47 protein-coding genes and 2 pseudogenes (2 of these 49 only partly in view) are annotated in these 57,671 nt (G+C 66.9%); 23 read left to right on the top strand and 26 right to left on the bottom strand.

Going from position 1 to position 57,671, the window contains the following annotated elements:
- The 3 genes and pseudogenes from RDV84_RS13140 to RDV84_RS13135 all read right to left on the bottom strand — a co-directional run.
- A protein-coding gene (locus RDV84_RS13140) for a glycosyltransferase family 2 protein (RefSeq protein WP_309150617.1) crosses the window boundary here: on the bottom strand, positions 1-806 show its 5' portion. 127 nt of this gene lie to the left of the window's left edge; 806 of the gene's 933 nt are visible here — the first part of the coding sequence; it begins with the start codon at positions 804-806; its stop codon lies off the left edge, out of view.
- Positions 807-982: 176 nt separating this feature from the next.
- A pseudogene (locus tag RDV84_RS26415) lies at positions 983-1,081 on the bottom strand (DUF6053 domain-containing protein); the annotation flags it as partial.
- Between the two features lie 8 nt (positions 1,082-1,089).
- Positions 1,090-2,712 carry a hypothetical protein gene (locus RDV84_RS13135; protein WP_309150616.1) on the bottom strand — a complete coding sequence of 541 codons (1,623 nt, stop codon included), beginning with the start codon at positions 2,710-2,712 and terminating at the stop codon, positions 1,090-1,092.
- A 73-nt stretch (positions 2,713-2,785) separates the two neighbouring features.
- Here RDV84_RS13135 and RDV84_RS26410 point away from each other — a divergent pair, with 73 nt between their 5' ends.
- Positions 2,786-2,860 (top strand): DUF6053 domain-containing protein, encoded by a 75-nt coding sequence (locus RDV84_RS26410; protein WP_425606396.1) that lies wholly within the window; start codon positions 2,786-2,788, stop codon positions 2,858-2,860.
- Between the two features lie 20 nt (positions 2,861-2,880).
- On the opposite strand, the gene RDV84_RS13130 is transcribed toward RDV84_RS26410, so the two are convergent.
- The gene (locus RDV84_RS13130) at positions 2,881-5,055 is read right to left on the bottom strand and encodes a RelA/SpoT family protein (protein ID WP_250449350.1); all 2,175 of its coding nucleotides are present in this window, start codon (positions 5,053-5,055) and stop codon (positions 2,881-2,883) included.
- Between the two features lie 86 nt (positions 5,056-5,141).
- Here RDV84_RS13130 and RDV84_RS13125 point away from each other — a divergent pair, with 86 nt between their 5' ends.
- The 3 genes from RDV84_RS13125 to RDV84_RS26405 all read left to right on the top strand — a co-directional run bounded on the left by RDV84_RS13125 (position 5,142) and on the right by RDV84_RS26405 (position 6,334).
- Positions 5,142-5,651 carry a hypothetical protein gene (locus tag RDV84_RS13125; RefSeq protein ID WP_057948689.1) on the top strand — a complete coding sequence of 170 codons (510 nt, stop codon included), beginning with the start codon at positions 5,142-5,144 and terminating at the stop codon, positions 5,649-5,651.
- Between the two features lie 53 nt (positions 5,652-5,704).
- Positions 5,705-6,214 carry a hypothetical protein gene (locus tag RDV84_RS13120; protein WP_078999881.1) on the top strand — a complete coding sequence of 170 codons (510 nt, stop codon included), beginning with the start codon at positions 5,705-5,707 and terminating at the stop codon, positions 6,212-6,214.
- Between the two features lie 69 nt (positions 6,215-6,283).
- Entirely contained in the window at positions 6,284-6,334 is a 51-nt protein-coding gene (locus RDV84_RS26405) for a DUF6053 domain-containing protein (protein WP_425606397.1), read from the top strand.
- On the opposite strand, the gene RDV84_RS26400 is transcribed toward RDV84_RS26405, so the two are convergent.
- On the bottom strand, positions 6,316-6,366 hold the full coding sequence (locus RDV84_RS26400) for a DUF6053 domain-containing protein (protein WP_425606398.1): 51 nt from the start codon (positions 6,364-6,366) through the stop codon (positions 6,316-6,318). The genes RDV84_RS26405 and RDV84_RS26400 overlap by 19 nt on opposite strands.
- A gap of 39 nt (positions 6,367-6,405) precedes the next feature.
- The gene (hrpA, locus tag RDV84_RS13115) at positions 6,406-10,542 is read right to left on the bottom strand and encodes an ATP-dependent RNA helicase HrpA (RefSeq protein ID WP_309150615.1); all 4,137 of its coding nucleotides are present in this window, start codon (positions 10,540-10,542) and stop codon (positions 6,406-6,408) included.
- A gap of 142 nt (positions 10,543-10,684) precedes the next feature.
- Between hrpA and RDV84_RS13110 the strand changes: the two genes are divergently transcribed.
- Complete coding sequence (locus RDV84_RS13110; RefSeq protein ID WP_078999884.1) at positions 10,685-11,266, top strand: Dps family protein; 582 nt, start codon at positions 10,685-10,687, stop codon at positions 11,264-11,266.
- 83 nt (positions 11,267-11,349) lie between these two features.
- Here RDV84_RS13110 and RDV84_RS26395 read toward each other — a convergent pair.
- Positions 11,350-11,424 (bottom strand): annotated as a pseudogene (locus RDV84_RS26395) (DUF6053 domain-containing protein); the annotation flags it as partial.
- Positions 11,425-11,527: 103 nt separating this feature from the next.
- Here RDV84_RS26395 and recQ point away from each other — a divergent pair.
- A complete protein-coding gene (gene recQ / locus RDV84_RS13105; protein WP_057948693.1) occupies positions 11,528-13,360 on the top strand; it encodes a DNA helicase RecQ in 1,833 nt (610 codons plus the stop codon).
- A gap of 870 nt (positions 13,361-14,230) precedes the next feature.
- On the opposite strand, the gene RDV84_RS13100 is transcribed toward recQ, so the two are convergent.
- From RDV84_RS13100 to RDV84_RS13085, 4 genes are all read right to left on the bottom strand, one after another.
- The gene (locus RDV84_RS13100) at positions 14,231-15,058 is read right to left on the bottom strand and encodes a hypothetical protein (protein WP_309150614.1); all 828 of its coding nucleotides are present in this window, start codon (positions 15,056-15,058) and stop codon (positions 14,231-14,233) included.
- 309 nt (positions 15,059-15,367) lie between these two features.
- Positions 15,368-17,029 (bottom strand): ShlB/FhaC/HecB family hemolysin secretion/activation protein, encoded by a 1,662-nt coding sequence (locus tag RDV84_RS13095; protein ID WP_309150613.1) that lies wholly within the window; start codon positions 17,027-17,029, stop codon positions 15,368-15,370.
- Between the two features lie 305 nt (positions 17,030-17,334).
- Positions 17,335-18,768, bottom strand: a complete 1,434-nt coding sequence (locus tag RDV84_RS13090) for a collagen-like triple helix repeat-containing protein (protein ID WP_309150612.1) — start codon at positions 18,766-18,768, stop codon at positions 17,335-17,337.
- A gap of 629 nt (positions 18,769-19,397) precedes the next feature.
- Positions 19,398-20,288, bottom strand: a complete 891-nt coding sequence (locus tag RDV84_RS13085; protein ID WP_309150611.1) for a PhzF family phenazine biosynthesis protein — start codon at positions 20,286-20,288, stop codon at positions 19,398-19,400.
- Positions 20,289-20,323: 35 nt separating this feature from the next.
- On the opposite strand from RDV84_RS13085, the gene RDV84_RS13080 reads away from it, so the two are divergent.
- Positions 20,324-21,079: a hypothetical protein gene (locus RDV84_RS13080; RefSeq protein WP_309150610.1), complete on the top strand. Its 756-nt coding sequence runs from the start codon at positions 20,324-20,326 to the stop codon at positions 21,077-21,079.
- 140 nt (positions 21,080-21,219) lie between these two features.
- On the opposite strand, the gene RDV84_RS13075 is transcribed toward RDV84_RS13080, so the two are convergent.
- The gene (locus RDV84_RS13075; protein ID WP_309150609.1) at positions 21,220-21,708 is read right to left on the bottom strand and encodes a hypothetical protein; all 489 of its coding nucleotides are present in this window, start codon (positions 21,706-21,708) and stop codon (positions 21,220-21,222) included.
- Between the two features lie 464 nt (positions 21,709-22,172).
- On the opposite strand from RDV84_RS13075, the gene RDV84_RS13070 reads away from it, so the two are divergent.
- Positions 22,173-22,592: an H-NS histone family protein gene (locus RDV84_RS13070; protein WP_309150608.1), complete on the top strand. Its 420-nt coding sequence runs from the start codon at positions 22,173-22,175 to the stop codon at positions 22,590-22,592.
- Between the two features lie 24 nt (positions 22,593-22,616).
- On the opposite strand, the gene RDV84_RS13065 is transcribed toward RDV84_RS13070, so the two are convergent.
- Complete coding sequence (locus RDV84_RS13065) at positions 22,617-22,862, bottom strand: hypothetical protein (RefSeq protein ID WP_309150607.1); 246 nt, start codon at positions 22,860-22,862, stop codon at positions 22,617-22,619.
- A gap of 155 nt (positions 22,863-23,017) precedes the next feature.
- Between RDV84_RS13065 and RDV84_RS13060 the strand changes: the two genes are divergently transcribed.
- Both RDV84_RS13060 and RDV84_RS13055 read left to right on the top strand, forming a co-directional pair.
- Positions 23,018-28,978 (top strand): non-ribosomal peptide synthetase, encoded by a 5,961-nt coding sequence (locus RDV84_RS13060; protein ID WP_309153656.1) that lies wholly within the window; start codon positions 23,018-23,020, stop codon positions 28,976-28,978.
- Positions 28,979-29,186: 208 nt separating this feature from the next.
- On the top strand, positions 29,187-29,651 hold the full coding sequence (locus RDV84_RS13055) for a hypothetical protein (RefSeq protein WP_309153655.1): 465 nt from the start codon (positions 29,187-29,189) through the stop codon (positions 29,649-29,651).
- Between the two features lie 85 nt (positions 29,652-29,736).
- Here RDV84_RS13055 and RDV84_RS13050 read toward each other — a convergent pair whose 3' ends face one another.
- Together RDV84_RS13050 and RDV84_RS13045 are read right to left on the bottom strand one after the other, a co-directional pair.
- A complete protein-coding gene (locus tag RDV84_RS13050; protein WP_309153654.1) occupies positions 29,737-30,402 on the bottom strand; it encodes a DUF4166 domain-containing protein in 666 nt (221 codons plus the stop codon).
- 144 nt (positions 30,403-30,546) lie between these two features.
- Entirely contained in the window at positions 30,547-30,870 is a 324-nt protein-coding gene (locus RDV84_RS13045; RefSeq protein ID WP_309153653.1) for a DUF3658 domain-containing protein, read from the bottom strand.
- 418 nt (positions 30,871-31,288) lie between these two features.
- On the opposite strand from RDV84_RS13045, the gene RDV84_RS13040 reads away from it, so the two are divergent.
- The 3 genes from RDV84_RS13040 (at position 31,289) to RDV84_RS26390 (ending at position 33,241) form a co-directional block, all read left to right on the top strand.
- Positions 31,289-31,789, top strand: a complete 501-nt coding sequence (locus tag RDV84_RS13040) for a hypothetical protein (protein ID WP_309153652.1) — start codon at positions 31,289-31,291, stop codon at positions 31,787-31,789.
- 357 nt (positions 31,790-32,146) lie between these two features.
- Positions 32,147-32,548, top strand: coding sequence for a nuclear transport factor 2 family protein (locus RDV84_RS13035; RefSeq protein WP_309153651.1), 402 nt, complete (start codon positions 32,147-32,149; stop codon positions 32,546-32,548).
- Between the two features lie 36 nt (positions 32,549-32,584).
- The gene (locus RDV84_RS26390; RefSeq protein WP_425606267.1) at positions 32,585-33,241 is read left to right on the top strand and encodes a helix-turn-helix transcriptional regulator; all 657 of its coding nucleotides are present in this window, start codon (positions 32,585-32,587) and stop codon (positions 33,239-33,241) included.
- Between the two features lie 633 nt (positions 33,242-33,874).
- Here the strand turns inward: RDV84_RS26390 and RDV84_RS13030 are convergent.
- Positions 33,875-34,147: a hypothetical protein gene (locus tag RDV84_RS13030; protein WP_309153650.1), complete on the bottom strand. Its 273-nt coding sequence runs from the start codon at positions 34,145-34,147 to the stop codon at positions 33,875-33,877.
- A gap of 313 nt (positions 34,148-34,460) precedes the next feature.
- The gene (locus RDV84_RS13025) at positions 34,461-35,207 is read right to left on the bottom strand and encodes a hypothetical protein (protein WP_309153649.1); all 747 of its coding nucleotides are present in this window, start codon (positions 35,205-35,207) and stop codon (positions 34,461-34,463) included.
- A gap of 425 nt (positions 35,208-35,632) precedes the next feature.
- Here RDV84_RS13025 and RDV84_RS13020 point away from each other — a divergent pair, with 425 nt between their 5' ends.
- Positions 35,633-36,460 (top strand): competence protein CoiA, encoded by an 828-nt coding sequence (locus RDV84_RS13020; protein WP_309153648.1) that lies wholly within the window; start codon positions 35,633-35,635, stop codon positions 36,458-36,460.
- 1,571 nt (positions 36,461-38,031) lie between these two features.
- On the opposite strand, the gene RDV84_RS13015 is transcribed toward RDV84_RS13020, so the two are convergent.
- Positions 38,032-38,622, bottom strand: coding sequence for a hypothetical protein (locus tag RDV84_RS13015; protein WP_309153647.1), 591 nt, complete (start codon positions 38,620-38,622; stop codon positions 38,032-38,034).
- 254 nt (positions 38,623-38,876) lie between these two features.
- On the opposite strand from RDV84_RS13015, the gene RDV84_RS13010 reads away from it, so the two are divergent.
- A complete protein-coding gene (locus RDV84_RS13010; RefSeq protein WP_309153646.1) occupies positions 38,877-39,104 on the top strand; it encodes a hypothetical protein in 228 nt (75 codons plus the stop codon).
- 152 nt (positions 39,105-39,256) lie between these two features.
- Here RDV84_RS13010 and RDV84_RS13005 read toward each other — a convergent pair whose 3' ends face one another.
- Positions 39,257-40,006, bottom strand: a complete 750-nt coding sequence (locus tag RDV84_RS13005; protein ID WP_309153645.1) for an AlbA family DNA-binding domain-containing protein — start codon at positions 40,004-40,006, stop codon at positions 39,257-39,259.
- Between the two features lie 344 nt (positions 40,007-40,350).
- Here RDV84_RS13005 and RDV84_RS13000 point away from each other — a divergent pair, with 344 nt between their 5' ends.
- From RDV84_RS13000 to RDV84_RS12985, 4 genes are all read left to right on the top strand, one after another.
- Positions 40,351-40,890, top strand: coding sequence for a hypothetical protein (locus RDV84_RS13000; RefSeq protein ID WP_309153644.1), 540 nt, complete (start codon positions 40,351-40,353; stop codon positions 40,888-40,890).
- Positions 40,891-41,237: 347 nt separating this feature from the next.
- Positions 41,238-43,268, top strand: coding sequence for an AAA family ATPase (locus RDV84_RS12995; protein ID WP_309153643.1), 2,031 nt, complete (start codon positions 41,238-41,240; stop codon positions 43,266-43,268).
- Entirely contained in the window at positions 43,258-43,953 is a 696-nt protein-coding gene (locus RDV84_RS12990; RefSeq protein ID WP_309153642.1) for a hypothetical protein, read from the top strand. Before RDV84_RS12995 ends, RDV84_RS12990 begins: the two co-directional genes overlap by 11 nt.
- On the top strand, positions 43,953-45,113 hold the full coding sequence (locus tag RDV84_RS12985; RefSeq protein WP_309153641.1) for a hypothetical protein: 1,161 nt from the start codon (positions 43,953-43,955) through the stop codon (positions 45,111-45,113). Before RDV84_RS12990 ends, RDV84_RS12985 begins: the two co-directional genes overlap by 1 nt.
- 49 nt (positions 45,114-45,162) lie before the next feature.
- On the opposite strand, the gene RDV84_RS12980 is transcribed toward RDV84_RS12985, so the two are convergent.
- Complete coding sequence (locus tag RDV84_RS12980) at positions 45,163-46,470, bottom strand: hypothetical protein (RefSeq protein WP_309153640.1); 1,308 nt, start codon at positions 46,468-46,470, stop codon at positions 45,163-45,165.
- Positions 46,471-46,526: 56 nt separating this feature from the next.
- On the opposite strand from RDV84_RS12980, the gene RDV84_RS12975 reads away from it, so the two are divergent.
- Positions 46,527-46,838 carry a hypothetical protein gene (locus tag RDV84_RS12975; RefSeq protein ID WP_309153639.1) on the top strand — a complete coding sequence of 104 codons (312 nt, stop codon included), beginning with the start codon at positions 46,527-46,529 and terminating at the stop codon, positions 46,836-46,838.
- Between the two features lie 302 nt (positions 46,839-47,140).
- On the opposite strand, the gene RDV84_RS12970 is transcribed toward RDV84_RS12975, so the two are convergent.
- Positions 47,141-48,112: a mechanosensitive ion channel family protein gene (locus RDV84_RS12970; RefSeq protein ID WP_309153638.1), complete on the bottom strand. Its 972-nt coding sequence runs from the start codon at positions 48,110-48,112 to the stop codon at positions 47,141-47,143.
- Positions 48,113-48,122: 10 nt separating this feature from the next.
- A complete protein-coding gene (locus RDV84_RS12965) occupies positions 48,123-48,569 on the bottom strand; it encodes a hypothetical protein (protein WP_250449484.1) in 447 nt (148 codons plus the stop codon).
- Between the two features lie 341 nt (positions 48,570-48,910).
- On the opposite strand from RDV84_RS12965, the gene RDV84_RS12960 reads away from it, so the two are divergent.
- Genes RDV84_RS12960 through RDV84_RS12950 form a run of 3 tightly spaced genes read left to right on the top strand, consistent with a single transcriptional unit; the run spans position 48,911 to position 53,858 of the window.
- Entirely contained in the window at positions 48,911-50,281 is a 1,371-nt protein-coding gene (locus tag RDV84_RS12960) for a sigma-54-dependent transcriptional regulator (protein WP_309153637.1), read from the top strand.
- A gap of 32 nt (positions 50,282-50,313) precedes the next feature.
- Entirely contained in the window at positions 50,314-50,583 is a 270-nt protein-coding gene (locus RDV84_RS12955) for a hypothetical protein (protein ID WP_309153636.1), read from the top strand.
- Positions 50,584-50,585: 2 nt separating this feature from the next.
- Positions 50,586-53,858, top strand: coding sequence for a hybrid sensor histidine kinase/response regulator (locus RDV84_RS12950; protein ID WP_309153635.1), 3,273 nt, complete (start codon positions 50,586-50,588; stop codon positions 53,856-53,858).
- Between the two features lie 289 nt (positions 53,859-54,147).
- Here the strand turns inward: RDV84_RS12950 and RDV84_RS12945 are convergent, their stop codons facing one another.
- The 4 genes from RDV84_RS12945 to RDV84_RS12930 form a co-directional block, all read right to left on the bottom strand.
- Positions 54,148-55,461, bottom strand: a complete 1,314-nt coding sequence (locus tag RDV84_RS12945; RefSeq protein WP_309153634.1) for a BON domain-containing protein — start codon at positions 55,459-55,461, stop codon at positions 54,148-54,150.
- 160 nt (positions 55,462-55,621) lie between these two features.
- Positions 55,622-56,485, bottom strand: coding sequence for an SDR family oxidoreductase (locus RDV84_RS12940; RefSeq protein ID WP_309153633.1), 864 nt, complete (start codon positions 56,483-56,485; stop codon positions 55,622-55,624).
- Between the two features lie 267 nt (positions 56,486-56,752).
- Positions 56,753-57,382, bottom strand: coding sequence for a UdgX family uracil-DNA binding protein (locus RDV84_RS12935; RefSeq protein ID WP_309153632.1), 630 nt, complete (start codon positions 57,380-57,382; stop codon positions 56,753-56,755).
- Between the two features lie 32 nt (positions 57,383-57,414).
- Positions 57,415-57,671: the 3' portion of a VOC family protein gene (locus RDV84_RS12930; protein WP_250449478.1), read on the bottom strand. Its footprint extends 124 nt past the window's final position; 257 of the gene's 381 nt are visible here — the last part of the coding sequence; its start codon lies beyond the right edge, outside the window — the gene reads right to left on this strand; it ends in the stop codon at positions 57,415-57,417.

Genomic DNA, 57,671 nt, shown 5'->3' with positions numbered 1-57,671 from the left:
GGCAGGTCCTGCGCGGCCCAGCGCCGCGGCACTTCGGCGCGGCGGTACAGCAGCACGCGGTTGCGCATCATGTAGTACAGCCGGGTCGGGCTGTGCACCACCAGCTTGCACGAGGGCAGCAGGCCGCTGATCGACACCAGCTCGCCGATGCGGTGCTGCATCTGCGCGTCGCAGATGCCGTAGAGCTTGTAGCCGCGATGGCGGGCGCGCGAGCTCCATTCGATGTCGACGTTGTCGATGAACAGTCCTTCGTCCATGCCGCCGACGCGGTCGAGCGCGTCCAGCGGCAGCAAGGTGCCGGAAGTGATCAGGAAATCGCAGTCCACCGCCTGCCCCGGGCCGCCGAACAGCTTGCGGTTCATCGGGAAGGCGATGCGCACGAACGGCGCGATCTCGCCGGTGCGCTGGTCGCGGAACTGCGGGCCGACTGCGGCCACCGGCCCTTGCGCGCGCAGTTCGCGCAAGGCGCGCTGCAGGGTCGCGACCATGCCGGCGCCGACCTGGCTGTCCTGGTCCATCAGCAGGATCTCGGCGAAGCCGGCCTCGCGCGCCAGCCGCGCGGCGTGGTTGATCGCGCTGCCCAGGCCGACGTTGCGGTCGCTGCGCAGCACCTGCACGCCCTGCGCGCGCAGTTCCTCGAACAGCGCGGCGACGTCGGCGCCGGGGCTGGCGTTGTCGAAGATCTGCACCCGCCCGACCTGCGGGCGCACCGCGGCGACGACGTCGCGCAGCAACTCGATCTGCGGGTGATAGGTGACGATCGCCGCGCAGACATCGGCGCAGGCGGGAACGACGGGAGCGGTCATGTCAGCGCGGCTCCGCGGCGCGGCGGCGCTGGGTCGGGAAGGTGGGGATGGGGCGGGAGCGATGGGGCATGCGCGCATTATCGCCCAGGCGCGGGGGCAGGTCTTGGAGGCGTCCGGCAACCTGGGAGAAGAGCGTCGGGCCTGAAGGCCCTCCCACAAGCGCAAAAGCAGGCCGGTCAAGAGCCAAGGCGGCTCGGTCCGGCGAGGAAGCCCCCGCTGCTCGCTCTTGTGGGAGGGCCTTCAGGCCCGACTCTCGTGTACCCGATCGCCGCGAACTACCGGTTCAATTGCTCGCCGCCCCCGCCGCCTGCACCCGCGCGGCCAGTTCGGCCAGCCCGGGCGCATTGCCGTCGAGCGAACGCGCCGCCTGCAGCGCGGCGCGCGCGGCGTGCAGTTCGCCCGCGCCGAGGCGTTCGCTGCCGACGCCGATCCAGCGCTGGGCCAGGCGCGCGGACGCCTCGCGCACCGCACCGCCGCCGCCCTCCAGTGCGCGGCGCGCGTCCAGGCATTCGCCGGCGCGCGAGAGCCGGTTGCCGCCGAGCTCGCGTTCGAAGCAACGCTTGGCCGCCGGCAGCAGCCGCGCGGCGGCGGCGCGCACCGCCGGGTCGGCCGGGGCGATGGCCTGGGCCGCGCGCAGTTTGTCGTAGGCGCTGTCGCCGGGCGGTGTCAGCAGGTCGCCGCGCTGTTCGGCGGCGGCGGCTTCGGTCAGCAGGCGCTGCAGCGACTGGCGCCGGCGCAGCGGGGTTTCCTGGTCGAAGCGCTTGCGCGATTCGCGCGCGCGGTCCAGGTGCTGGCGCGCCAAGGTCACCGCCGGCGCGGTCGGGGCGACTTCGCGCGCCAGCGCCAGTTCCTGCTCGGCTTCGGCGAAACGGAAATCCGCGGCCAGCCGCTCGCTGCGCTCGGCGTGCACGCCGGCGACCGCGAGCAGGCCCTCGCGCGCGGCGCCGTCGTCGGGCCGCACCGCCAGCAGGTCGCGGTAGCCGGCCAAGGCCACGTCGGGCTTGTTCCGGCGCAGCGCCTGCGCGGCCTCGGCGCGGCGACGCTCCAGCCGCGATTCCAGCAAGGTCAGGCTGTCGGGCAGATCGGCGTGGCCGGGGTCGGCCTCCTGGACGCGGGCGATGCCTTGCGCGCCGCGCACCAGTTCGCCGCGTTCCAGCGCCTGGCGCGCCTGCTGCAGCAGGTCGGCGAGGGTGTCGTCGCGGCCTTCCAGCGCGTCGTTGCGCTGCGGCTGCAGCTCCAGCACGCGCAGGTACAGCGGCAGGGCCGCATCGGGCGCGCCATCGAGGCGGCCCTGCTCGCGCGCCGCCGCGGCGGCGACGATCATCCGGTCCAGGCCGGCGTGGACGGCTTGGCGCTGGCGCAGCAATTGCGCCAAGGGCTCGACCCGGGCGCGCGGCACCGCCAGATCGCGGGCGAGGTCGATGCGCTGGCGGGCGAATTCGAAATGGCTGCCGTCGATGGCCTGGCGCGCCTGCTGCAAGGCGACCTCGCCGGTGCGGGCGAGGCCGGCGCGGGCGTCGCTGCGGTCCGGGTCCAGGGCCAGCGCGGCCTCGTACAGCTCGCGCGCGCCGCGGCCGTCGGGCGAGCTCAGGCGGCCTTCGGACAGCGCCTGCCCGGCTTGTTCGCGCAGGCGCTGCAGGCGGGTTTCCGGCCACACCCATTCCGACAGCGGCTGGCGCCAGACCGCCAGCGCCGCGACCACGCCCGCGGCGGCCAGTCCGAGCGCGATGCGCAGCCAGTGCCGGGACAGCCACAAGCGCAACGCCGAGGGCGCGGCCGGCGTATCGCTCGCGCGGCGGGGGGCGTCGAAATCCAGTGCGGTCCAGTCGCCGGCCGCCGGCTCGATGCGCGCGCCGCCCGGGTGGACCGGGGCGAGTTCGGGCGTGGCGGGCGGGCGGGGATTCACGGCGCACAGGATAGCGCCGTGCGCATGACGATCGTGACAGGGGTCGCGCTTGTGGTGCGGGTTTTGAAGGGCGATGTCGGCGGGGCGCGAGGCGACCGGAGCGGAAAGCATCGGGCCTGAAGGCCCTCCCACGACAGCAGGGGCCTGAAGGCCCTCCCGCAGCAACCGCTATTTGCGTTGCGCGTACTCCACGCCGGGCAGGGACGACAGCTTGCCGAGCAGGTTCGACAGTTGGCCGTAGTCGCCGACCCGCAGGCGGAAACGCAGCCGCACCTGCGAGCCGTTGCGCTCGACGTCGCTGCGGATGCTGAGCACGTGCGCGTTGCCCTGGGCGATGACGTTGGTGACTTCCTTGAGCAGCCACTTGCGGTCCAGCGCCAGCACTTCGATGTCGACCTCGTAGCTGGAACCCTTGCGCCCCCACTCCACCGGCAGCACCCGCTGCGGCTGGGTCGCGGCGAGGCGTTCGAACGCGGCGCAGCCGGGCCGGTGCACGCTGACGCCGCGGCCGCGGGTCAGGTAGCCGACGATGGGCTCGCCCGGCAGCGGCTGGCAGCAACGCGCCAGTTGCACCAGCAGATTGCCGACGCCTTCGATGGTGAAGTCGGTGGCTTTGCCCGCCGGCTTGCGCGCCGACACCGCCATCAGGCTGGTCGAAGCCGGCGGCGCGGCCGGTGCCGCGGCGGCGCGCTCTTGTTCCAACAGCGCGCGGCCGACCTGATGCGGGCCGAGGTAGCCCAGCGCGACCTGCACGTACAGGTCGCCGTCGCTGGCCAAGCTGAAGCGCTCCAGCACCGGCGCCAGTTCCGCGCCGAGCAGGCCGAGCCGGCGCAGTTCCTTGTCCAGCAACTCGCGCCCAGCCGCTTCGTTGCGCGAGCGGTCGAGCTTGTGGAACCAGGTGCGCACCTTCTCGCGCGAGCGGTTGCTGGCGAGGAAGCCGTTCGCCGCCACCAGCCAGTCGCGGCGCGGCTCGCCGGTCTTCGCCGTCAGAATCTCGACCCGGTCGCCGCTGCGCAGCTTGTGGTCGAGCGGCACGATCCGCCCGTCGACCTTGGCCCCGCGGCAGCGATGGCCGACTTCGGTGTGCACGTGGTACGCGAAGTCGAGCGGCGTCGCCCCGGCCGGCAGGTCGATCACCTCGCCCTTCGGCGTGAGCACGTAGACGCGGTCTTCGATCAGTTCGGTATCGAGTTCGCCGGCCAGCGCCTCGTCGCCGCCGCCCTCGGCCTTGGTGTCGAGCAGCCGGCGCATCCAGGCGATCTTGCGGTCGAACGCGGCGTCGGCGCTGTGGCTGCCGACTTCCTTGTACTTCCAGTGCGCGGCCACGCCGAGTTCGGCCTGGCGGTGCATCTCGTGGGTGCGGATCTGCACCTCCAGGGTCTTGCCTTCCGGCCCGACCACGGCGGTGTGCAGCGAGCGGTAGTCGTTGCGCTTGGGCCGGGCGATGTAGTCGTCGAACTCGCTCGGTATCGGCGTCCACTGCGCGTGGACCACGCCGAGCGCGGCGTAGCACGAGGCCAGGTCGTCGACCATCACCCGCACCGCGCGCAGGTCGTAGAGCTCGCCGATCGGCACGTCCTTGCGCTGCATCTTTTTCCAGATGCTGTAGATGTGCTTGGGCCGGCCGGCGACTTCGGCCGTCACCCCTTGCGCGTCCATCGCCTCGCGCAGCACGCGCTTGACGTTCTCGATGTAGCGCTCGCGGTCGACGCGCTTTTCGTCGAGCAGGCGCGCGATCTTCTGGTAGGTCTGCGGCTCCAGGTGGCGGAAGGCTAGGTCTTCCAGTTCCCACTTGAGCTGCCAGATGCCGAGCCGGTTGGCCAGCGGCGCGTGGATGTCGCGGGTCAGCGCGGCCAGTTCGCGCCGGGTCTGCGGCGGCAGCCGGTCGGCGTGGCGCAGCCGCGCGAGCTGCCGCGCCAGCAGGATCGGCACCACCCGCAGGTCGCGCACGATCGCCAGCAACAAGCGGCGCAGGCCTTCGCTGCCCGAGCGCCGGCCGGGTTCGGCGTGCAGCGCCCAGACCTGCTCGGCGGCGCGCTGGCCGTCGAGCAGCGCGGCCAGCACCGGATGCTCGCGCTCCCAGCCCGGCCCCAGCGCCGCGGCCCAGCCCGGATAGGCGTGCAGCAACGCCGCGGCGACGGTGTCGCCGTCGGCGCCGAGCAGGGCCAGCGCGTCCAGGGTCGCGGCCACCACCACCGGCGCGTCCAGCGCGGCGTCGCGCGCCTGCGGCGCGTGCGCGGCGGCCAGCAAGCCGGCGCGCAGCGGCGCGGACAGGGCCGCCGCCGCGGGCAGCGCCAGGAGGTCGGACAGGGGCGGTTCGGGCGGCTCGGCGGAAGCGTTCACTGCGTGGGAGAGTGGAGAAGCGGGAGGAGCTAGCGTCTACACTAGCGAGCATCCGTCCCGAGGAACAGCACCGAGGAACCGCACGAATGTCCGCAATCGCCGTCCCCCTGCCGCGCCGGCTCGCCGTCGCCCTCGCCCTGACCGCCTGCCTGGCCGCGCCGGCCGCGCTGGCGCAGCAGAAGATCCAGCAACAGATGAGCGCCGAGCAGTTCAAGAGCGCCGGCCTGAACAAGCTCGACGATCAAGAACTGGCCAACCTGAACGCCTGGCTCAACCGCACCCTCGACACCGAGACCAGCAAGGCCGTGGTCAAGGCCCAGGAAGAGACCGCGCACGAACGCCGCGGCTTCTTCGACAAGAGCCCGTCGCGGGAACCGGTGGTGGCGCGCATGACCGGCCGCTTCGAGGGTTTCTCGCGCGGCCAGACCTACGTGCTCGACAACGGCCAGGAGTGGCGCCAGGACGACAGCGCCGACCTGCCGGGGGTGAAGCTGGATTCGCCGCAGGTGCGCATCGCGCCGAGCGTGATCGGCAACGCCTGGTACCTGTCGGTGCAGGGCTACAACACCCGCGCCAAGGTGGTCCGGGTCAAGTGATTCCGTCCGTCCCCGCCGCTTTCCGTCATCGCCCTTCGCTCCGGAGTTCCGTCATGCGCGTGCTGTCCCCGTCGGCCCTGGCCGGCTCGCTCGCCCTCGCCGTCTCGTTCGCGGTCCTCGCTCCCGCCGCCCACGCCGCCGAGCGCCACTACGTTCCGCTGCAGCAGCGCCTGAGCGCCGAGCAGCTCAAGGCCACCGGCCTGGATACCCTGTCGCCGCAGCAGATCCAGTTGCTCGACCAGTTGCTGGCGCAGGACCAGGATGCGCAGGTGCAGGAGGCGGTGAAGCAGATCCGCGCCGAGCGCCGCGGCCTGCCCGAGGAAGCCGCCGCGCGCGAGCCGGTGGTCGCCCAGCTCAAGGACGGCGCCTTCCGTGGCTGGTCGGTGGGCACCGTGCTGGAGCTCGAGAACGGCCAGCGTTGGCGCGTGATCGAAGGCTCGCTCTATCTCGGCAAGCCGCTCGCCGCGCCCAAGGTCACCATCGCGCCGGGCATGGTCGGTTCGACGTGGTACCTGCAGGTCGAGGGCCAGTCGCCCAAGGCCAAGGTCAGGCGGGTGGAGTGAGCTGCGCCGCCGCATGGCAGCGGCCGGCGGTATGCGACGAAGGCGGCCTCAGGGCCGCCTTCGTATTTTGTGGGAGGGCCTTCAGGCCCGATGCTTTCCGCTCAGGTCGCCGCGACCTGAAAAAACAGCATCGGGCCTGAAGGCCCTCCCACAGCCGCCCTCCCACACCAGCTGTTCGGCAACGGCGCGGTTCAACCGCGCAACGCCGCCAGCCGTTGCGCCAGCTTCTTCGGCGACACACCGCCGCGCACGCCCAGTTCCTGCGCGAACAACGACACCCGCAGTTCCTCGATGTCCCAGCGCAGCGCCTGCCAGCCCGCGTCGCCGCCCTCGCCCGCCGCCGTCGCCGCGTCCAGCGCGTCGACGAAGGGCTTGAGTTCGAGCATGCGCGCCTGGTCGCGCACCGGATCGCGCAGTGCGCGCTCGCCGCGGGTCGCCAGCGCCTTGAGATAGCGCGGGTACTCGGTCAACACCGCGGTCGGCGCGTCGCGCAGGAAGCCCGGCGGGGTCAGCCGCGCCAGCTGCGCGCGCATGTCGTCGAGGTTGCCGCTGGCCCAGCCCATCAGCGGCGATTCCAGACGCGCGCGCACCTCGGCAACCGCCGCCAGGATCGCCTCGGCCTGGCGCAAGCGCTCCATCGCCTCGGGGAACAGCTTGCGCGCGACCTCGTCGCGGCGTTGTTCGAACGCGGCCGCATCGCGCACCTGCACCAACTCGGCGTCCTCGCCGAGCAGCGACTGCACCGCGCCGTCGACCAGATCCTCGCGCAGCCGGTCGCCGTCGCGCGGACGGTCGAGCGCGGCGCGGCCGGCGGCGTTGCCGGACTGGGCCCGACGCAGCAGCGAATCGCGCTCCTGGCGCGGTGCGGCCGATTCGATCGCCGCATACAACAGGCCGATCTTGGGCTGGATCGGCAGCTGCTTGCGCGCCTGCTTGAGCTTTTCCACCAGCGCCAGCGCCAGCAGGCGCCGCACCCCGCGCGGGTGCGCGCGCAGCGCCGCGTCGCGCTCGGCGTGCACGCGCAGCGACACGCTGTCGCCGTCGTCGTGCAGCGCCGGGAACGCCGGCACGCCGGCGGCGCCGGGCACCGACAGCGCGATCGGCTGCTCGGGGAACGTCGTCAAACCGCGCTGGCCCAGGCCGTCGGCGGCGCGCGCGGCGAACGCGCGCGCGGCGCGTTCGCCGAAACGCGCGCGCAGCTCGTCGAGGTCGCGCGACTCGGCCAGCACGACCGGCTCGCCCTTAGGCTCGCCCTTGCCGCGGCGACCGTCGCCGCCGGCCGGGTATTCCAGCAACCGTAGATTCATGCGCAGATGCGCTTCGATCGACGCGGCGTCGAAATCCGTCGCCGCGATCTCCACCCCGCCGAGCTTGCGCAGGAACCGCGCCAGCGCACCGACGAAATCGTCGGCCTCGGGCTTGGGATGGGCTTCGTAGAACGCCTTGGCGAAATCCGGCGCCGGCACGAAGTTGCGCCGCAGCGCCTTCGGCAAGGACTTGATCAGCGCCGCGGCCTTGTCGGCGACGAAGCCCGGCGCCAGCCACGACAGCTGCGCCGGGTCGAGCGCGTTGAGCAAGTGCAGCGGCACCGCCAACGTCATGCCGTCGTCGGGCGCGCCGGGCTCGAAGCGATAGCCCACCGCCAGCCGGGCCTGGCCCAGTTGCAGGTACGGCGGGAACCGCGCGGCCTCGCTCTCGCCGCCGATCATCAGGTCGTCGCCGCTCCACTCCAGCGCCGCCTTCTCGTTCGCCGCCAGCTTCTGGTACCAGGCGTCGAGCGCCTGGACGTTGTGGACCTGCGGCGGCAAGCGGTCGAGGTACCACTGCGCCATCCATTCCTCGTCCACCACCAGCCCGGCGCGGCGCTGCTTGGCTTCCTCTTCGCGCGCCTTGGCCAACACGGCCAGGTTACGCGGCAGGAACCCGGCGCGGGTGTTGATCTCGCCGGTCACCAGCGCGTCGCGGGCGAAGATCGCGCGGCTTTCCTCGGGATACAGCGCGCCATAGTGGATCGGCCGCTTCGGCGCCAGCACCAGCCCGAACAGGCTGATCTGCTCGCTGCCGACCACCCGGCCCTGCGAACGCGACCAACGCGGGTCGTGGTGGCGGCGCGCGAGCAGGTGCGGCAGCTCCTGGATCGCCCACTCCGGCTCGATCGCGGCGTTGGTCATCGACCACACCCGCTCGGTGTCGAGCAGGGTCGCCGACAGCAGCCACGGCGGCGGCTTCTTCGCCAGCGGCGAACCGGGGAACAAGGTGTACTTGCGCCCGCGCGGGCCGTCGTAGACGCCCTTGTCGCCGCGGAAACCGATCTGGGTCGGCAGACCGGCGATCAGCGCGCGGTGCAGGCGAGCGTAGGCCTCGGGACCGGGAACCGGGGACCCGGGACCCGCGGAGTCCGCGATTTCCGGTCCCGGGTCCCGGGTCCCCAGTCCCGTCTCCACGCACAGCAGCTTCAGCTGGCGATGCAGCTCGCGCCATTCGCGCATGCGCAGGAAGCCGAGGAAGTGCTTCTCGCACCAGCCGCGCAGCTTGGACTGGGTCAGTTCCTCGTGCGCCTGCTGGTAGGCGTCCCACAGCTTGAGGATGCCGACGAATTCCGAACGCGGGTCGGCGAACAGCGCATGCGCGTTGTCGGCCGCGGCGCGCTGGTCGGACGGGCGCTCGCGCGGGTCCTGGATGCCCAGGAACGCGGCGATGGCGATCATCTCGCGCAGGCAACCGTGCTGGTTGGCGGCCACCAACATGCGCGCCAGCTTCACGTCCACCGGCAGGCGCGCCATCGTGCGCCCGGTCGCGGTGAGCTTGCGCTGCTCGTCGACCGCGCCGAGCTCGTTCAATTGCTGCCAGCCGTCGGCGATCGCGCGGCTGTCGGGCGGCTCCAGGAACGGGAAGGCTTCGATGTCGCCGAGCCCCAGCGACAGCATGCGCAGGATCACGCCCGCCAGCGCGGCCCGGCGGATTTCCGGGTCGGTGTACTGCGGCCGCGATTCGAAATCGGCCTCGCTGTAAAGGCGGTAGCAGGTGCCTTCGCTGATGCGTCCGCAGCGGCCCTTGCGCTGGTCGGCGCTGGCCTGGCTGATCGGTTCGATGTGCAGGCGGTCGAGCTTGCCGCGCGGGCTGTAGCGCTTGACCCGGGCCAGGCCCGGATCGACCACGTAGCGGATGCGCGGCACGGTCAGCGAGGTTTCGGCGACGTTGGTCGCCAGCACGATGCGGCGCTTGGGGCCCGGGTTGAACACCCGGTCCTGGTCGCGCACCGACAGCCGCGCGTACAGCGGCAGCACTTCGGTCTCGCGGTACTTGCGCCGCTCCAGCGCCTGGTGGGCGTCGCGGATCTCGCGCTCGCCGGACAGGAAGATCAGCACGTCGCCGCGCGGGTCTTCGCGGCTGATTTCGTCGCAGGCGGCGACGATGCCGTCGTTGACGCTCAGTGCGGGACCTGGGACCCGGGACCCGGGACCGGAAGCGCTGCGGCGATCTGCCGGTCCCGGGTCCCCGGTCCCCGGTCCCGCATCGTCCAACGGCCGATAGCGCACGCTCACCGGATACCCGCGCCCCTCCACGCTGACCACCGGCGCGCCGTCGAAATGCGCGGCGAAGCGCTCGGTGTCGATGGTCGCCGAGGTCACGATGACCTTGAGGTCCGGGCGCTTCTTCAGCAGCTGTTTCAGGTAGCCGAGCAGGAAGTCGATGTTGAGGCTGCGCTCGTGCGCCTCGTCGATGAGGATGGTGTCGTAGGCCGACAGGAAGCGGTCGGACTGGATCTCGGCCAGCAGGATGCCGTCGGTCATGAACTTGACCGCGGTGCGCTCGCCGACGTTCTCGTTGAAGCGCACCTGATAGCCGACCGCGCCGCCGAGCTCGGTGTTCAGTTCCTCGGCCACGCGCCGCGCCACTGCGCGCGCGGCGATGCGGCGCGGCTGGGTGCAGCCGATCAGGCCGGCGGCGCCGCGGCCGGCGGCCAGGCACAGCTTGGGCAGCTGGGTGGTCTTGCCCGAGCCGGTCTCGCCGGCGATCACCACCACCGGATGCTTGCGGATCAGCTCGACGATGCGCTCGGCTTCCGCCGCGATCGGCAAAGCCGGATCCACCGGCGCGTGCGGCAACGCCGCCGCGCGCGCCTGGCGCTGCGCGACCGAGGCCGCCAGCGCCTTGGCGAAGGCCTCCTGCGCGGCCGCGTCGGCGGGCTTGCCGCTCCAGCGCGACCACAGCCCGTGCAGGCGGCCGCGGTCGCGGCTCAGCGCGCCGTCGATGGCGCGGCGCGCCTGCCGTAACGCAGCGCTCGCATCGGCCTGCCTAGACTGTTGGGATTGGCTGGTATTCATCGATAGATCGCCTGCATTGCAGCGCTAAAAACAAACCATTTCACTTCCGCGGCGACTGCGCCTATTGTCGCCGCAAAGTCCGGACCCCATCCAGGAACGGTCCGGATCGCCGGAACCACCTCCCCCAATGAAGGAGTCGCACATGGCCAAGTCCAACAAGTCCGACAAGACCAAGCCCGGCAAGGGCAAGAGCGGCGCCGAGGCGCCGGTGAACCCGGCGGCCTCGCCGGGCCCGGGCGACCGCGGCCCCTCGATCGATATCGGGATCTCGCCGGCCGATCGCAAGAAGATCGCCGAGGGCCTGTCGCGCTTCCTGGCCGACAGCTACACCCTGTACCTGAAGACCCACAACTTCCACTGGAACGTGACCGGGCCGATGTTCAACAGCCTGCACGTCATGTTCGAGACCCAGTACAACGAACAGTGGACCGCGCTGGACGAGATCGCCGAGCGCATCCGCGCCCTGGGCTTCAACGCCCCGGGCTCCTACGCCGAGTTCGTGCGCCTGTCCTCGATCCCCGAGGAACCGGGCCTGACCGACGCCGCCGACTGGCGCGAAATGGTACGCCAGCTGGTGGTCGGCAACGAAGCGGTGTGCCGCACCGCGCGCAAGGTACTCGACCAGGCCGACGACGTCGACGACGCGCCGACCGAGGACCTGCTGACCCAGCGCCTGCAGACCCACGAGAAGTACGCCTGGATGCTGCGCTCGCTGCTGCAGTGACCGGCCCGGGAACCGGCGCGGCGCAGGCCGGCTCCCCCGAAGCCCCTCTCCCGCCCGGCGGGGAGGGGCTTTTTCGTGGGAGGGCCTTCAGGCCCGATGTCTTCCGCTCCGATCGCCGCGACCTGAAAAAAGAGCGTCGGGCCTGAGGGCCCTCCCACAAGAGCCGTCGGCAGCCCCCGACCCACCGCCGCGACGGCGTCCGACCCCGCGCCCCGCGCATTCTCCGACCGCCGCGCGCGGCCGCGCCGCTAAACTAGGCCCATGTCGTCCCCCGCACTCGAAATCCTCCACCGCGTCTTCGGCCATACCGCGTTCCGCGGCGAACAGGCGCAGATCGTCCAGCACGTGATCGACGGCGGCGACGCCCTAGTGCTGATGCCGACCGGCGGCGGCAAGTCGCTGTGCTACCAGATTCCCTCGCTGGTGCGCGAAGGCTGCGGCCTGGTGGTCTCGCCGCTGATCGCGTTGATGCAGGACCAGGTCGAGGCGCTGCGCCAGCTCGGCGTGCGCGCGGCCTACCTCAACTCGACCTTGTCGGCCGACGACGCCGCGCGGATCGAGCGCGAGCTGCTGGCCGGCGAGCTCGACCTGCTGTACGTCGCGCCCGAGCGCCTGCTCACCGCGCGCTGCCTGAACCTGATCGACCGCGCCAAGATCGCCCTGTTCGCCATCGACGAGGCCCACTGCGTCTCGCAATGGGGCCACGACTTCCGCCCCGAATACCGCGAACTGACGATCCTGCACGAGCGCTGGCCCGACATCCCGCGCATCGCCCTGACCGCCACCGCCGACGCGCCGACCCAGCGCGAGATCGCCGAACGGCTCAACCTGGAAGACGCGCAGCGCTTCGTCAGCTCGTTCGACCGCCCCAACCTGCGCTACCGCGTGGTCCACAAGGACAACGGCAACCGCCAGTTGCTCGACTTCCTCGCCTCCCATCGCGGCGACAGCGGCATCGTCTACGCGTTCTCGCGCCGGCGCGTGGAGACGGTGGCCGAGCAACTGGTCGCCGCCGGCATCCACGCCCTGGCCTACCACGCCGGCATGCCGGCCGAATCGCGCGCCGCCAACCAGCGCCGCTTCCTGCAGGAAGACGGCGTGGTCATGGTCGCGACCATCGCCTTCGGCATGGGCATCGACAAGCCCGATGTGCGCTTCGTCGCCCACGTCGACCTGCCCAAGTCGATCGAAGGCTACTACCAGGAAACCGGCCGCGCCGGCCGCGACGGCGAACCCGCCGACGCCTGGCTGTGCTACGGCCTCGGCGACGTGGTGAGCCTGCGCCAGCTGATCCAGCAAGGCGAAGCCGGCGAAGAACGCAAGCGGGTGGAGCTGCGCAAGCTCGATTCGCTGCTGGGCTATTGCGAATCCACCGAGTGCCGGCGCAAGGGCCTGCTCGGCTGGTTCGGCGAACCGCATCCCGGCGAATGCGGCAACTGCGACAACTGCCTGGAACCGCCGCAGAGCTGGGACGGCACCACCGCCGCGCGCAAGGCGCTGTCGTGCGTGTACCGCACCGGCCAGCGCTTCGGCGCCGGCCACGTCATCGACGTCCTGCGCGGCCAGACCACCGAGAAAGTCTCGCGCTTCGGCCACGAGGACATCAGCACGTTCGGCATCGGCGCCGACCTCGACGCACGCCAGTGGAGCAGCGTGTTCCGCCAACTCGTCGCCGGCGGCCTGCTGGAAGCCGACATCGAACGCCACGGCGCCCTGCGCCTGACCGCCGACGCCGGCCCGGTGCTGCGCGGCGAACGCAGCCTGCGCTTCCGCAGCGAGACCGCCAAGCCCGCGCGCGGCGCCGGCGCCAGGAAATCCCGCGGCAGCGGCGGCGGCGCGGCGGCGGCCGCGGCGATGGCCGACCTCGAGCCCGAGGCGCTGTCGCGCTTCAACGCCCTGCGCGAATGGCGCTCGACCACCGCGCGCGAACAGAACGTGCCGGCCTACGTGATCTTCCACGACAGCACCCTGCGCGCGATCGCCGAACAGGCGCCCGACGACCTGGACGACCTGTCGCGCATTCCCGGCATCGGCGCGAGCAAGCTCGACCGTTATGGCGAGGCGGTGCTGCAGCATTTGCTCGATCACGAGTGACGGCGCCGGGCCTGGCGGCCCATCGCCGCCAGGATTGCGCCTTGCGGTAAACGGCTTGAAGCGCGGCGACGCAGGTACGGCTGCGGCATAGGCGAACCTTCCGTGCAGAAGCGGCGACGATGGATCTTGCGTCGTCGTTGCATTACCGCGGTCGCGGCTTGCGCCGCTCCTACAGGGGCTGCGGCCGGTTTCGTTTCCGACTGCAGGGATCGCGTAAAAGCGGCAACCGCGAACATCGACCGCGCCGAACCGCAACCCCACGCACCGTCATTCCGGCGAAAGCCGGAATCCATTTTGATCGAGCCGTTGCCGTTGCAACTGCCGTCGCTCGTGCTCGCCCCCGAGCCCGCTGCAGTCGTTCCGCAGCCCCGAAGGGCGTGCGCATGGATGCGCACGCGCGCCATGGGGCAGGATGCCCCTTATGGCGCGGCCCCGCGCTGCTGCGAGCCATAGTGGCTCTTGATCCGAAAAAACAAGGCCTTTTCTTTGCTTACTTTCTTTGTGGCTTCAGACAAAGAAAGTGACCCGGCCGCTTGCGGACGGAAGCTCTTGATCGTGGCTTGTCGTCACTCGTAGCGACAGCAAAGGCAAGCGCAACAGCAAAGATGCCTTCGGTCCCGGTGAAGCGCTCGACGAAGACGGCGTTCCGCGACGCCGATGCGGACAGCTGCAGCTTGATGAGCCGCGCCTGCTCGGACAGCCGCGCGGCGTTCAGGCCTTCGAGGCTCCATGGCGTGGCGCCATTCGACGTGCCTCATGAACCTCCCTGGCGTCGGTGCCGGCAGGGCGGGCCACTACTTATGTCGAACCCAGCCAACTTCACAACTGGGCTTGTTGGCCTTGGGCAACAGGCTTCCCAGGTCGCGAATCTCATGATCCAACCGATGCCATTGAAAGCTTGCCATCCTCAATGGCTTGCTTGTAGTCGTGTGTATTTCTGAGTTGCTCGGATGACACATTCAGAATGGGGGCCTTCGGTGGCAACGTGAAGGTTCCTTCGCGCAACTCCTTCCGCTTCGCCGAAATCAGCTTCATACGCTTTCGCGACTCCACGAGCGAGACCTGATATTTGTTTAGATTGACCCTCTCTGGCGAGGAAAAACCGAGCAGGCGAAAAACCTCCGTGGAACGGGCAGAAAGTGTTCGCATGCCCTTGTTCGCCCACAGGGCGAGGCCACCGCAAAGCAACACAAGAGCCGCAACGATAAAGAGTTGGAACTCCCAAAAACTCCAACTTCCCGCCCCCTGAAACCAACTCAGAAGCGTCAAGGGTACATACGCGAAGCCGAAGCACCATAGGGCAATTTTCCAGTTTGCGAGCATCTCTGCCGCGCCTCCCCACGGATGCTCAACCCAGACCAGCCCCTGTTTTTCATCCAAGATGCCGCGCGCCACGATCGCATCGCCATTCCGCTCTGCCGCGATCCGCACGCAGTTACCCTCTTTCAACAACTGAGCTCCCGCGAACTGGCCACAAACCACTTGCCCGTCAATGATGCATGCAAAATTCTGCGCGGCCTCCCCGTCGCACATCGCCAGCATGGCCGCATTCGCGGCTCGTCCGAACAGATCCCCAGCCCCTGCGGACGCCCCAGCAAGAGCGCTTTTCCCTCGATAGTGGCCGTCGATTTTCTGCAATAGGTTCTCGCGACCTTCTCCAAGATGAAGTTCACGAAGAACCCCTTCGACAAGGATCATCCTCGACTCGATGTCATCGCTTTTCCGGTCTCTCTCGGTCACAGTTGGCCTCCAGCACCAATAGCCTGTACGGCCTTCTCAGGTTCGGTCAACTCCTGTAGTGCGCCCTCTTGGAAGCAATCACCCGCAACTGGGCGGCCTAGCCAGTTCTGTGGTGTTTTTTCATCAACATGGATTTCGACTTTCGTCGGAACGACGGCTTGAACGGTTCGTGGCTTCAGGAATCGTCGGCGGAGCGGAGTCGCTTCGGTTGGTCCAGAAGCTTCGATCCCACCGCCCCCTCACCAAAGACCGCCCCCAGCCCCAAACTCAAGGCAACTGATACGCAAAGTTCAAATTCCACCGCGGCTTCCGATCGTCCGTCTCCAACGGCAGATCCGCCGTTGGCTTCGCATAAGCGAAATCCACGTTGTAATGCTTGCCGTCCGACAACCGCACCCCCGCCGCCGCCGTCCCCAGCCGATTCGGCGACGGCCGGCGCCCGTCGCTCAGCGACACTTGCGCATGCTGCACGCTCAAATACGGCGACACCGTCTTGAGCCAGCGCAGCTGCGGCTGGAAGTTGCGGCTCAGCTCCAGGCCCACGCCCCAGCCGCGGTCGCCGGAAGTCTCGCCCGGGTCGTAGGCCAGCGCGAAACGGCTGCCGCCGAAGCTGATCTGCTCCGAGGACGGCAGGCGTTCGCGGCTGTACTGCGCGGTCGCGCGCAGCACCGCGAGGTAGCGCTGGTTCTTCCACGCGCGGCTCTGCGCATAGCCCAGGCTGTACTTGGTGAAGGCCACGTCGCTGGCCGACGGCAGGATCGCGCCGCCGATGTTGGTCAGGGTCTCGGCCTTGGCGCCCCAGGCGTCGAGCCCGCGCGCGATCTGCACGCCGACCTGGCGCGCGCGATCCTTGCCGGCGCGCGCGTAGTCGAGCCCGGCCTGCAGCACCCGGGTTTTGGACCGCTGCTCCAGGCGCGCGTCGTTGAGGGTGTTGAGGTAACGGTCGGACTGGTCGGCCGCGTACGCGCCCAGCGACAGGAACAGCGAGCGCTCGGCTTCCAGCTTCAGCGGATAGCGCGCGCTGAGCGCATAACGGTCCTGCTCGACGCGATGGTCGAGGAACGCCGGCAGCGGCGTCTGCGTCGCCGGCACGCCGCGGTAGCGCGAACCTTCGGCGCGGCCGATCCAGCCGTCGCTGCCGAACAGTTGCGAGTAGCCGGCGCTGTAGAAGCGCTCGTTGCCGCGCCCGTCGGGATACAGCGCCGCCAGGCTCCATTGCTCGGCCAGCGCGGTCAACGCGTTGAGATTGAGCGTGGCCAGGCCCTGGGTGCCGGGGTGGTTGAACTCCAGCGCCCAGGTCGCGTCGTAGCGCTTGGCCTGGACGTTGATCTCCAGCGAAGTCGCGCCGTCGGTGGTGGTCGGCGCCGGCACGTTGAGGCCGATCTTGGCCCCGGGCAGGAAACCCAGGATCTGCGAATAACGTTCGAACGTCGCCTGGCGCAGCGGCCGGTCGTCGACGATGCGCTGGGCGATCGCGCGGATCTTGCGCTCCAGTCCGCCGACCTTGCCGTTGACGCGGACCTGGGCGACATAGCCCTCCACCGCGACCACCTTGACCGCGCCGTCGGCGAAGTCCTGCGAGGGCACGTAGCAGAACGACAGCGCATAGCCGCGCTGGCGATAGAGTCTGGTGCAGGCCTCGGCGGCGGTCAGCAACTGGGCGACGGTGATCCGCTGGCCGGCCAAGGGCTTGAACAGCGCGATCACATCGTCGAACGGCACCGACTTGACCCCGGACACCTCGAACCGCGACGGCACCAGTTGCAGCGCCAGGAACGCGGCCATCGCCGGATTCTGCTGCGGCGCCACCGTGGTCTCGACCTTGGGCGGCGTTTTCGGTAGCGGCGCCTGCGGCAAGGTCTGCAGCGGATTGCCGGTGGCCGGCAATCGCGGAACGGTCTGGGCGTGAGCCGGCAGGTTCGCGGACAAACACGCGGCCCATGCCAGCGCGAGCGGATAGCGCTTCCCCCAAAGCCCTGTGCCCATGCGCGGCCCCTCAAGTTTTCTTGTGTGCGATCGGGTGTTGCGCAAGCGGCGCCGCGGAGCGCCGCGATGCCGATGCGCGCGCGTCGTGGAGCCGGCGCGCATCGGCCTATCCCATCCGGATGTTCGATCTGTATCTGCGATCCATGCTGCGAATCCGGGGCTTGGCGCCGCAGCGGGAACGGCGCATGGCCGTTCCCGCGCGGTCGATCGCACCATCGCCGCAGCGCAAGCCGCGCGGCGGCGCCGGCTTACGGCTTGGCGCCCTTCTTGCCGCCGAGCAAGCCGGTGCCGAGCAGGCCGCCCTTGCCGCCATCGCCGCCGGCAGCGCCCACGCTGCCGACCACGCCGCCGAGCAGGCCGCCGTTCGCGTTGTTGAGCCCGGTCGCCCCGGCCACGCCGTTGACGACCGTGCTCAGCCCCTGAGTCACCGGCTGCAGCGGCCCGTTGACCGCCGCAGTCGCGCCTGTACCGACCTGATTCACGCCGCTGCCGATGCCGGCCACCGCGCCGCCGACCAGACCGGTCACCGGCGCCAACGGCGTGCCGCCACCGGCGCTGGCCAGTCCGGTGCCGACGCCGCCGACCGTGGTGCCGACGCCGGCCACCGCGGTGGTCGCGCCGGCCGCGGTCACCCCGACCGGGTTGGCGATCGAACCGGCATTGCCGAGCCCGGCAGTGATGCCCGCGCCGACCGTGCCGATGTTGCCGCTCAGACCGGTCACCGCGCCGCCGACCACGTTGGTCACGCCCGCCGCGCCGCCCGGGAGCGGCGCGCCGCCGATCGCCGCGCCGAGCCCGGCGCCGGCCGCGGCCACGCCGCCGACCACGCCGCCGACGCCGCGCGAGGCGTTCGCGACCAGATTGCCGCCGCCGCTGGTACCGCCGGCGGTGCCGCCGTTGACCTGCAACAGGCCCGCCACCGGCGTGACGATCTGGCTGACCGCGCCGGTGAGCTGCTGCCCGGCCTGGCCTTCGAGCACGCCGCCGAGCTTGCCGCCGAGGTCCTTGACCCCGCCGCCGACGCCCGACACCAGCCCGCCGGCCGCGCTGGTCAACGGCTGGATCGGCGAGCCCTGGAAGGCGCCGACGGTGGCCACGGTCGCACCGAGGTCGCCGACCGTGGTGCCGACGTTGACCACCAGGTTGTCGACGCCGCCGACGGTGGTGCCGACCGGATTGGGAATGTTGCCGATCTGGCCGAGGCCGCTGCTGGTGGCGGTGCCGAGGCCGCTGACGGTCTTGCCGAGGTCGTCGACGACCTTGGCCAGCCCTTGCGTGGTCGGATTGTTGCCGCCGAGCAGGGCCTGGTTCGGGATCTGCGCGCCGAGCGAACTCACGCCGCTGCCGATGCCGGTGACCAGATTGCCGGTGGTGGTGATGATCGAGCCCAGCGGATTGCCCGCCGAGGCGCCGCCCGGGCCACCGGGGCCGCCAGGACCACCCGGATTGCCGGGGCCGCCGGGATTGCCCGGACCACCCGGACCGCCGGGGCCGCCCGGATTACCGGGACCGCCCGGATCGCCCGGGCCGCCGGGATTGCCCGGACCACCGGGACCACCAGGACCGCCCGGTTCGCCCGGACCACCGGGACCGCCCGGCTCGCCAGGGCCGCCGGGGCCGCCCGGATTGGGATTGAAGCTGGATTTGACCCCGCCCGAACCGGAGCACCCGGTCGTCGCCACCGTGACCGTCAAGATGCACGCAGCGAGCAGGCTGTAGGAAAGGGCTTTGCGAATGCCACAGGTGTCCATCACGTCCTCCGAATGCAGCCTTGCGCTGCTCGTGCCTGAGGTTGGACCGCTACGCCTGCGTCCGCGGGGGCGACACCGGCTGAGCGCCGATAACACACTTTCGAGGTGCGGATCTCGTGTGTATCGCGGACAGGCTGCGCCTGTTTATCGTTAAGGGCGCGTGACGAAAACGCCCGCAGCGATGAGGCCTCGGAAGATTTCCGATAGCCGGCATTTCTGGTGAGAAACAGTGATTTTGGTTCATTGCGGCGGGCAGAAACGCGTCCTCCGGCAAAGCAGCGGACAGGTCCGTCTCATCGTGTTCTGCGCTGGGGTGGCTATCGAGCGGGCGGCGCCCGAAATCGCAACCTGAAATTGTGACGAAGTCGATTAATCCGGCCCCGCCATCCAGCCTCGCGCGCTACCCCGGGCGATGCCCTCGACCGACGGGCTTGCACGAGGCAATGGCCCGGCTTGGGCTCAAATCCCGTGCCGATTTATCCAAATTTGGACACATCCAGGCGTTTTTACGTAAACAGCGACGCGCGCATCATGCAAGTCCAAATTGGCAATTCGCGCGCTCACCACTCCACGCTGCCGCGAATCACCGCCTGCACCCGTCCGCCGACCCAGACCGCGGCGTCCTCGTCGACGCGCAGTTCCACCCGTCCGTCGCGCCCGACCTCGCGGCCCTGGCTGGCGCAATAGCCCTCGCCGGCCCGCAACCGCCCGGCCTCGAGCAGGGCGCTGGCGATAGCGGCGTTGGCGCTTCCGGTCACCGGGTCTTCGGCGAAACCGTCGCCGGGGCAGAACGCGCGCACGGTGCGCGCGCAGCCGGGCACGTCGCCGGCGGCGAACACGGCCAGTCCCAGCGCATCGCCGCCGAGTTCGGCGATCGCGGCGAGCACCGCGGGATCGGGCCGCCATTCGCGCAGCGCGCGCGCGTCGCCGGCTTCGGCCAGCCACCAGCGCACGCCGTTGTCCCACAACGCCGGCGCCAGCGCGCCGGTCGCGTGATCGGCCAACGCCAGGCCGCGCAAGGCCGCGTCCAGGCGCGCGGCATCGTCTTCGCCGGCGCGCTCGATCCGCCGCGCGCGCGGCGTGCGCACCGACACCCGCGGCCCGGTCGCGTCGTGCACGATCCGCACCGGCAGTTGCCCGGCCGCGCATTCCTGCACCATGGCATCGCGGTGCGGCGCGACCCGGCCCGCGTCGAGCACGGCCCAGGCCGCGCCGACGCTGGGATGGCCGGCGAAGTCGAGTTCGCGGGTCGGGGTGAAGATGCGCGCGCGATAGTCCGCGCCGGGTCCCGGCGGCAGCAGGAACACCGTTTCCGGCAGATGCATCCACGCGGCGAAGGACTGCATCGCCGCATCGTCCAGCCCCTGCGCGTCGAACACCACCGCCAGCGGATTGCCGGCGCCGATGCGGTGGGCGAACACGTCCAGTTGCAGATAACGGCGCAAGCTCATGTCCGGATCGTAACCGCTGCGCGCGCGCCGACGATGTGGCTTTCGGCCTGTTGACGCGGCGCGCCGCAGCCGCCGCGCCGGGCCTGCCCGATACCGGCCCCTCGCCCTCGGTCGACGGCAGCACCGGCAAGCCGGTGCCGGGCCACGACACCTTCATCAAGGACGCACGCCTGGGCGGCGTCGCCATCGCCGACGCGCGCGCGACCGCGCTCGCCTACGACCAGCCCGACGAGATCGGCATCTTCGGTCCGAACAGCTTTCCCGAGCATTTCGTCGAGATGGACGGGCCCGGCAGCCGCCTCGTGCTGACGCCGCGTTCGGACGACAACGCCCCGGCCGGGACGGCGCTGCCGTACCAGGCGGACCGGCTGCCCGCGGTCGTGCTCGATTTCGGCGCGCTGCGCCTGCCGGCGAAGCTGGACAGCGGCAACGACAGCGCGCTGATCCTGCCGATGCGCTACAAGGACCAGGTCGCGCTGCAGGCCGAACCGGTGCGGATCGGCTACGCGATCTCCGCGGCCGGGCGCCAGCCGATTTTCTCGGCGCGTCTGCAAGGCTCGCTGTGCGTCGGGCCGCTGCGGCTGGAGCACCCCGAGGTCCGTTTCATGGAAGGGGGCACCACCAATATCGGCTTGGGAATCCTGCGGCGCTTGCGCGTGGTCTACGACGACACCGGCAAACGCGCATGGATCTTGCCGAATCCCGCATCGCCGTCCGACGCGCCAGGCGCGGCCTGTCCCGATTCCAGCGGCGGCGGCCGCGAACCCGGATCGGACGCGGCGCGAGAATAATCCGCGAACCGCGCGGGCGTGCCGGCCCGCGACGCGCGACCCGCGAAGTTGCGCGGACAGATCGCGCCGGGATCGAGCCATCGACAGTTACAACAAAAAGGCCCCGTTTCCGGGGCCTTGGAAGCGCGCGCGCAGGACGATCAGTGCGGCACGACGATCTCCGCGCTGCTGGTCGTATCGTAGGTAAGGAAACCGAAGCGCGCGTGATGCGTGCACACGACCCTGACCGTGCGGAACTCGCCCTGCACCGAATTCGAGGCGAACTTCACATCGACCAGCGCCCCGTTGTTCTCTTCGTCGTAGTCGCTCGTGTAGCCGGGGCCGTAGGGATCGTAGGCGTTGCAGCGAACGTTGATGTAGTGGGCATCGACGCGATCGTTGCTGGCGTCGGCCAGGCGCGAGTACGCGCGGATCTTGAGCCGCTTGCCTCCGGGCACGGCGCCTTCCGTGGTGTAGCCCTCGTTCTGGATGACGCCTTGCAGTACATACCCCGGAGTACCGCCGCCGCCACCGCCGCCGCCCGGGTCGCCGCCGCAGCTCTGCGCGCTGTCTTGCGGATTCAGTTCGGGCAGGCAGATTTCCTGCGCCTGCGCCGGCCATATCGTCGCCATGCCGAGGATGAGCGCCAAAGCCGCGGTCGCGATCTGATGTTTCATTGAGAATCCCCCTGATTCGTTATGGCGGAGTCCGTTGTGGTGAAACCTCGATAATGCCCGCAGCCGCCTCTGCGCGCGTCGCGAGCGTAACGCCCCCGCCGCGGCCGCGAATATCCCCTGCGCCAGCCGCGCTGTGTTTATCTGTAGCGGCCTGACAGGGTATTCAACTCGCCCCGTTCCAATACGCTCGTTCGTTTCGCGAGAGCGGATTCTCCGGCGCGGCCGGCCGCCGGTTCGCTGGTTCGCTCGTTCGCCCTCGGCCGGTTTTCGATTGCGACGCCTCGTTCGCCGACATCCGACGCGGTTTAAACCCGCCCCAAAGACCCACCCATTCTTGCCGCCGACGAGCGGCGACTGCCGCCCCGGCGCGAACGCGCCCCGCGGGCCGGCGGCAGCGTCGCTTGACAGCCCGATAGGCATGGCCGGACCCTTGGCGGATGAATATCGATATCGAAAAGCTCGGCCTGCGCGAACTGACCGCCCTGCTGAGCGCCGCGGAGCAGCGCAAGCAACTGCTGGCCAAGCGCCGCTCGCCCGCGCTGGTGCGCCGCAAGGCCGCCGCGCTGGCCGCCCAACATGGTTATACGATCGAAGAACTCTTTGGCGACCAGCCCGTCGCCGAGATGGCCGCCAAGAAGCGCAGCCCGCGGCGCAAGCCGAGCAAGGTGGCCGCCAAATATCGCGATCCCGACAACAAGCGCAATACCTGGTCGGGCCGGGGCCGGATGCCGCGCTGGCTGGCGCAGAAAACCAAGCATGGACGCAGCGCCACCGATTTCCTGATTCCCGGCCTCGCAAAGCCGACCGCGCGCAAGACCAATTCGATAGGCCGACGCACGCTCGTCAAGCAGGGCTGAGCTGCGCCGAGCGAGGCGCGCGGGTTAAACCGCCGGCGACCGCCTGCAAAACCCGAGGGCGGTTTCAAAGATCGAGTGCATCGCGCTCAGCCCGATGCCGCTGCGCTTCGTCCATTTACTCGCAGGCGCCACCCGCAAGCGGGTCGGCGTGGCCGCGAGAAAACGCAGCTTTTCTTTCAGCAAACGCTGGCGAGCGCGCTTGCCGTCGGCCGATAGCGCCGGCGCGGATGAAAGTGAGGCGTCGCACGGGCGAAAGGCGAAGTTTTTCACAGTTCCCGCGCAAGGCAAGCGTTGGCGATATTCAGCGCCATGATTTCCCATGTAATAAGTCGGAAGTGTCTTCGATCTAGAGTCCGATCGAGCAGACGACTTCGTCGTGACGCCGAAGCGATCGAAGGCTTCAATCTAATGACAATGGAGCTGTCATGGTAAGCCTCACGCCCCGCGCGCCGGATGGCGCACAATGCAATGTCGCTCGCAGCGAGAACATGGACGACGCACTCGCGCCGGCGACAACGCAAAGCTCCATGCGGAGTTCGCTTGGAGCGGATCGCGAAGATCATCCTGCTTGCACCGCTGCGACGACGGCAGCCACGGGCGAACAGCGCCTTCTTCCGATCCAGTGGCGTTTTCTGCAGCGCGACCGCGCCGAACACGGCCGCTACGTGCAATACGCCGACGTGGCGCTGGCCGACGGCATCGGCCGCGCGCAGCTGCAGGCGGCGCTGCTGGCCCTCGTCTCGCGTCACGACGCGCTGCGCTTGAAGTTCCGCGAAAGCGCCGGCGGCTGGATGGCGCAGTACCGCGCCGAGGCCTTGTCGGCCGAGGCCTGGGACGACGCCATCGTCGAGATCGACGGCGACGCCGCACAGGCGCCGGCGACCGCGCGCGAGCACATCCACGCCCAGGTCGACGCGGCGATGGCCGAGCTCGACATCAAGCAGGGCCGGCTGCTGCGCTGGCTGTGGCTGCGCGACGCCAACGGCTCGCGGCTGCTGTGGGTCATGCATCATTTGGTGGTCGATGTGGTGTCGTGGCAGGTGTTGGCCGAAGACCTCGCCACTGCGCTCGACCAGCTCGGCCGCGGCGAAGCGGTGCGGCTGGCGCGCAAGGGCGCGACCGGGTATCAGGACTGGGCCGCGCGCCTGCACGATTACGCTTACAGCGGCGAGCTCGACGCCGAGAAGCGCTATTGGCTGGCGCAGTTGCGCGCGCCCGCTGGCGCGTTGGCCTTCGACGGCGACGACGAAGCGCCGGCGCAGTCGAGCAGCCGCCAGCACGAGCTGCGTCTGCCGCCGGCGCTGACCCGGCGCCTGCTCGACCAGGCCACGTCGCGCCACGGCCTGCGCATCCACGAGTTGCTGACCGCCGCGCTCGGCCGCGCGCTGGGCCAGTGGCAATCGGTGGATGCGATCCGCATCGATCTGGAAAGCCACGGCCGCCCGGATCTGAGCGACGTGCCGGGCTTCGACGGCGTCGACCTGAGCCAGACCGTGGGCTGGTTCACCGCGTTGTATCCGCTGCGCCTGGAGCGCTTGCGCGACGACCTGCGCGGCCAGCTGCGCGCCGCCGGCGCGGCGCTGGCGGCGGTGCCGCACGCCGGCATCGGCTTCGGGGTGTTGAACGAACTGGCCCGCGACGAGGATCTGGAACAGGCGCGCGAGGGCCGCGAATCGCAGGTGCTGTTCAACTACCTCGGCGCGTTCGATCCGGACCGCGGCGGCAGCCGCATCGGCGCGCGTCGCCGCCGCAGCCACGCGCTCGGGGTCGAAGGCGGCGTCGAACACGGCGCGCTGACCTTGCGCATCGACTACAGCGAACGCCAGTTCCAGGCCGCGAGCATCGCCGCTCTGGCCGCGCAGTTGGAGCGCGCGCTGGCCGAGATCGCCGACGACGAGGGCGGTCCGGGCGCCGGCGTGGGCACGGAGGACGACGACACGTCCGATGCGCCATGGTCGCTGTCCGACTGCACCCCCGCCGAGTTGCAGGACCTGCGCCGCCACTACCCGGCGCTGCAGGATCTGTATCCGTGCACCGGCATGCAGCAGGGCCTGTTGCTGATGAGCGACGGCGCCAACCCCGACGGCGTGTACCTGACCCAGCTGCGGCTGACGCTCGACGGCGCCGATCCGCAGCGCCTGCGCGCGGCCTGGGTCGAGTTGGTGCGGCGCCATCCGGTGCTGCGCACCGCCTTCCTCGACCGCGGCGGCGAACGCCTGCTGCAGGCGGTGATGCGCGAGGTCGCGCTACCGTGGCGCGAGATCGACCTCAGCGCGATGACGGAGAACGAACGCGAAGTCGAACTCGAACGCGCGCTCGACGACGAACGCCGGCGCGCGTTCGCGCTCGGCGAGGCGCCGCCGATGCGGGTGCTGCTGGCGCGGCTGGACGCGCGCCGCCATTGCCTGGCCTGGACCCACCACCACGCGCTGATCGACGGCTGGTCGATGGGGCTGTTGGCGCAGGAGCTGTTCCAGGTCTACGCCGGCCACAACGAAGACGCAGCGCCGCCGCCGTACCGCGACTACATCGCGTGGCTGGAATCGCGCGATCACGGCGCCGCCGCCGATTACTGGCAGCGTTACCTCGACGGCCTGCCGCTGGCCGCCAGCGCCGCGCTCAGCGCGCGCCTGGACGACGACGCCGACACCGACGCCACCGGCCCGAGCGAGCAGCGCGCGCACGTGCTGGAGCTGCCGGTCGCGCTGACCGCGCAGCTCGACCGCGCGCTCAAGCACGAAGGCGTCAGCCTGGGCACCGCGATCCTGGCCGCGTGGGGCCTGCTGCAAAGCAAATACAGCGCCGAAGAGGAGGTGCTGTTCGGCTACACCACCAGCGGCCGTCCGCCCGAGCTCGACGGGATCGAGCGCATGGTCGGCTTGTTCATCAACTCGCTGCCGCTGCGCCTGCGCATCGATCCGGCGCAGACGCTGTCGGCGTGGCTGCGCCAGGTGCAGTCGATGCAGCTCGACCACGGCGACCACGGCTTCCTGCCGCTGGCGGCGATCCAGCGCGCCTGCGGCGCGCGCGCCGGCCAGGCGCTGTTCAACGCGTTGGTGGTGGTGGAGAACTTCCCGCTCGACCGCAGCCTGCCGAGCATGGACGGCGAGCAACTGCGCGTGCTCGACGCGCGCGGGGTGGAGCGCAGCGATTTTCCGCTGAACCTGATCGTCTACCCGGGTTCGCGCCTGACCGTGAAGCTGGCCTACCAGAGCCGCCAGTTCGGCGACGCGGCCGCGCGCGCGATGCTCGACCGCCTCGGCCACCTGCTGGCCGGCTTCGCCCACGGTTTCGACCAGCGCGTGGGCCAGCTGTCGCCGCTGAGCGCGGACGAGCGCGAGCGCGCGGTGCGCGAATGGAACCGCAGCGAGGTCGATTACCCGCTGCACGCATGCGCGCACGAACTGTTCCAGCAGCAAGCCGAGGCGCTCGGCGACGGCGATGCGATCGTCTGCAGCGACGAGCGCTGGAGCTGGCGCCGGCTGTCGGCGCGGGTCGCCGAGGTCGCGGCGTGGCTGCGCCGCGGCGGCGTGCGCCCGGGCGACGGGGTCGCGCTGGCGCTGCCGAAGGAACCGGAGCTGATCGCGGCGATCCTGGCGATCATGCGCGCCGGCGCGGCCTACGTGCCGGTGGCGCTGGATTGTCCGCCCGAGCGCCTGGCGTTCATCGCCGGCGACGCGGGCATCGGCCGCTTGCTGACCGTGCGCGCGCATGCGGCGCTGGCCGACGGCAGCGGCTTGAGCGCGCTGTGCCTGGACGAGATCGATGCGGCGGCGACGAACAGCAATGCCGACGCCGAAGCGCTGCAAGACGCCGAACCGCAAAGCAGCGAGTCCACCGCCTATCTGATCTACACCTCCGGCACCACCGGCACGCCGAAGGGGGTCGCGCTGAGCCATCGCAACCTGGTCAACTTCAGCCTGTGGCTCGGCGGCGCCGGACTGTACGGCCGCGGCCAGGGCTTCACCCAGTTCGCCCCGCACACCTTCGACGCGTCCATCGGCGAGATCTTCGGCGCGCTGCTGGCCGGCGCGACCCTGCACCTGCTGTCGGACGAACTGATCCAGGAACCGCGCGCGCTGGCCGCGTATCTGGGCGAACACGCCATCGCCTTCGCCGCGTTCCCGCCGCCGTACCTGCAGCAGATCGACCCCGCGCAGGTGCCGGCGAACCTGAGCATCCTCACCGCCGGTTCGGCGCCGACCGTCGAGCTGGCGCGCGCGTGGAGCGCGCGCTGCCGCTACGTCAACGCCTACGGCCCAACCGAGACGACGGTGCTGTCCTCGGCCTGGATGCCCGCCGCCGACGACGCCGAACTGGCGGCCGGGCGGCTGTCGATCGGCCGGCCGATATCGAACACCACGATGTACGTCGTCGATGCCGCCGGCCAACTGTGCGCGCCGGGTTTGCTCGGCGAAATCTGGATCGGCGGCGCCGGCGTGGCGCAAGGCTACGTCAACCGGCCCGAGCTGACCGCGCAGCAGTTCCTGGACGATCCTTGGCGCGCGGGCGAACGCGTCTACCGCACCGGCGACCACGGCCGCTGGCTGGACGACGGCCGGATCGAATTCATCGGCCGCCGCGACCGCCAGATCAAGCTGCGCGGTTTCCGCATCGAACTGGGCGAGATCGAGAACCGCCTGCGCGAACACGCCGGCGTACGCGACGCCGCGGTGCTGGCGCACGGCGACGGCGCCGAGCGCCGCCTGCTGGCCTGGGTGGTGCGCCACGAGGACGCGCGCGCGCAGCCGCAGGCCGAGTTCCTGGCCGAACTGCGCGAAGGACTGCGTCGCGCGCTGCCCGAGTACATGCTGCCGCAGGCGACGATGGAGCTGGCGCAGCTGCCGTTGACCGGCAACGGCAAGCTCGATGCCAAGGCGCTGCCGGTGCACGAGTTGGCCGCCGGCGATGCCGACACGCGCTACATCGCACCGCGCGATGCATTCGAACGCGCGCTCGCCGAAATCTGGGCAGCGGTGCTCAAGCTGCCGCCCGCCTCGATCAGCGCCGACGCGAACTTCTTCGACCTCGGCGGACAGTCGCTGCTAGCGATGCAACTGGCGCGACGGATCTCCGCCGAGTTCGGTTGCCAGATGCGCACCGGCGATGTATTCGCAGCGCCAACGCTGGCCAGGCAGGCCAAACGCATCCGTTACGGCGACGACGGCCGCGAGCGCTTTGTATCGTTGCAACCCGATGGATCGCTGGACGACGATTTTCCCGCCGCGCCCGAGTGGTTAACGGCGCCGCCGACGGACGCGGCGGACGCAGCGATCCTGCTGACCGGAGCGACCGGGTTCATCGGCCGCTTCCTGCTTCGCCAGTTGCTCGACAGCACGTCCTCGACGGTGTTCTGCCTGGTTCGCGGCGCAGACGCGCCCGAGGCTACACTGCGCTTGCGTGCGACCATGCAGCGTTGGCGATTGTGGAAGCCCGAAGACGAGGCCCGCATCGTCGTCTGCGCGGGCGACCTGGCCAGTCCATCGCTGGGCTTGTCGGCGCGGGACCTAGCGAGGATAGGCGCCGAGGTCGGCATGGTGTTCCACAACGGAACAAGCATGAACCACCTCGAACACTACGCGAGCGCCAAACCCGCGAACGTCGACGGCGTACGCGAGTTGTTGCGTTTGGCGATGCAGGGCCGGCCGAAGACATTCCATCATGTGTCCACGCTCGGCGTCTTCAGCCACGCGACGCCTCGGCCCGAGAACGCGCGAATAGACGAACACACATCGATCGAAATCGAGCGGCATCCACACGCGGAAGGTTACGCGGCCAGCAAATGGGTCGCGGAGCGATTGGTAACGCTGGCCGGCGAACGCGGCCTGCCCTGTACCATTTTTCGTTTGGGCCTGGTCGCCGGCGACCGCGAGCAAGGGCGCTACGACGAAAGGCAGGGACTGCATCGCTTGATGCACAGCGCCTCGATAATGAAGGCCGGGTATATCGATGACGGAGCCGGCGTCGCGCTGCTGCCGGTCGACTACGTCGCCCAGGCAATCGTCGCGCTCGCACAGGCGCATCGGCACGCGGGCGGCATCTTTCATCTTGCCTCCACCCGGCCGGTGCCGATCGAACGATTGTTCCAGGCGTATGCGACCGCGTTCGGCGAACCGATCGAACTGCTTGCCCACGCACAATGGCTGCGCCGCATCGCCGAGTTCCATGCAGCAGGCGCCTGTTTGCCGATCCTGCCCTTGGTTCAGGAGGCTATCGACGCAGCGGCCCGACCGAAGAACACCGCTGCCGCGCCACTGCGGGATTCCGGCGTGCAGTTCGATTTTGCCGTCACCGAAGCCGCGCTTACGGAGCTGGATCTCGCCGCGCCGACGCTCGACGACGCCACGCTGGCGATGTACTGGCGCGGCTTGCGCAGGTGGGCTTAGCCGAACATCGAGCGGGCGGCCGCGTCGATTCGCCGAAGCCCGGAGCCGTGGCGGCGCCTACAACTTCGTGGGCAACTTAAAGCCCCGTCTCCCCGGCAAGAACCCAAGCGGCGCGTGGACGCTGCGCGCGGACTCAGGGCTGCGGCGGATAGCGGCCCCGCCTTCAACGCGATAGTCTGATCTCCCCGCAGCGCCGAGGCCGATCCCGATGCTGGAATGCACGCCGCACTCGGTCTTCTCCTGGAACTATTCGGTATCCGGCCTCCAGCTCGGCACCGCCGAGTTGACATTCGAGCCGCTCTCCGATCGAGGCGCCATCGCAATCGACGAGGTCAGGTTCGACATTCGAAAGCAGGGCTGGCTCGATGCAAGCTGGACCCTGGAACGCGACGGCAACACCGTCGCCACCGCGAAGAGGCGCGGCATGCTGGGTCGCTCGTTCGACCTGACCCACACCGGGACCGTCTTGCTGCTCAAGCCACAGACCTTGCTGGTCCGGGACTATCACCTGCTGCTCGGCGACACCGTGGTCGGCACCATCGAGCCGGAGCACCCGCTCACCCGCAAGGCTCGGGTGAAATGCGACGCCACCGTGGCCGAGACGGTCCAGCTGTTCTCGTTCTGGCTCGTTGCGATGATTTGGCGGAGCACCACCGACGCATCGCCCACATGACGGACCTGCTCGCCGGCGCCACGGGCAAACGCCCCGTCGGCGGACGCGGCGCGATATTGCGCAGGACCGTCGCCGGCGCGCCGGATCAGTCGCCGACCGAAAAATCGCCGCTGTAACGGAACAGCTCGCCGAACAATGGATGGGTCAGCGTCATGCGCATGCTGAAGCGCCCCGCATCCACCGGCCGCTCCTCGATATAGGCGCGGCCGAGCAGGAGCCCCAACGGCAAAGGCACGTCGACGCCGAACATACGCCAGATATAGCCCTTGTCGCGGAACACGAGCGCACCGTCCTCGGCGGTCACCTTCAGCCGCATCCCAACGCCGAAACGGATGAACTCGATCACGTCGTTGCCGCCGACATGCTCCATGTAAGAAAGGAAATGGAACGGCGGGCGCCCGGCGAAATGGAACACGCGATCCCAATGAATCGTCCCGTCGTCGGGCCTGACGTTGTAGTGGACCTCGATCGGCACGTCCGTCCCACGATAAGGCACCAACGCGCCGAAGACCCGCGCGGGCGGGATCAGGCACTTCGCGATCGCGCTGTGCCAGACCTCGCGCATCACTCCCTTGACGCAGATGGAGTCGTCGCTGAAAGCGCGCAGGAAATAGTGGCACCTGATGACCTCGCCGAGACGATGCCAATCCTCGCCGAGCACCTCCTGAAAAATAGGCTCGCGCGCGGCCAACTCCGGGGGAGGAGACCCGGCCGTCGGATTCCGAGCCGCTGTTTTACTGGAACGGACCAATCGCTATCCCTCGCGTGAACAATGCGGCATCGCTGGTTCGCACCGTAGCCGAAACGAACCGCCTCGTCAGCCCGCGCATCGCTTGCCCATCGCGCGCAAGCTCGCCATCGGCGGCGAAACGGTATCGGCCCGAGGCTCCAGCCGTTACACGGAACCGGCAGGCTTCATCGCCAGCCGAACTTCGCTGTACCGCATCCGCGACAGATCGCCTTGGGACTCCAGCAGCCCACGCGCCACCAACCCGGAAACGCGCGCGGCGTAGAAGCCATCGGGGATGCCAGGAACCCGGTCCGGGATGCCGCCCATCGCGCGGCCGACGACGCTGGCCACCTTGCGCCACTGACCATCGCAGGCGTTCATCAACACCGCATCGATCGCCTGAAGCTGTTCCGGCCGAAGCGCCGCGATCCGCTTGAGCGCGGCCTCGTCGGGCGCCGCATCGGCGGGCTCGTATTGCGAATCCGACATCGCTATTTCCCCGCAGCCGCCGGCACCGCCGAGGGAGCGATGCTGTATTCCATCACCACATGGACCGTTCCGGCCCTTGGCCGGAACGCTTTGACCTCTTTCGCGGCACCGCCGCGGGCGCCCGCGGGCCCGCCACGCTGGGCGGACTTCACGATGAGCCCATAACGCGCGCACAATCGGTAAAGATACTCGCTTCAGACAAAAAAACCGTCGGCCCCATACATTACGCGCTCTTCGTGCAGATGCGTCGCTGGCGGCATTCCGCCTCTTCCTGCTGCGTCCGCGCTCAGTCGTCGGCGTCAGTATGTTCCTGCTTGCCGCACTGATATTGAAAGATCTCCACATGACCGTATTGCTGTTTCCATTGAAGCATTTTGCGTCGGTCGACTGATCAAGATCACCCTTGAGCACACAGCCAATGTCGGATACTAAGCCCGACACCACGCCTTTACGCGCCACCGGCACTTCAAGACGGTGGTATCTATGCCTCGCCGCGGCGGCGCTGCTGCTTGTGTTCGGTCGCCCGGTCGGGCAGTACGCCGGCTTTTGCTTTACGAGGTGGGAATTCATCAAAGAAGATGGGCGAAATCGTGCGGTTTACAGCTTCCTGCGCGAACGAAACATACAGCGCCTGACCGGTGTCGGCGGAGCCGTCATACGCATTGAAGACAACGGCTTCCATTATTCCGACTACGCATCGTTCAAGCGCGCCAATCCAGATTGCTGCAGTTATTCCGAGCGCGGGCCCGAAAATATCGCGATGAAAACCCATGCTCAGCTCAGCGGCGGACAGCGCTACTTCCTTCGCGTGCAGTATTCGCCGGTACACCCGGATCAGACCCGAATCCTCGGCGAGGAGCCGTACGTGTATCACCTGAGCATTTCCAATTGCGCCGAGGTCGGTTGGATCCGGCCGTGATCATGGCGAAACTTGCGTGATTCGACTCCGACAACGCCAATGCGTCCATGAGAGTCGAATAGAGCGCTGCTATGCCCCCCATGCAGTAGCACTAGTGCGGGGTGCTTTGGATTTCCAACGTGTTGGACGCCTATTTAGAGCAACTCGACGGGGACCAAGGCTCAACGGATCCGCGATTGTTCTGGCATGACGAATCCTCACCGTTAACAGACGCGTGCCGCGACCCGGGCGCGTACCCATGCCTTGAATGGCTCGGCATCATCCGACCGGTTGTTACGTACCGTTTCGCGCGCTGCTCACAAGTGGAAAACGCGCGCGGGTGTGGGCTGTACGCACCGCTTCGCGTGGAGACCTGTCATGGGCACTTCGACACAGAACGAAGAGATCGAGCGACTGGAGAAAGCCTTCTGGCAATCCATCTTGGACGGGCAACCGAACATAGCCGCCGAGTTGCTGACCGAGCCGGCCCTCACGATCAGTACCCACGGGGTCATCAAGTTCGACCGCGCGGCGTATATCAAAATGGCGAGCAGCGACCGAGTGAAGCTGGTCGACTACAGCTTCTCGGACATGGAGGTTCTGTTTCCGACGGATCAGGTAGCGATCATCACTTATCGCGTAGCGCAAACAGTGGCGATCGACGGAGAGACCAACGAGATGGACGTGTACGACAGCTCTACCTGGATTAAGGCCAGTGGCCGATGGCTATGTGTCATGCATACCGAAATCCCAGCCGCCTCTGCTCATGGATCCAGTTGAGCGCGCGCTCTCGTCTCTGGAGCATTCAAGGGCGCAGTGGATCATCACTGGCGACTTGCGAGATTTCGACGCCACGTCGTCCGCCGCATCCGGCCGACGTGCGGTCAGTGCGGCTGCGGTAATCGGATAGGTTCGTCGGTCGCTACCGCCGCTCCCGCTCAACGGGTAGGTCCCCGAAGGAAGGCGGCTCCTCTAACGTCGGAAGCGGACGACTTCTATGCGCTCAAGCTGCAGAAGACCACTGCCAGCGGCAGCCGAATCAATAGCTCGCGCGTAGTCGTTGAGCGCGCCGAAGATGCACCAGCCACTCGCGCGCGCTTCTCTGCAGGAGGCCTGAAAAAGCTGCGGAAACGACTTGCGCTAACGCGCGAGGCGTTTGCGCCGCTTCTCGGTGTCAGCAGCCAGACTATCTACCTCTGGGAGAACGGACACGCGAGACCGCGTCAAGAGTCGATCGACAAGCTCGCTATCGTCCGCGGCATGACGAAACAGCAGGCGCACGATGTGCTTGCCCAGCATGCGCCGACAACGAAACAGGGTGAAAAGCGCAGTCGGAAGCCGGCGGCAAAGCAGGCGGCTTCAGCTGCGAAGAAAGCGGCCGCGAAGACGACGAAGAAGCCGGTGAAGGTAACTGTAAAGAAAGAGGCAGTCGCCAGACCGACAGCTTGGAGCCGGAGATCGCAACGCCACTGAGCGCCTCCTAGAGCAGATCGCAGCTTCACTTGCGCAGATGGCGGCGCATAGCCCTGGTAGTCAATTGCAATCCTGCACGGCAGGTTGATCGCGATAAAACTCGTTGAAAAGACCAGCCGTAACCCATTGATCCGTAAGCCACCGAAAAACCATCCACTGGTCGGCAGTCCACAGGAAGGGAGAAAACGGAGAAAAGCTGGCGAAATTTTCGCCAAATCCGGGGCTGTGGATATTTGACAAGTCCACAGGCCTGGGACGAAAAGGCCGGAAATAAGGCCTTTTCGTGAGGGGGTGTGGCGGAGAGACGCGGTTAGACCGCGAGGGAATGGTGGAGCGTGTGCAACCGGAATCCAACTCTCTTGATTACCCAGAGTTACCTACGGTTATCCAGAGATATCTTAAATCATGATGGCCCGCCGGCGCATGCCCCCCTGGACGACTAGGTCGCGGCGGCGGGCGCCCGCGCTGCGAACCGCGATCGGCCGCGCTACCGCCGCGCCGCGCACTGAGGCGCGATCATCTCGCGCGAGTTGGCCGACTGCTGCATCCAAGCCAATCCGCGGAGCGACTTGAACACACGGTTCGTTCCTCCGTGTCTACCTCTATGGGTTGGCCTGAAACGGTTTCGACACGCTACTCATCCTTCTTCGCACTTGAGAGAACATAGCCGGCTACGGTTCCCAGAAGCGCCGCCAATGCCTGCGACTCTAGACCTGACACGAGCGCCACGATCACCAGAACGGGCAGAAAAAATGAAATTGCAAGTGCGTGGAGAGAGCTTGGGCCGAATCCTTGCTGCTTTTCCTTCAGTCGCATGAAGACCCCTCTCGCCCCATACAGCATCCCACAGAGGCTGCCGACCACTGCTATAAGCTTTATCAACGCTGATGGATCCCACGGCTGCATGTTCTCCCTCCGACGCCAAATTGCTGCGCATGGCAGCGTTCAAGACCCAAGTTGCTACGATCGCAGTTTCTTCAGCGAACTGGAGTTCCGCCTGTTCACTGGCCGTACTGGTTAGCAAAAAGCAATCAACTGCCCGGATAGGCCAAAGCGGTCTTCTGCAAGGACCACGTAGATTAAAACTCACCAACGACTCTGCACTCTCCTCCGAAGTTGAGACTTGGCTTATCCAACGTTGCCATCGCTGGGTTTCGTGGGTGCGACATAGGGTGGGAGGCCTTCCCGGACGCACCGACCTAGCGCAATCCTTACGATACTAGTTTGAAGGAGGGGCTGGACCTTGGTCTAACTGTTGAAGATTCCGAAGCCGTTTATCACGATTAGCGCGAAGCCGGTTGTCTGCGGTCGATTGCTGGTCCTTCGCATTGGCTTGCATTGCTGCAACCGCACCTTGCAGAGTTCCCGCTTCGTAGTAATCCAGTACCGCGTTAAGAGCCGCCATCGCCGGAAACTGCTCAATCGGAAACTCCAAACTATCATAGATATCTGCCAACTTTGCTTTCCTACTGGCGTCCATCTGCGCGACTATTGCGCCGGCCGTTAGCTTGAACATCACTCGCTCATTGTATATATCAGCAGCCCCGGTAGTTAGCGCAATTCCTTGGAGATAGTTCTGCTTCACACCGGCGGATTCGGTCAATGCGCCAGCGATAGTCATCATCAGAGTACCCATATCCCTGAATATTGAAACTTGCTGACTTTGCTCTAAGAGTCTTGGCTTGTATTCGGTGTATCTCAGATCAATCGCAGCGAGCAGCTTGATCGTATTCCGGTCACGCGTAGCACGCTTTTCAGGAGGGCTCTCGGTTGACGCATCAACAGCGGCCAGCTCCTTGAATGCCTCTTCTACGACTTTTTGGGGGAAAACGTCCGTACTTTTGACAATGCGCTCCGGCCGGCCTCCTGTCACGCAACCGACCAGAGACGCTGATATAGCTATCGCGCAGCACGTTGCCATGTAATTTTTCACCCCGCCCCCCGCATCGCTGAAAGTCTCGCCCATCAATCGACTATTGTTGTTCGAAACGGAGAAAGCCACATCGTTAGGACAAGCAGAATCTCTAACAGCCTCTCTGAATCGACCAAGGGCTCGTAGACGCCCCTGGGCGAAAGAGTCCGCAGGTCAGATCCCTAGCTGTCCTGCGTTGAGTAACATCACTCTGCTGCTCCCCGTTAGAAGTGCTAGTGAGGGCTATAGGGAGTGATGAGTGCGATTGGAGGCTTTTGGGGGTTGCTGGAGCCGGCAAACCCCGGCTCCAAGTCTCTATGGCAGCAGTTGGAAGCCGTTGGGGCTGCTGGGAGGTGCAGTTGGTCAAGACCGCCCGGGGAACCTTTGCCATCCGCTGAAGTGATTGGCATCAATCTCGCTCGGTGCAAAGACCCTGTGTCAAACTGGCTAGGCTCTCCAGACCTCTCGGACACCACCTAATGCAATACGCCCTAGTTGATGGCAGCCGAAAAGAGGCGTTCCCCTATGGCCGCGGCACATGTCAAACATGTGGCTCGGCAACGGTTGCCAAATGCGGGCCACGTGTAATGCATCACTGGGCGCATGCCAGTAGGCGCGACTGCGATCCGTGGTGGGAGAACGAGACGCCTTGGCATCGCGCCTGGAAAAACTTGTTTCCAGAAGCGTGCCGCGAGATCAGCCATTTGGCTCCCGACGGCGAGATTCACCGCTCAGACATTAAGACTCCCACAGGGATAGTTATTGAGGTGCAGCACTCCGCGATGACCGACGCAGAGCGTCTCTCTCGCGAGGCATTCTATGGGAACCTTGTTTGGGTCGTGGATGGGAGTGGGTTCCGCAAAAACTTTTCGATAGAACATGAGTTGCCCGCCCCCAAGTCTGTGATCGCGCAAGATCTGATCTGGCTCCCCGCTGGACCGAAACAACATGGGTCTAACCGCGGCATCTTCCTGCGATTGTCGGAATGTCGGAAACACGATCCGACATTGACTAAGGCGACAGCGCGAGGTGGCCTGATGAATTTCTTGCGGGATCACGAGGCCGAAGTGCTCGCATCCTACGAAGGGCATCACCAGTACGTGTGGGTCCGCCCGCACCGCACCTGGCTAGACGCCACCTGCCCCGTTTACATCGACTTTGGAGATGATTGGCTGGTGCGCCTCGAGACATATGATGAAACGGGCTTGCGCTGCCTAATCCGGGTGAGCAAGCGCAAGTTCCTCCATGACGTGATGGTGGAAACCGACGCGGACGCGATCGGCACTCGCTTCTACCCAATTCCGTGAGTGCGGCCTGCTCTTCCCAAAGCAACACCTCTGTGAGAATTTGGAGGCACGGTCGAAGTTGTTCGGGCCCTGTCGCCGTCTGAACGGCCTAATCCCACCAACTGGCTGAGCCCCGATTAACGACCCTTTGGGCCCGGGGCACATACGAGAAGGGGACCATTATGGTCAAACTTAGCGTGTCAGCCAGCTGGTAAAGCCGCCGAGGTTTCAGTCGAAAATTCGCACTGAAGCTCGGTCTGCCTGTCGGATTGCTGCTGACAGTGCTTACCGCCATCAAGCTTTTCTGACGGCTTGCAACACTAGGGAAGGGGGGCGCTAGCCCCCCTTTTTTGTGCTGTTGAGGCTGGCGCTTGTGCCTTGTAGGCGAGTGGATAATGACGCCTCTGCAGCGGTGCTCAACCTTTGTACCAGCGCTCAATCTGCAGAAGCTTTGGCGTAGAGCAGGACCGCACGCCCTTCTTGGTTGGTGTACGTGATTGGCCCAAAGACGTTCTCCACAGCGGTACCTGCGGGAACGGCAAGCACTTTGGCATCCCCCAAACCGAGTTCAGAGTATCCGCGGAGTTTTTCGATTAGCTCGTCCACAGTTAGTGCACGGTCCATACGCGACTCCAGAAAAAAATGATTCGCCAATGAAACTTGCGCCTGGCGTAGCTCGCCGGCGAATCAGGCGATGATCCTAGGCTGTCTTACCGATTGAGACTCCCGGCGGTAGCATCGCAAGCATGCCCTTCACCCTACCCGAGCAATTGGCCTGGCGCCAGTTCGGCAGGCACATGTTGGTCCTAGAGCCCCCACGGCTTCATAGTGGGGGGGGGCGTGAACCGCGAATGGGACGGCCGCTGGCGGACCACCGTTGCCCAGCACCGGGAGGGCCCGAAACAGCTGCACTCCCCGGCCAGCAGCCAGCGCCAGGTGCAGTACTTCGTCGGCCGGTGGACGGCCGCCAACCTGCCCGCCATCCAAGAGGAATGCCGGGGCAGAGCAGTCTGCACGTGGGCATGAGGCCCACCGCTGGTGATCACCCCCTTCCGCCGGGATTCGACCCCGTCACTTTCCGGCCCGGCAGAAGCGTCGAAGCCGGCATAAGCCCCAAAAATCTGAGGATCCGGCATGTGCTATTTCGCCTAGTTCTGGGCCAGCCAGCTGAAGAACTCCTAGTCGCATAAACCAAAGCGCTAAAGATTCAGTATATTTCCGGGCGCCATATAGAACACGTGCAAGAACCCCTTGGAATCATCGCCCATAGATTGAACATGAGCACCATTATCGTCCCGCTGCTGAGCCATTTAGCATGTTCGGATACACCCAGTAGGCCCTTCTTTTCCTCGCCAGGCACTAGTTTCCCATATTTAGGGTCGTTCACCAGCAAGGTCGTCGCCGCCCGGCGCAGGTGCTACCTGGGGCGAGCTCGCGGGACAGGCAGCGTGGATGCAGCCAACTGGGCGGCTCGGCTTCGCGCAAGATCGTGTTAGCCAGCGTGGGAGCTCTAGGCGCAATTGTGCCGGGCCGGCCCATAATAGAGCCGCACAGCGGATTTCGTAATCGAGGCTAGCTTCGCGCGGCCGGCATTAGATCGACGTAGACGCGGTCAAGCTGTCCAATTCCGCGTTGATTCGATCAACAAGTCCATCCCTACGGGCAATCAGCTCTTTCAATGACGCACGTAGTTGCTGCGCCTGTCGCTCAAGCCCCACGTGGATGCCCATTGGGGGACGAGCATTCGGATTGGGGCCGACCAATTGCTCGACCTTCGCCTCCAGTAAGTTAATTTCGGCCCTCAGAGCACTAACGTCCTGGTTCACGGAGGCCAATACTCCGCCCAACGCGCCAATACGTGCAGATCCTTCTGAAAGCCGCACCTGCCGCTCGTGCGACAATGCGGACTTACTAAGTTCCTCCTGCACCCTCACGAGCTCTTGCCGCTGCAGAAGAACTGACCGCGTCAACCAATAAAATGCGAGGAATGCGATCAAAGGATTCAATAGCCCACCAACATAATCGCCGAACTGCCCCCATACCTCGGGATCATCTGCGCGATGTCCTCCTTCAAAAACCCAGAAGTACAGGGGATACGCCGCAATCGACAAAGAAATAAGTGCAACAGCGAAGTAGATTGATCGACTGACCTGGCGATCCAGGTCTTTGGCTGAAATATCCATGATCGTCCGTCCAAGTCCTTGTTCATAATTAACCGTCTTTTCGAAAGCCCATACTTAAGCGGAACGCGATTTCAGCGTATGGCCCCTTCCCTAGCTGAATGCGTGAGCATTCTCACTAATTGCGACGTCTAGCGGTAGCGTCGTCGGCATGCCCTTCACCCTCCCCGTAACGCTCATCTGGGGCTAGGCCTCAACGAAGGCGACGAGTTCGTCCTGGCGATCGTAAAGTGGAGCATGAGCTCAAGGCGGCCAGCGTGCGAGTCAAACTGGTCGAGTCCGGCCACGGACGTTCCACGAATTTCGCCGCCAACTGCCAGCAGCGCATGCAGGGCCTGATTACGAAGCCCCACGAGACCTTTGCCCATGAAGTGTTCACGGAATTCGGCCGGCTCTCCGCGGTGACATCCGCGACGGATGTCGCTGACGGCGTCTGGCACGCCACAACGCCCCTCCAGCCGGTTGCATTTCCCAGCGGATGCTGACGCCGTGGCACTGACACGAGCGCCTGACGGCAGGCGTCGCCGCGGCCTGAGAGGCCGCCGATGCCTCAAGCGCGCGCACCGAGTATAGAACCACCAAGCCGGCACGCATCAACTCAGTCCTGCGCTTCGAGCACACGCGCCAGTTGCTGGTCTTATAAGCCCAGCAGCCGCAAGATCAGCTGTTTCTTGAGCCCGTAGGCATGTTCGATTAAATTCTTGTAGTCGGAGGACTGGCGGTCTTCAAAGCGGCTTTCGTGGTGTCGCAAGAATTCGCTAATCCAACTGTCGTTGCCATCACGCTGCTCATCGAGTGCACGCAGCTGCGCCAAGTGTTTGTCGAGCTCTAGCTCAGGCTGGCTGGAATGGCCGGACTCGATGCGCCGATTGATGACTTCTTGCAGCTCCACATGCCCGGCTTCCGTTGAGGTGGTTCCCATCCGAACGTAGATGGCGCCGGTACGAAGATCTTCGGCCTTTTTCAACGCTAGAAACGGAAGATGCTTGGGTGTGTCTTCGACCAACAGCACCTGAAAGGACTTGCCCACCAGCATCTCATACTCCGACGCGGCGAAAGTGAAGTCTAGGATTTCATACTCTAAAGCCTTAGGAAGGTAGGCACTCAAGGGCGGAATCAGTTGTGCCTTGTCTTTAATGGCAGCCATGCCGCCAGCAACTAATGAGCCGTTAGCCTCCTGTGTTACGCCTACGACCAATGCGCCACCGCCTGAGTTAGCCAGGGCTAGCACGTGGCGGGCGAGCTTCTGGAGTACTGGCCAATCGGCCTTGAAGTCGAGGTAGTCGGTCTCGCCCATATTTCGGCGCAGCAGCTCGCGCAACGCTTCGCGCGTGGGCTCGGCAAAGAATCGCGCGAAGGCTTCGTGCTGTTCTTTCAGGATCACCATCGACTATAGATCTCAAGGAGACAGATTCGGGACCAAAGGTAAAAAGGATCGACGCGAGCAGACCGCTCGTTACTCAGAATTATCCACAGTTATACGCTTACTCGCATGTCTGTGCTAAGGCTTCCATTGCGGGTTTGACTCGCTACCGAGTCGTTCGGCGTGGCCTCCTTCGGCGCATTAAGCCCTAGTCACGGAAACAAGACATGCACGCTACGCTTAGTCTCAGGTTATGTCCGCCGACGCCCCCGCCCCGCCGCTTGTCGGCGGCCAGGGCCGGGCGTAGCGTCTCCCGAATCCCCCCGTGTCGGGCGCCCGCGGCGATGAAAGCGCTGACCTAGGCCACGTTGGCCGAGCTTGCCCGCGCCGGCGCCGTGCGCGGCTACACCCTGCACGGCCGCGCCGACGGCTACGTCCTGTCGGTGCAGTACGGCCTGCACGAGGCCGTGCTGACGGCCAAACGCGGCGGCGCCCGCCGCTTCGCCCGGATCGACACCGCCCTCGCCCTGCTGCGGACCCTGCGCGCGGCCGCGGTCGAGGTGCGCATCGCCGACGCCGCGCCGCCCCCGCGCCCCTACCGCCGCGGGCGCCCCGCCGGCCTAGCCGCGCTGGACCGGCTCCACGCCGAGGCTGCCCCGCCCCCACCGGCCGCACACCGCGCGCCCGATCGCCGCGCGGCCCCCAGCCCTGAGCTCGCCGCGATGCCGCTCTCGATCCGTCGCGCCAAGGCCCGCGCCGCCGCCCTGCTCGATGCCCTCGAAGTGGGTGAAACCTGGGACGCCTCCGATGCCGAGCGTGCCTTCAGTTTCGATCGCCACTGGGCTGTGCTGGTGACCCGGGCGCCGCGGGGTTGCGCGGTCATCTGCTGGACCTGGGACGGCAGGTAAGGGACAACTCGCCGACGTTCGCGCGGCTCCATCGCACGTTGGACTGGCCCGGGCGCTGACGACCTACGTGCACGTCTTTAGAGGCGCAAAAGCGACGACGCGCGGGCAGCGATGCGACGTTGTAATGCAGGTCGGGCGCCAAGCGGCGGAATAGCTAAACGTGATCCGGCGTCACAACCGGCCAGCCTACCCAGCCTCACTTTTAACAACAGCAATCTTGATGTGGCTACCTTGAACAGGCTAAAGCTATCCTTCTATTCTGCTCTAGCCCGAATGATCAGCGGACCAATCTGGTCGATAGATATAGGACGCTCGTAGGGGACAAACGAGCACTCAGGGAGAAGTTGATGCGCTCAGCAATTCATCTTCCAGTCGTCGAACGGCTGCGAGTACTGAATTACCCGCTGTATCCAGGCTCGAACAAGCAAGGCCTAGACTTGGCTTTCGACAAGGGCGTTTCGGTCATTGCCGGCATCAACGGCATTGGCAAAACCACCTTGCTGAATCTGTTATTACGTATGCTAGTGGGTCCAACCAATCCCGCCAAGTCTGCCCGCGACATGGGCCTAGTTAGTAGCCGAAGCCTTGTCACAGCCAAAAAATTTGGTTTCTTTCAGGATAGGGCTGGGGTTGTACTACAACCTAACGCTACAGCCACATTGACATTCCGGATTGGTGGAAAACAAGTCACCGTTACCCGTCGCCTGACCAATCTGGAAATCACAAAGCTCCTGATCGGCGGCAGGACCGTGGACACACCGGATCCCCAGGGCTTTCTCGCCTTGATGGCCGAACTGTCGGGCTTGGCGAACGCATACGATTTCCACATGGTCGTACGCTACGTTCAGTTCTTTACTGAAGAGCGGCTTCCACTGCTGTGGTCGCCGACCGCGCAGCTTGAGCTGTTCAAGATGCTTTTCGTCGATGAGAAGATCGGCCAAAGTCTAAACAAGCTCTACTCTGACATCCAGGGCGTTGATACCGATTATCGAAACCGCACGTATCAGTACAACCAGCGTAAGGACCGGTATGAACTGGCTCGGGCACAGAACCGGATTGAGAACGTCGATCTGGATGATGTTCGTGGCAAGCTCGCGGCGGCAAGTGTTGAGCTGCAAGAAATCAACCGTAGCTACAAGACAGCCAACGACCATGTCACCAGCCTAGTGAGTCAGCGAGAGGAAATCGATCGCAGAATCGAATCATTGTTAATTTCTCTGGATCAAGAGACTCACGCCTTCCATCATCAGGATGCCGCCTTTATAGCTCAGGCCCTTCCCAGTTTGGACGATAAGTTCCAGATGCTCATGCAAGGCTTGGGATCAAATCTAGGCTGCTTTGTCTGTGGCAAGGGCGGAAAGCGCGAGGTAGAAAACATAAGCAAGCGACTACGTGAGCAGCATTGCTTCGTGTGCAACACCTCACTTGTAAAGACAAAAAACAGCAATGTGGTTCCGATAACCGCCAAAGTGCTGCAGAAGATCGAACAGAAGGTCGAATCATTGCGCTTGGATATAGGCGCCCAACAGAGGTCGCTACAAGACCAAGACCAAGCCTATGCGGCAGCATTGACTAATATAAGACCCATCGTAGCAAAGCGTCATGAGCTGATGATGCGGGTAGAGCAGCTCAATGCTCAGCTTCCCGTTGCCTCTGATGACGCTCAGACCCCACTTCTAGCCGACCTAGAGGCGGAGCGGCTGGCACTGGACGCACTCGCCGAGAAACGCGCGGACTTGGGTGTCAAGTACAAACGGCAGATCGATAAGCTCACCTTAGAGATGAGTGCATTAGAGAGTGATCTTGGGAACCGTCTGCAGCGTTACGCTGAACAGTTCCTTCATGAAAGTGTTTCGGTAAAGTTCACGCGCAACCATCGGTTCAAGGTCGCAACGGGCGCGGCGCAGGTAAATCTACCTACCTTTCGCATCGCGATGACGTCTAGCACCCATCTGGCTGTACACGATCGCTTCACTGCAACAAGCGTGTCCGAGTCTCAAAAAGAGTTCCTGGATCTAGCATTCCGTATGACGCTGCTGGATATGGTGGCTGATGACGGAGCCACTATGCTCGTAATGGAAACCCCAGAGGCCAGTTTGGATTCCTGGTTTATGGCACGTGCCGCTCAGATGATCCGCAAGTTCTCACCCGAGGAAGGGAAGCGATTGCTGATCGCGACCTCTAACGTAAATGGGACAACGATGATTCCGGCCCTGCTGGGACTGGTGTCCAACAAAGGTACCGTGCGAAAACTGCCTAAAGCCAAGCACAGTCGCTTGATCGATCTAATGAAGCTTGCCGAGGAACCCGGCGTTCTTAAGGATGACGAAGCGAAGCAGAAGCTCTCCAGCGAGCTGAGGAGCTACCTTGGCAGCTAAGCGCAAACCGATCACCGTGGCCGATCATGATCGGCTCTTCTTCACCCGATGGGTGCTATTCCTCCTTGTTGCTAACGAGGCTGCTGGGCTTCCCGAAGTATCGCGAGAGCGGTTACACGCCTTGCTCTTCATGTCATTTGCATCAAGTCGTTACTACGCCATCGACCCATTGAGGCAACGCGCTAGGCGTACACCCCAAGGGCCCTACTACCGCCAGGCGCACGTTGCGCTAGGAGGTTTGGTGATGGGGGGGATGGTATCGGTGGGAGACTTCAAAGCGCATCCAGCACTGAGAGATCTTCAGTTTGAAGGCTACTTCCGCCCTACTTTGAAGGGACTAGAGGTGGCGCGCATCATGCGTGAAACGATCACCGGTGCCCGCCTATATCGCTTTCTCCTCGACATGTGCTTGGCGGCCGCCTCAGCAACCCAACACGTTGGCGTGATGGCTCAAGCGGAAAGCGCCCTCGACAGCATCTTGAGTGCGGATCTGACATATCGCAGGGCATTGAAGCGTCTTGGCGACTCGTTGGAGCTTCAGGAAGTCCCTGGTGAACGAACGCCTACAGTGGAAGGGCTGAGCACGATCCAGGAGCGTCTGGATCAGCAAGGAGCCTACAATCGACGGGACGTTGTAGCCGCTTATCAGTCGTTACTACTCCGCCGTAGCGCGCAGGTGGCCTGATGGCAAGCAACGATAGCGCAGTTGAAAAGATCTCAGAAGATGAACTGCAAACACTACAGTCGGTTGAGGCAACACCCTCAGGCGACCCCGCTCTGCGGTTCATCCAGCACTGCCAGAACTGGTTCGAAGACTGGCTCACTGCAAATAAGAATCCACTTGAGAAAAGTGAGATCAGCCCTAATCAGATTGTGATGTTCGTATTTAGCGAAGCACCGGATATTGAACGGCCCCGCCTCAGTGGTCTTGAGATGCAGTGGTGTCGATTCTTTTCTGGTGCACATGACCAACAGACTCAGGGTTTGATTCTGGGCAATGAGAACTTCCGTGCAGCTTATACGGTGCGCCCTTCCATCAGCTCGCTACAGAACGCATTTGCACTAGCCGTAGACCATCTGAGTGCGAACGATGTATTTGTTATCGCACAGCTATCCCAGAAACGCATGATGTACCATCTGCCCGGTGCTGATATCGAGGATTGGTGCGCGAATCCTGTCGTCTACGATTCTCGCCTATCTGAGGAGCCACTATCCGCAAAGCGGATCGAAGACGATGTGCTTGAGTTCCATAAGACCAGCTTGCTTTATGCAAAAAACCCAATAGCAAAATTTGTGTGGGTGGGCAAAGAAGATCCGTACAAGCTACAACCCAACCCCGAACAGCGCATTCAAAGCTACTTAATCATCTATCTCGGCGCCTCTTATAAGCATCTTCGGGGGATCGTCGACGAAGAGCTCGTTGGAAAGGGAGGGCGGTGTGATGTCAGGGTCATGTGGCCCTCGCAACCGGGCACACCGTTCCAGCCTTACACTACGACCATGCTTGAGTTAAAGGTTCTGGTTGAGGGTGCGGGCCCTACCTACCATAGGCAATGGATAACCTCGGGCATCAAGCAGGCGAATGACTATCGGCGCAGCGACACAGAGGCCGTTTACACGTGCGTCTTTGATGGGCGCAAAGATCGTACCGATGAGATGAAAGATCTGGATAAGCTGGCTGATGACCAGAACGTACGCCTGCGTCGTTACGCAATGGAGGCCCCAGTCGACGCAAAGACTAAATCGGCCACAATGACCGGTATAGGGAAGGGCAAGAAGGTCGACGCCAAGACGAGCAAGAAGGGCAGAAAAAAAGCCGCGAAAAAAGCAGCAACGAATAAGTAGCGCCCTTCATCGGGACCACGCCACGTCAAGTCTGCTTTCTCCTGCCGCATTAGCCTGCCTTCCGCAGCACCAGCAGAGATTCGGCAAGCTGGTGCTGACCGCCTTGCTGGGCTGAGGCGCGCATCGAGCGAAACGGCTCAATGTTGATTACCTGATAACCCAACATCGGGGCGTAATCGGCCAGGATGCGCGCGACAGGGATCTGGACTCCGGCGTAACGACTGTCGCCTACGACTGCCCAGACTTCGCCACGCGGGGTCAGCCGGTTTCCTACGCGACCAAGGACCTTGCACATGTCATGGAAGTAGTGACCGATCATGTCTGGAATCCAAGGAGACCACAGGTTGTCGCGCTCTCGCTGCAGCTTACCCAGCGCCCTAGCAAGCCGAAGCGAGCCGGCAGGTGCCGGGAGGTACTCCCGCTTTAATTGCACATGGGAGCACAGCGTGGACTTGCGGAGCTTCTGATTGCTATCGGCGTTATTCAGATAGCCCAGCATCCAAAGCTCCACGTTGTAGACGTCGGTATAGTCGAAGGAGTTTGGATAGGGAGGCGAGAAAACCGCAAGATCTGACGGCGGTGCTTTGGAAAGCTTGCGGAGGCAGTCGCCGCGTAGCACCGTGTGGCCACGATGCCGGCGATATCGATGCTCATGGATCTCCGTGATGGCAGCTTGGCAGCGCTGCTTGAATAGCATATCTACCATCTCGGGTACCGTGCGACGCTCTTCCCAGCCACGCCGATAGCGACGCCCTTTGCCATTGATGACGACATTGCTCACGGCCACAAGCATTCCGCCAAGTAAGACGCGGAAGAGTCTTCGATGCTGTACATTCGGTAGTGTGTCGATGGCTTCCAGGTGACAAGCTATACGACGAGCGACGGTACTATTAAAGACCCAGCGTTCGATCCTTGCCGATTCGATGAAGGTGGCGGGAAGCTTGCCAAGTCGACGCACATCGCCGGCCTTACGAGAGGTGATCGCCAAGATGCGACGAAAATCCTGCGCTAAGAGATCAGGGTTGTATGCACGCAATTTGGCTTGGATGAGATCAGCCAGGTAAGGATTGACCTCAATGGTCGTCGGCGAGATGCCGAGAAACTGGCTGGCCAGTGCGGTGGTACCAGAACCCCCAAATGGATCAAGGCATGTCGTAACCGGGCGATGACTTTCGCGTACCGCCCGCGCCACCACTTCAGGCGCGAACGCCTCCTTGAAGTGGTGCCATTCCTGGAAGGGCAAAGGCTCTGCGCCAGCATTGCTCCCGATGGAGACAATCTTGCGCTGACGAGTCCACGCCTCAAACGAGACGTATGGGTCGGAATCAGCAGTCGCACCGAGTGAGGCGAGTTCCATTCAGGCTCCTTCCTTATGCGGTTGCAAGTATATGTGCAAATTTGCATACTTTCCACATGAACCGCGAACGCGCCATGGAATTCTTGCACAAAGCCATGGAACTACCTGGAATCAATAGATCTTCTATTGGCAAAGTGCTGCAGATAGACGCGTCGCAGGTGTCCCGTATCGCGGCAGGTCGCTTCACTAAGCTAGATGGACACGCACTAAGAGTGTGCAAATATGCACAGTCATTGGTGGAAGGTGCGCATACGCACGCCGACGGAAGTTTCTCCGAGCTGGAGCGAAAGCTCGCCCGACTGTCCAGCGTGAATCCCGATGTCGCGCGAGCGGTCTCAGATCTGATCGACGCGCTGGCCAAGGACTGAGACCTGCCGTGCTCCCGTAGCTGGAGCTTAGAAGAGTTGGCCGCCCTGCCTGGCAAATGGAACCGGCACTTCGCAGAATTCCACGTTATGTTCCGGGAAGACCCATTCCCCGGCGGCGAGCCGCAGTCCGCTCCCCCTACGCCTAGCATGATCGTACGATCTTCGCGCAGGTGCTTGCACAGTTTGAGTTCTAGCGCTTGAAACTTCTCGTCATCGCCCCACGCTAGGTTTCGCGGCGCTAGCGGAGCGTCATCGCATCGGGCCGCAGCCTTGATCGAGCTAACGAATGCACGCCGCCCGCGTCACTCCGCCGGTGCGGCCGGATCGAGCAGATCGCGCGAACCCGCGCCAGCCTCGCCGGCGCGCAACAGATGCTGGCGGGTGCGCTCTGGCGCACCGGGACGGGCCGCCGCGGCCGGCGCCGGCGCGGCCGCATCGGCCTGCAATGCTGCGGTCGCGGCGCGCAGCGCGGCGCTGCGCACTTGGTCGATATCGCTGCGGCCCTGGTCGATCCAGCCGCGCACGCGCACGCCGGCCTTGCCGTCGCCGCTGGAGACCAGCAAGACCTCGGCGTCGGGCTCGCGCAACACGCCGTCGACCGCTTCCACCCGCCTTCGGATCCGCGCCTGCGTCGCCTCCAGGGCGCCGTCGAACGGCGCGCTGAGGTCGAACTCGAAGCGCCGGCTCGGGTTCTGGCTGAAGTTGAGGATCACGCTCTTGAACACGATCGCGTTCGGCACCCGCAGCTGGTTGCCGTCCAGGGTCATCAGCACGGTCGCGCGCGCGGTCATCGCCATCACCAGCCCTTCGTGCTCGGCGATGCGGACGTGATCGTGCGGGCGGAAAGGTTGGCGCAGGCTCAGCAGCACCCCGGCGATGTAGTTCTCGATGATGTCCTTGAACGCGAAGCCCAAGGCGATGCCGACCACGCCGGCGGTGCCCAGCAGCGCGCCGACGATCGCGGTGGCGTTCATCAGCTGCAGGCCCACGGCCAGGCCTAGCAAGGCGCAGCCGCCGCGCAGCGTGGTCGCCAGCAGGTTCTTGAGGAACGGGTTGGCGCCGGCCAGGCGGTCGATGAGCGCACGCCGCGCCAGCCATCCGCCGAACCACCATGCCGCCAGGGTCAGCAGCAGCGCGAGCAGCAGCAGCGGCGCGGCGGCGACGAACCGGTAGAGCTCGGCCAGCAAGCGCCCGCGCACCGCGCTCCAGTCGAACGACGCCGCCGCCGGCACCGCCGCGGTGGCCAGGATCGACGCCGCGGCCGCGCCCGTCATCGCCCTGCCCTCACGCCTTCAGACCGCGCAGGTGCAGATGGTTCCAGGCCAGCCGCACGACCGCGCGCGCCTGCTGCCAATCCAGCCGGCTGAGGCCGCGGGTGCGGCGGTAGCAGGCCTCAAGTTCGTCTTCCATGTCGTCGATGCCGCGGCCGCGGCTGCGCATGAAGGCGTCCATGCCGAGCTTCACCGCCGGCTCGTAGTCGCCGTAGCGCAGCGCGCTGCCGCCGGGCAGGCCGCGGTAGTGACCGCGCCAATAGCCCAATTCCGACTCCATGTCGATCACCTCCGGCGCCATGGGGTACACCGATGCGCGCAGTTCGTCGATGCTGTGCGCGGCCTGCGCCACGCCGTCGCCGGCGGCGGTCTGGCCGGCGCGCTGCGACAAGCCCGGCCCCAGCGGCACGGCCGCCGGCAGCGGAATGAAATCGTTACGATCGAGCGGCAGCCTGTGCATTGAGCCTTCCTCGGTGACGCAGCCGATGCAGGAATGCGCGGCTCGCCACCAGGACCACGCAACTCCCGTGCCAGCCGCGCCGGCGGCCGCGCATCGCCATAAAAACTTGCGCGCCTACCGGGCTCGCGGGTTCGCCGCGGCCGGCGCAGCGAAACGTGACGGCGCAAATGTTTCATCACGCGCGAATCATTTTCCGCCAACATTCGCTTAACCGGCGCGGCGCTACGGTGCCCTGTGAGCGTCCCGCGCCCTGTCTCGCGATGGCTCAGCGCCCAGATTGGGCCAGCACCCAGACAGGGCCAGCCCCCAAACAGGGTTTCCCCAGACAGGATCGCCAGCCCGTGCCCAACGACCTCGCGTACACCGGTACGCCGGCTTCGCCCGCCGGCGCCGCGCCGACGGTGCTGATCGTCGACGACGACCAGGACTTCGCCCGCTCTGCCGCGGACTTCGCCCGCTCGCACGGCTACACCCCGTATCTGGCGCATTCGCTGGAGCAGTCGCGCGGGTTCGCGCAACTTGCGCTGATGGACCTGCTGCTGCTCGACCTCGACCTGCCCGACGGCAGCGGCTTCGAACTGCTCGACGAAGACGCCTTGCCCGAGTCGGGCCAGATCGCCATCGTCACCGGGCATCCGTCGGTGGAAACCGCGGCGCGCGCGGTCGCGCGGCCGATCATGGAGTACTTGGTCAAGCCGCTGGTGCCGGAACAGTTCGGCGAATTGCTCGACCGTGTCGCCGCGCGCGGACGCGAGGAACGCGCGGCCGATCCGCTCGGGATGATCGGGCGCTCGCCGCCGATGCAGCGGCTGGGCGCGGACCTGCGGCGGATCGCACCCTGGACACTGTCGGTGTTGCTGAGCGGCGAAAGCGGCACCGGCAAGGAACTGGCCGCGCGCGCCCTGCACCGCCTCAGCGGCCGCGGCGGCGCCTTCGTCGCGGTCAACTGCGGCGCGATCGCGCCGGACCTGCTCGCCAGCCATCTGTTCGGCCACGAACGCGGCAGCTTCACCGGCGCCGCGGGCCGCCACAGCGGCTATTTCGAGCAGGCCCACGGCGGCACCTTGTTCCTCGACGAGATCACCGAAATGCCGGCGGCGCTGCAGGTCTACCTGCTGCGCGTGCTCGAATCCGGCACGCTGACCCGGGTCGGCGGCGCCGGCGAGATCGCGATCGATGTGCGCGTGGTCGCCGCCTGCAACCGCGATCCGCTGCGCGCGGTCGAGGAAGGCGCGTTGCGCGAAGACCTTTACTACCGCCTCGCCGACGTGCACCTGGACCTGCCGCCGCTGCGCAGCCGCAGCGGCGACGCCGTGCTGATCGCGCACGCCACCCTGGACGAGCTCAATGCCGAGCACGGTGCGCGCAAGCGCTTGGCCGCCGGCAGCGAGGGCGCGTTGGCCGCGCATCCCTGGCCCGGCAACGTGCGCGAACTACGCAGCGCGGTACGCCGCGCGTTCCTGACCGCGCCCGGCGACGAAGTGCGCATCGTGCCCGGCGCGCGCCGCCTGCGCGCCGCCGCCGAGGACCCCGGCACGGTCCGCTTCAGCGTCGGCATGAGCTATGCCGAGATCGAGCGCGAGATGCTGCTCAAGACCCTGGCCCACTTCGGCCAGGACCGCACCCGCACCGCCCGCGCGCTCGGCGTGAGCGTGCGCACCGTACACAACCAGATCGCGCGCCTGCGCGAAGCCGGTTGCGAAGTGGATTGAACGACCCGGACCGAGCGAGGTGGACTAAGCAGGTGAACGCACACGATCCCGAGCGGCCCGATCCGAAGTCCGGCGCGCAGCCGCCCGCGCCCGCCGAACAGGCGGCCGCGCCCGCGCTCGACCCCGCGCGCTGGATCCACCGTCTGCGCAACGAACTCAATACCGCCAGCATGGCCTGCGCCGCGGCCCAGGCGGTGCTCGCCGGCGGCGCAGTGGTCAAGGCGCAGGAAAACCTCGAACGCGCGCGCGGCGCCTGCGCGCGCGCGGCGGCGCTGCTTGAGCAGGCGCCGCCGCGCGGCTAGCCATGTCCGCCTCCACCCCGGCCGTGCTGCGGCCGCGCGAAGTGCTCGCCGCCGCCGCGTTGGCCGCGGTGCTGGCGTTGGGGCACGCGCGTTTTGGCCAGGATCTCCACGACGTCCTGCCGCTGCTCGGCCTGTACCTGCTGGTCGCGCTCGCGGCTTGGTACGACGGCGTGCGCGGCGGCGCCGTGGCGGTGGCGGCGGCGCTGGCGGCGATCGTGTTCTGGCCGGGTTTGCGGGGGCAGATCGGCCTGGCCGGTTGCGCCTTGTTCCTGTTCGGCGCTAGCGCGCTGGTATGGATCGCCGCGGCGCTGCGGCTGCGGCGCAGCCGCTTGCGCCTGCAGCAGGAACAGTGGTCGGTGGTGCTGGCCGAGGTCGGCGACGGCGTCGCGTTGATCGGTCGCGACGCACGCGTGCTCTATCTCAACCCTGCCGCGGGGCGTCTGCTCGACGTCGCCCCCGAACATGCGCGCGGGCGCCTGGCCGGCGACGTGTTCGACGGCTGGCCGCAGGCCTTGCCGGACCGCGCCGGGCCGCTGCGATTGCGCGGCGCCGGCGACAAATCGCTACAGGCCGAGGCGGTGCCGCTGCAGGGGCCGCGCGACGCGTTCTCCGGCCACGCGGTGTTCCTGCGCGAACCGCGCGGCGCCGAGGAAGGCATGAGCGAACGGCGCCTGCGCGCGGTGTTCGACACCGACCTGTGGGGCGTGTGCTTCGCCGATGTCCAGGGCCGGCGCTGGTGGGCCAACCCCGGCTTCGAGCGCATGCTCGCGCCGGCGGCCGACGAGTCCGCGCCGATGCGCACGCAGTCGCTGGAGCAACTCGGCGTCCCGGCGGAGCTGCTGCAGCGGCTGCGCAGCGAAGGCGCGTTCGAACCGGTGGAAGTGGCCCTGCCCGAACGCGGCGGCGAGCCGTCGTGGATGCTGCTCGCCGGCGAGGCCCTGTCCGAACACGACATCGCCCTGCTCGCGCTGGACATCGGTGAACGCAAGCGCAGCGACGCGGCGCTACGCGCCCAGCGCCTGCTGATGCGCGCGCTGATCGACCGGATTCCGGCGCTGGTCGCCTACGTCGACGCGCGCCAGCGCTACCGCCTGTGCAACCGCGCCTACCGCCGCTGGTTCGGCGACCGCCGGCTGCAGGGCCTGCCGCTGCGCGATGCGCATCCGGCGCCGGAGCTGGCGCCGTACCTGCCGTTGCTGGAACGCGCGTTCGCCGGCCAGGCCGTGCGCTTCCCGGTGGAACTGTCGCGGCGCGGCGCGCAGCGGCACTTCGACGTGCAGTTCGTGCCGCACCGGCCCGAGGGCGACGGGATCGAAGGCGTGGTGGTGCACGCGCTGGACGTGACCGCCCGGGTCGAGGCGGCGCGCCGGGTAGAGGCCAGCGAACGCCGTTTCCGCAGCCTGGCCGTGGCCGGCGCCGGCATGGTCTGGTACGCCGACGCCGCCGGGCGCCTGCTCGACGCGCCGGGCTGGGAGGACCTGACCGGCCAGGCGCGCGCGCAGGCGCGCGGCGAGGGCTGGCTCGGCGCGGTCGATCCGCTCGACCGCGAACGCGTGCGCTCGGCCTGGCACGATCATCTGCGCGCGGCCGAGCCGGAACTGCTCGACCTGGAATTCCGCGTGCTCAGCGCGCACGGCGAGGCGCGCCACGTGGTCCTGCGCGCGGTGCCGGTGACCGACAACGCCGGCAAGGTGCTGGAATGGATCGGCGGCCTGCGCGACGTGCACGAGCGGCGTGTGTTCGAAGAACAGCTGCGCCACGCCGAAGCCGAACAGCACGCGCTGCTGGACAACCTGCCCAAGATGGTCTGGATCGCCGAGCCCGACGGCTCGATCCGCTACCAGAACCGCCGCTGGTACGAATACACCGGCCTGGGCGGCGACCAGGACTGGCGCGACATCTGCCACCCCGACGATCTCGCCGACGGCCTGCGCAGCTGGGACGAAGCCATCCGCAACGGCCGCCCGCTCAACGTCGAACTGCGCTTCCGCCGCGCCGGCGACGGCCAGTACCGCTGGCACATCGTGCGCGGGCAGCCGCTGCTGGACCCGCACGGCCGCTTGCGCTGCTGGTACGGCGCCAGCACCGACATCGAGGACCAGAAGCGCGCGCTGGAGATGATGGCCGCGGCCAACCAACGCGTCAGCCACTTCCTCGCCGTGCTCAGCCACGAACTGCGCAATCCGCTCTCGAGCGTGGCCGCGGCCGGCGAACTGCTGCAGCGCACCGACCTGGACGCGCCGCAGCGCGAACGCGCGCTGGCGACGCTGGCGCGGCAGAACCGCCATGTGCAGCGCATGGTCGAGGACCTGCTCGATATCGCCCGGGTCACTCAGGGCGGCATGGAACTGCGCCGCGAGCCGGTGGATCTGCGCGCCCTGCTGGAAGAAGTGCGCGAGGACAACCTGGCCCGCGCCGACGCCGCCGGCGTGGTGTTCGACCCGATCGAGGGACTCGACCTCGCGCCCGTTTACGGCGACCGCGCGCGCCTGCGCCAGGTGTTCGACAATCTGGTCTCCAACGCGATCAAGGCGAGCGAGCCGGGCCAGCGCATCGGCGCGTCGCTGCAGCGCGCGCCGCTGTCCGACGGCGCCGCCGGCCTGGGCGTGCAGGTATGCGACCAGGGCCTGGGCCTGGACCGCGATATCGCCGGCAATCTGTTCGAACCGTTCGTGCAGACGCCGGACTGGCGCTCGCGCGGGCTCGGGCTCGGCCTGAGCATCGTCAAGACCCTGGTCGAGCGCCACGGCGGCCAGGTCGCCGCGCGCAGCGACGGGCCGGGCTCGGGTTCGTGTTTCGAGGTGCGCCTGCCGCTGGCCGCGGCGCCCGCCGCCGATGCCGCCGATTCCGCCGATTCCGCGCCCGCGCCCGCGCCCGCCGCGGCCGCGCCGGCGCGGCGCGGCCGGGTGCTGATCGTCGACGACGAAGCCGACACCGCCGATGCCCTGGCCACCTTGCTGGCGCTGGACGGCCACCGGGTGCGCGTCGCCGGCGACGGCGAACAGGCGCTGTCGCTATGGAGCGAGGAGCCGGCCGAGGTGGTGCTGTGCGACCTGGAACTGCCGGGCCCGCTCAACGGCTACGACGTCGCGCGGGCGTTGCGCGCGGCGCCGCGCACGCCGTACCTGATCGCGTACAGCGGCTACGGACAGGCCGAGGACCGCGAACGCACCCGCAAGGTCGGTTTCGACGAACACCTGATCAAACCGGCGTCGATCGACCGCATCCAGGCGGCGCTGCAGCGCGGACTGGGCCAGGCGTCGTCGAAGTCCTGAGCGCGGGCGGCAGGGCGGAACGTCGCGTTGTGTCGCTTGCGCGGCATCCTCCGGGTTCGCAGAGGACGCGAAGGCGGCGCGGCGCGACCCACAGCTTCGTACCGTCGCGAACGACTGTGGCTCTGGGCGCGACCGCTCGATGCGCGGCCGCCGCCATGCCGACGCGGACGTCCGGCCGGGAGATGGCGCGCAGCGGCGCGACCCGCCGGCCCCGCGAACAACTGCGCGCCGCGAACAGCACCGCGCCGCGGCCGGTTGCGGCCGCGGCGCGGATCGTGCGGCCGCCGCGTCAGTGTTGCGGCGTAGAAGAACCGCCACCGGCCGGCGCAGCGCCGCTGGTGCCGGCGCCGGTGCCCGGACTGCTTCCCGCACCGGCGTTGCCGCCGGCGCCGCCGCCACTGCCCTGGGCCACGGACGCCGGGCCCGCCGGCGTCTTGGCCGCCGGCGTCGGGCCGAAACGGCCGGCGTTCTCGCCGCGCCCGCCGCGGTGCGGATCCGCCGCGAGCGTCGCGCTTTCGCGGCCGCGCACGCGCAGGCGGTTGTCCACGTCCTTGACCCCGCCGCAAGCGTCGGCGATGTCCTCGGCGCGGTGCTTCATCCAGCGATCATCGACTTCGCCGCTCAGCACCACCTTGCCCTGGCTGCAGCTGACCTCGATGTCGCTGGCGTCGACCAGCGCGTCTTCGGTCAGGCGCTCGTTGAGCTCCTCCTCGATGCGCGGGTCCGGCCGCGCGTAGTTGCGCGGGCCGCGTCCACGGTGGCTGGGCATGCCCTGCTCCCGATACGCCGACTGCGCATCGAAGGCGCGTTCGCGCGACCACTCGCGGTTCGGCTCGAAGCCGGCTCCGTAGCCCGAACCGGCGAACTCGCCGCCGGCGTAGCCGGACGACTCGCCGTAGCCCTCGCCCATGCGCCGGCGGCCGGGCCGGTAGTCGTCGTGGCGGCCGCGGCGCGGGTCGAATTCGTCGTAGTCGTGCCGACGCTCGCGCTCGCCGCCGTAGACGTAGTAGCCGTGGCGCGGATCGCCCTGGCGCGGAGACGAGCCGCCGGGCGCATCGCCGCGATCGTCCTCCCAGCCCACCGACTGCGAGCGCTCGTCGAAGCCGCGCGCGCGCCAGCCGCTGTCGTAGTGCGCATCGCCGCGCGGATCGGCCGGCCGTACGCCCGGGCCATGGGCGCCGTAGAGCCCGCGCTCGCCGGGCTCGCGCGCATACGCCTCGTGCTGGCCGCGCTCGCGCGGCGCGCCGTCTTCGCGCCAGCCGCGGCCGTAGTCGCGCGGCATGCGCGAACCGGAACGCGCGTCCGATTCGCCGTAGCCGCGGCCGCCTTCGCCGGCGTCGGCGCCAGCGCCGTATTCGCGCGCATATTCGCCGCCGCGCCCGTGGTCGTCGGCGCTGGCGTGGCCGTACTCGCGGCCGCGGCCGCGCGCGGGATCGTAGGCGTAGTCGGCGTAACCGGTGCGCGCAGCCTGACGCTCCTTGTCGTGCATCCACGACTCGCCTTCCTCGCCGCGCGCCGCGCGGCGGCGGTATTGCTCGTCCTCGCCACCGGGGCGGCGCCGGGATTCGCTGTCGCGGCCGTTCGAATCTTGTCGCTGAGTCATGTCTTCGCTCCCGAGGTCGTCGGATCCGATGTGGTTCAACCAAGCGCGGCCCTTGTCGAGCGCGCGCGCCCCCAGCCGCAGCGCCTCGTGCGCGACGGCCTTGAATTCCGCGGTGCCGGCGACTTGGTCGCTGCGGCCATCGTCGCGGGCTTGCTTGCGCTTACGCACTGATGTGTCCTCCGCCGTTGATGTGGATGGTCTGCCCGGTCACGAACGACGCCTCCTCGCTGGCCAGGTACACGTAGGCCGGCGCCACTTCGGCCGGCTGGCCGGGGCGCTTCATCAACGTGGACTTGCCGAACTGCGCCACTTCGTCGGGCGAGAAACTGGCCGGTATCAGCGGCGTCCAGATCGGCCCGGGCGCGACCGCGTTGACCCGGATGCCGCGCTCGGCGACCGCCTGCGCCAGCGAGAAGGTGAAGGCGTGGATCGCGCCCTTGGTCGCGGCGTAATCGATCAGCTTCTCGTGCCCGCGCACGCCGGTCACCGAGCCGGTGTTGATGATGCTGCCGCCCTTGGGCAAGTGCTCCAGCGCGGCGGTGGCGAGGTGGATGTAGGCGAAGATGTTGGTGCGGAAGGTGCGTTCGACCTGTTCGGGCGTGAGCTGCTCGGGCTCGTCCACTTCGTGCTGTTCGCCGGCGTTGTTGACCAGGATGTCGAGCCGGCCGAACGCGCCGACGGTCTTGGCGACCGCCTCGCGGCAGCGCGCCGGGTCGCCGAGATCGCCGCGGATCAGCATGCAATCGCTGTCTTCGGCGATCACCAGTTCGCGGGTGCGCTCGGCGTCCTCGTCCTCGTTCAGGTAAGCGATGGCGACCTTGGCGCCCTCGCGGGCGAAATGCTGCGCGACCGCGCGGCCGATGCCGCTGTCGCCGCCGCTGATCAAGGCGACCTTGCCGCGCAGTCGGCCGCTGCCGCGATAGCTTTCGCGGATGCTCAGCGGCGGCGGAACCATCTGCGATTGCTGCCCGGGCTGTTGGTCCTGGGCCTGCGGCGGCGGCGTGCGGGAAACCGGCTCGTTCATATGCAACCTCGCTGTAGGTGAGCGGCCGAGGGTCGTCGCCGATGGCTGGCAGCGATCATCGCGATGCGCATGCGCCGATCCAGCCGATGCGCGTCCAAGGCCTGTAACAGGAGCTTCCGCAAGTCGCGTGCCAATCCCGGCCGCCCTCGTCCGGGCGACGACGGCGCCAGCGAACGGGAACTGTTGCGCACCCATGCAGATTGTTCGCGGCCGCGCCATCGGTTGCCGCATCGCCCGCCGCGCACAGGCGCTTGCGAACCGCTGCGATCAGTCCTCGTCCAAGGCCTGCGCCAGGCGGCGCAAATCCGCGACCAGTTCGCAGTAACGCTGCTCGCGGACGGACGACGGCGAGCGCAGGATCGCGGACGGATGCCAGCTCGCCATCGCCCGCGTGCGCGCGTCCAGCGCGATCCAGCGCCCGCGCTCGCGGCTGAGCCGGAACGCGGCGCCGAACAAGGTCTGCGCCGCCATCGCTCCCAGCGCCAGCGCCCAGCGCGGTTTCAGCCGCAGCCACTCCGCCGCCAGCCAGATCCGGCAAGCCTCCTGTTCGTGCGCGTTGGCGCGATCGTGCATGCGGCGCTTGCCGCGACGCTGGAACTTGAAATGCTTGACCGCGTTGGTGAGATAAAGCGTCTTGCGGTCCAGCCCAGCATCGGCCAGGGCGCGGTCGAGCAGGCGTCCGGCGGGGCCGACGAAGGGCCGCCCGCTGCGGTCTTCTTCGTCGCCCGGCTGCTCGCCGATCAGCATCGCCCGCGCCCGCGCCGGCCCTTCGCCGAACACGGTGGCGGTGGCCTCGCGCCAGAGCGGACAGGCGCGGCATTGCGCCGCCTGCGCGCGCAGTGCGCGCAGGCTGGCGCGCGGCACCGGCGCCTTGGTCGGCTTGGCGAACGGCGGCATCGCCGTCCAACCTGACGCCGCGGCCGCCATGCTCAACGCCACACGTTGCTGTGCGCCGGAAAATCCTGCCTTTGCGGCGGCAACACGCAGAAGCGCTGCCCGGTCGGCGCGGCCATCACCCACCAGCGCTTGACCTGGGCGATGCGCGCCGCGCCGAGTCGTTCCAGCCGCACCACTTCGGCCTCGACATCGTCGGTCTCGATGTCCAGGTGCACGCGGCTGGCGTGCGGCACCGCCTGCACCAACAGGCAGGGCTGGTTGGCGTGCACCAGCAGGCGGCGGTACATCT

The organism is Lysobacter yananisis (genome assembly GCF_031199375.1).
Taxonomy (GTDB): Bacteria; Pseudomonadota; Gammaproteobacteria; order Xanthomonadales; family Xanthomonadaceae; genus Lysobacter; species Lysobacter yananisis.
This window is presented reverse-complemented; position numbering and strand designations above follow the sequence as displayed.

Bases quoted from the DNA above. Each gene is read 5' to 3' on its own strand.
- RDV84_RS12945 (WP_309153634.1), bottom strand. From the start codon at position 55,461: ATGACTCAGCGACAAGATTCGAACGGCCGCGACAGCGAATCCCGGCGC.
- RDV84_RS13085 (WP_309150611.1), bottom strand. From the start codon at position 20,288: ATGAGCTTGCGCCGTTATCTGCAACTGGACGTGTTCGCCCACCGCATC.
- RDV84_RS13035 (WP_309153651.1), top strand. From the start codon at position 32,147: ATGGGCACTTCGACACAGAACGAAGAGATCGAGCGACTGGAGAAAGCC.
- RDV84_RS12950 (WP_309153635.1), top strand. From the start codon at position 50,586: ATGTCCGCCTCCACCCCGGCCGTGCTGCGGCCGCGCGAAGTGCTCGCC.
- RDV84_RS12965 (WP_250449484.1), bottom strand. From the start codon at position 48,569: ATGCACAGGCTGCCGCTCGATCGTAACGATTTCATTCCGCTGCCGGCG.
- RDV84_RS13060 (WP_309153656.1), top strand. From the start codon at position 23,018: ATGGTAAGCCTCACGCCCCGCGCGCCGGATGGCGCACAATGCAATGTC.
- recQ (WP_057948693.1), top strand. From the start codon at position 11,528: ATGTCGTCCCCCGCACTCGAAATCCTCCACCGCGTCTTCGGCCATACC.
- RDV84_RS13020 (WP_309153648.1), top strand. From the start codon at position 35,633: ATGCAATACGCCCTAGTTGATGGCAGCCGAAAAGAGGCGTTCCCCTAT.
- RDV84_RS13120 (WP_078999881.1), top strand. From the start codon at position 5,705: ATGCGCGTGCTGTCCCCGTCGGCCCTGGCCGGCTCGCTCGCCCTCGCC.
- RDV84_RS12985 (WP_309153641.1), top strand. From the start codon at position 43,953: ATGGCAAGCAACGATAGCGCAGTTGAAAAGATCTCAGAAGATGAACTG.
- RDV84_RS13070 (WP_309150608.1), top strand. From the start codon at position 22,173: ATGAATATCGATATCGAAAAGCTCGGCCTGCGCGAACTGACCGCCCTG.
- RDV84_RS13110 (WP_078999884.1), top strand. From the start codon at position 10,685: ATGGCCAAGTCCAACAAGTCCGACAAGACCAAGCCCGGCAAGGGCAAG.
- RDV84_RS13055 (WP_309153655.1), top strand. From the start codon at position 29,187: ATGCTGGAATGCACGCCGCACTCGGTCTTCTCCTGGAACTATTCGGTA.
- RDV84_RS12980 (WP_309153640.1), bottom strand. From the start codon at position 46,470: ATGGAACTCGCCTCACTCGGTGCGACTGCTGATTCCGACCCATACGTC.
- RDV84_RS12975 (WP_309153639.1), top strand. From the start codon at position 46,527: ATGAACCGCGAACGCGCCATGGAATTCTTGCACAAAGCCATGGAACTA.
- hrpA (WP_309150615.1), bottom strand. From the start codon at position 10,542: ATGAATACCAGCCAATCCCAACAGTCTAGGCAGGCCGATGCGAGCGCT.
- RDV84_RS13125 (WP_057948689.1), top strand. From the start codon at position 5,142: ATGTCCGCAATCGCCGTCCCCCTGCCGCGCCGGCTCGCCGTCGCCCTC.
- RDV84_RS13025 (WP_309153649.1), bottom strand. From the start codon at position 35,207: ATGGGCGAGACTTTCAGCGATGCGGGGGGCGGGGTGAAAAATTACATG.
- RDV84_RS13100 (WP_309150614.1), bottom strand. From the start codon at position 15,058: ATGATCCTTGTCGAAGGGGTTCTTCGTGAACTTCATCTTGGAGAAGGT.
- RDV84_RS12995 (WP_309153643.1), top strand. From the start codon at position 41,238: ATGCGCTCAGCAATTCATCTTCCAGTCGTCGAACGGCTGCGAGTACTG.
- RDV84_RS12940 (WP_309153633.1), bottom strand. From the start codon at position 56,485: ATGAACGAGCCGGTTTCCCGCACGCCGCCGCCGCAGGCCCAGGACCAA.
- RDV84_RS13045 (WP_309153653.1), bottom strand. From the start codon at position 30,870: ATGTCGGATTCGCAATACGAGCCCGCCGATGCGGCGCCCGACGAGGCC.
- RDV84_RS13015 (WP_309153647.1), bottom strand. From the start codon at position 38,622: ATGGATATTTCAGCCAAAGACCTGGATCGCCAGGTCAGTCGATCAATC.
- RDV84_RS13005 (WP_309153645.1), bottom strand. From the start codon at position 40,006: ATGGTGATCCTGAAAGAACAGCACGAAGCCTTCGCGCGATTCTTTGCC.
- RDV84_RS13030 (WP_309153650.1), bottom strand. From the start codon at position 34,147: ATGCAGCCGTGGGATCCATCAGCGTTGATAAAGCTTATAGCAGTGGTC.
- RDV84_RS12935 (WP_309153632.1), bottom strand. From the start codon at position 57,382: ATGCCGCCGTTCGCCAAGCCGACCAAGGCGCCGGTGCCGCGCGCCAGC.
- RDV84_RS12970 (WP_309153638.1), bottom strand. From the start codon at position 48,112: ATGACGGGCGCGGCCGCGGCGTCGATCCTGGCCACCGCGGCGGTGCCG.
- RDV84_RS13040 (WP_309153652.1), top strand. From the start codon at position 31,289: ATGTCGGATACTAAGCCCGACACCACGCCTTTACGCGCCACCGGCACT.